Consider the following 54,162-nt stretch of genomic DNA (forward strand, 5'->3'; position numbering starts at 1 on the left):
TTTGGGCTTCATCTTCGTTCCTTCGTCACTACGACGAAGCCCAAATCCTCCTTAAATCACAACCTCAAATCTGTGCCATTGGCGCTGACGGCGGACAGTCCGGCCCTTTCAGCCAGTTCCTCCTGCGTCATTCCTTTCGCATGACGCAACCGACGCAGATTGATCGCCACGACCTCCTTGAGATCCATGGCGCCATGGGAAGCGGCACAGGAACGATCGTTCCAGGAACGATGGTTCCGATTCGTGCATTGAGATGCTATTCATCGGTGGCCGGAAGGCAAAGTATGCCGAAGCATGGAATGGCGCGATGCCTGCCGTGCATCGCCCTTTTTCCAGCTTGCCAAGCCCGGATTTCAAGAAGACTTGAGGTAAATTGTTCCTTACCGCAAGATACGAGTTGGGGACGGGGGATAGGTTGAGCGGGGAGCCATTTCAGGACGGGCCACCCATCACCGAGCGGGTGAACGCTTATGATGAGCGGCACCTCGCCACCTACCTGCGCCTCCTCATGGCGGAAGAGGAAGGTGCGGACTGGCGCGAGGTCGTCCAGGTTCTCTTCGGCCTCGATCCGGCGCGGGAACCGGAGCGTGCCAAATTCGTGCATGAGAGCCATCTGGCCCGCGCACACTGGATGACGCGGACCGGCTACCGCCACCTGCTGGAGCCGCGCGCGCAATAGCTGGACCCGGCCGTGCCGTGGCGCATTCTCCGGTGTTTGCCTATCCCTTGTTCCACGCGATGCAACCTTAAGGTCTAGTTTGTCCGGCGCTTTTTCTGGATCATCGACATCCCCCAAAAGGGGGATCGACTCGGGAGATAGCGCCATGCCCACGCAATATTGGCGATCAGCGGAGACGATCGAACGACTGAATCACCTCGAGCGCCCCGGTTTCGCCGTCGAGTTCCTGCGCCGCAATCCGAGCTATCGGCAGGACTACGCCAGGATGCTTCGCCAGATCGCCCGCGACCAGGCTCACGCCGAGGCCACCCGGACCAATGTCGCCCACCGTTGGGGGCTGCGCTTTCGCCCATGATCCCGACCTGCCTGCCGGGGAAGAGCCGGGCATATGGCTGCCCGAGGTCTCACCGGGCACTTTGATTCTGGAGCCGGCGCCGTCAGGCTTCACCACAACGGCGGACATCGACCTTGGCGTCCTTGGTGAGATCGTCGACGACCGTTCGGATGCCGACGGTCGCGAAGTGGCCATCAACGACGGATCGGGCGAACTGCATGTCCGCCTGCCGTCCGATGATGCGACACGGCGTCCCGCCGTCCTGCTGCCAGTGGATGCCGTATTCGATATCCGCCTCGACGTCGCCTCGCGGTTCGTTCGCCGTCTTCGTGGAACCCCCGTCAAGCTTCTCCCCACGGCATTGCGGCTCACCTGGCTGCAACGGATGCGGCTGATACAGCTCCTTCACACCTTCGATGTCCGCGAGGCCGGCGGCGGTCCGCGAGAGGTTGCCGACCTGGTGCTCGCCTCGAAGCAGGCGGCGCTTCCATCCGTCGAATGGAAGGACTCCGCGGCCCGCCGCAAGGCCGTCCGATTGATCCGCGACTCGGTCGCCCTCGTCGAACGCAACTATCTGAAGCTGCTCAGCGGCCGCTGACCGCGCACATCAGGTCTCGCGTCTCCCCTTATCGCCACGCCCCGAGGTCAACGCGCCGTCCCGCATGACCGAGGGGGACAGAGGTGCGCGCGAATCTTCGTCCACCCCCTGCGCCTGGCTTCTCCGCCACCGTGATCCCGACACGCCGCGTCTTCGCTCGCGGCGCACGGACCGGAACGGAGGCCGCGCATGCGCGACAGGTTAGCAGACATTTCGACCCGCTACGTCAGAACGCCCGAGGCCGCGCGCCTGCTTGGCATCTCGCCGCGCACGCTGGAGAAATATCGCTGCCACGGCAGCGGCCCCACATTCCGCAAGCTCGGCGGCCGCGTCGTCTACGCCATCGACGATCTCGAAGCCTGGGCCGACCAGTCCGCCTGCCGCTCCACCTCCGATCCTCGTTACGTGGAAGCTCGGGCTGCCGGACGCGCGGAGACGAGCCCCCGCGTCGCGTCGCACCCGTCCCACCGCTGAGGCTGCCGCTCCATGTCGCGCCGGCGCCTCATCACATCCAGCGAGCGTAGCAAGCTCGACCCGTTCGTCGTCGCGACCGGCGACGCCAGCCCGCGCGACCAGCGCGACCTGATGGAGCGCCCCTTCTTCTCCCTCGCCAAGGCCAGGCGCACGGCACCCATTCTCTACGAGGCCGGTGAGATCCGTGTCGAAGTCTTCGCCGTTCATGAACACGGCATGGCGACCATCTGGGACGCCGATGTGCTCATCTGGGCCGCGAGCCAGATCGTCGAGGCCGAAAATCTCGGCTTCAAGACATCGCGCTTCCTGCGCTTCACGCCCTATCAGTTGCTGACCGCCGTCGGGCGGCAGACCGGCGCGCGCGACTACAAGCTGCTGAAGGGGGCGCTCGCCCGGCTGCAATCGACCACCATCCGCACCACCATCCGCAATGGCGAGCATTGGCGCCGCCACCAGTTCTCCTGGATCAACGAATGGGAGGAATGCACCACGCGCGACGGCCGCGTCGAGGGCATGGAGTTCGTGCTGCCCGACTGGTTCTACAGGGGCGTCATCGACCGCTCGCTCGTCCTCGCCATCGATCCCGCCTACTTCCGCCTGACCGGCGGCATCGAGCGCTGGCTCTACCGCGTCGCGCGCAAACATGCCGGCCGTCAGCCCAAGGGCTGGCTGTTCGAGGTCGCGCACCTGCACGAAAAATCCGGCAGCCTGGTCCGCGTCTCCGACTTCGCGCTCCAGCTCCGGCGTATCGCCGCGCGCCAGCCGCTCCCGGGCTATCGCTTGCGCATCGAACATGACGGGCGCCGCGAATTGCTGCGGATCCTGCCCGCCTATTTGTCCACAGCCCCTGTGGACAAGCCTGTGGAAACATTCGGGACTTCGCACGCAAACGGTATCGGGACTCCGCACGCAGCCCTATCGGGACTTCGCACGCACGAACCGCAGCTAACGCTTTGGCCCGAAACCGTGATTCCGGGCTTTAACTTAGAGTCTAACAAAGACTCTAACTCTTGTTGTTGGCCCACGCGTCCGGTGGACAAACACACCGTCGCGCGAATTTCCGAACGCCCAGGACGACAGCCATCGCTGCCTTTCGGCCGCAAGCCGGGAGGAGAGCGGTGATCGTTGCCCTGCTCAATCAGAAGGGCGGCGTCGGCAAGACCACGCTCGCCCTGCATCTCGCCGGTGAGTGGGCGTTGCGCGGCAGGCGCGTCACCCTGGTCGACGCCGATCCGCAGGGCTCGGCGCTCGACTGGTCCGAGCAGCGGGCGTGCGAGAACATTCCCCGGCTCTTCGGTGTCGTCGGGCTGGCGCGCGACACGCTCCACCGGGAAGCACCCGAGCTGGCGCGCACCGCCGACCATGTCGTCATCGACGGCCCGCCGCGTGTCGCGGGGCTGATGCGCTCGGCGCTGCTCGCCGCCGATCTCGTGCTGATCCCGGTGCAGCCGTCGCCGCTCGACGGCTGGGCGTCGGCTGAGATGCTCGCCCTGCTGCGCGAGGCGCGCATCTATCGTCCGCAACTCGCCGCGCGTTTCGTGCTGAACCGCTGCGGCGCGCGCACCGTCATCGCCCGCGAGACCGCAGAGACCCTGGCCGACCACGATCCGCCGGTGCTGGCCAGCACCATCGGGCAGCGTGTCGTCTTCGCCGACGCCGCGCAATCGGGCCGCCTGGTCTTCGAGCTTGCCGAGCACAGCGCCGCCGCGCGCGAGATCGCCGCATTCGCCGCCGAGGTCGTGAGGATCGGGGCATGAGTGCGCGCTCGACCCGATGCGGCTTCGCATCGCGGCCCGGCGATGCCGAAAGCTGGATCAAGACCGCCGAGGCGCGCGCTCCACACGGAGACGCCGCCGATGCCTTCACCGCCCGGCTGACGATCGACGTCACGCCGGCGATGCGCGGCCGCATCAAGGTCGCCGCCTTTCAGCGCGACATCACTGTCGCCGACATGCTGCGCGACCTCCTGGCGCGCGAATTCCCAGCCGATCCCGGAGAGTCCTCATGAACGACAACGAACCGGCGCCGCGCGCCGTGCCGCCATCCCACCGCCGAACCATCGCGCTCACCCATGTCGAGCTGACCTGGATCGAGAAGAAGGTCGAGCATTGGCTGCGCTTCGGACGCCGCGCCGAGGAGAAGATCCTCGACCGCCGCCGCAGCATTTCCAGCTTCACGCCGGGCAGCATCTTCGGCTTCGTGCGCTGGGCCTCGAACGACTATGGCACCGTCGTCTCGCGCATGGACATCGTGCGCGCGGTCGCCCCCGGCGAGCGCTATCAGACCCTGCCTTTCGTGCGCCCCGGCGGCGACATCCTGTTGCGCGTCGATGGCTGGCCGAAGGTCGAGCGCGTACTCCAGGCGATCGACGCCGTGGAGACGCTCGGCGTCGATGCCGCCGATGCCGCGCCGGACTATTGGAGGCACCTCCACAACCGTATGGCCGCCGGCCACACGCCGCGCAGCTACACGCGCGAGCAGCATGCTGCCTGGCTCAAGCGCCGGAGCGTCGCGCCATGACCCGCTTCGGCTACGTCATGACGACGTATTTCGCGATGCTCGCCGCGGGCGCGCTCATCTTCTTTCATCCAGAGCCGCGGCTGATCTGGAACACCACCGCGAGCACGCCGACCGGACTCTACGCGCTGCGGCCGGTGGGACAGCTCCGCGCGCTCGAGCTGGTCGCGGTGCGGCCGCCCGAGCCCATCGCCAGTTTCCTCGCCGAGGGCGGCTTTCTGCCCAGGGGCGTGCCGCTCCTCAAGCATGTCATGGCTCTGCCCGGACAAACGGTTTGCCGCGCCGGCGATGCCATCACGGTCGATGGCGTCGAGGTCGGAGAGGCGCGCGGCCGCGATCATCTCGGCCGTCCGCTTCCGCGCTGGAGCGGCTGCCGGACGCTCTCGCCCGGCGATGTCTTCCTCATGAATCCATCCGTCCCCGACAGCCTGGACGGTCGCTATTTCGGCCCGCTTCCCGCCACCGCGATCATCGCGCGCGCGGTCCCGCTGTGGACCGACGAAAGCGGCGACGGCCACTTCATCTGGCGTGCGCCCGTCGCGGTGGCGACGCCCGCCAATCCCATCGCCACCGCATCTTCACGGAGGACGTCATGCCCCTGATCGGACACTTCACGCGCGACGAGAGCGGCTTTATCGGACATCTCGAAACGCTTCTGCTGCACCAGGATATCATCATCGTTTCGGCCGAGCCGTCCGATGCCGAGAACGCACCGGATTATCGCGTTCACGTCTTCGATGGCATGAACAACGAAACCGGGGCGGAGATCGGCGCTGGCTGGAAGCGCACCGGCGAGAAGGCCGGCAATTACGTCGCGCTCCAGATCGACGATCCGAGTTTCGCACAGCCTATCCGCGCCAACCTCTTCCAGTCGGGCGGTGACAAATCGGCCTGGAGCCTCAATTGGAATCGCCCGCAGAAGCGCGGCGAGCGGGACTGATGGCATGCGAACCGCGCTCCTGCTCGCCGCCGCCGCGATGTCGGTCAATGTGCCCGCCGTTCCCGCCAGCGCACAAGCCACGCCGATCGCACGCATGTCCAACGACGAATCCTATGCGGCTTTCGTCGCCGAAGCATCGCAGCGTTTCGGCATCCCGGTGACGTGGTTGCGCGCCGTCATGCGGGTGGAAAGCCGGGCGAACCGCCGCGCGATCTCGCCCAAGGGCGCCATGGGGCTGATGCAGATCATGCCCGAGACCTGGGCGGAGCTTCGCGCCCGCTATGGCCTCGGGCGTGATCCCTTCGACCCGCGCGACAACGTCCTGGCGGGCGCGGCCTTCCTGCGTGAGATGTACGATCGCTACGGCTCGCCGGGCTTTCTCGCTGCGTACAATGCGGGGCCGGGCCGCTATGAAGACTATCGCGATCGCAGCCGGCCGTTGCCGTCTGAAACCGTGGCCTATGTCGCGCAGCTCCTTCCTCTTATCGGCGGCGATGACCCCGCGATGCCTGTCCTTGCGGCGACCCCCGAGGCCCCCGCATGGACGCAGGCGCCGCTCTTCATCGCGCGGCTCGACGACGCTGGAAAGGCGGCCCCGGTTGCAAGCAACGCGCCATCGACGGGCACCCCACGCCCCGTCTCGGTGCGTGATATGTCGGCGATCGCGCCGCAATCCAGGGGCCTGTTCGTCGCCGTTTCGACGACGGGCAGAGCGCAGTGATTGTGCTCGAGTCCTGCGATCCGGGTGTCGCGTGCCTGCTCACACCGAGCTGTGTAGGCGGCGACTCCCCTCATCAGCGCATTTTCGTGCTCGGGCGTGGCCCGGCGTGTTTGTGCGCGATGGGAACGGCGAACGGGAGGAACGAGCGAAACCCGACCGACAGAGGGCGAGATAAAAGCCCATGCCACGCCTGCATCCAAGCCGCTGGCGCGGCTTGTTTTTTGGCGGGCAGGCCGGTCGGTCGGTGGCAGGTTCTGCGATTTTCTCAAACGATTTCAATGACGCGTCTTGCACACACGGCTTCGGGGGCGACAGCGCGGCGCTCCGTGGCGGCATCATGAGCGGGGAGGAGAACGAGTTCCGGATTCGGCCTGGCCGTGTCCGCTCGACAAAGGCGCCTAGGTCCAAGAGCTTCGTCGCGCAGGTTCTGAAGGCTGCCCGCAAAGGAGGACCGCCCGCTCCGCGCGCAGCGAGCGCCGGGAGGGGGCGCGCCTCCGGCCATTCCGGCTTCGGGCGAGGCCGGGCCGCATTCAGCCGCAGCCGTCTTTTCAGCCCGGCCCGCCGCGTCGTGGTCAAGGCGCGCGTTGTGCGCCACCAGGGCCGGAGCTATCGTTCGGCGCCCCTGTCGGTCCATCTGTCCTATCTGAAACGCGAGGGCGTGAGCCGCGATGGAGAACGCGGCGTCATGTTCGACGCCGCCGGCGATCGCGCCGACGACCGGGCCTTCGCAGAACGGTGCGAAGAGGATCGCCACCATTTTCGCTTCATCGTCTCGCCCGAGGATGCCGGCGAGATGACCGATCTCAAGGCCTTCACCCGCGACCTGGCGCGCCAGATGGAAAGCGACCTCGGCACGAAGCTCGACTGGGTTGCCGTCGATCATTGGCACACCGACAATCCGCATGTCCACCTGTTGGTGCGCGGGGTCGATGAGGCCGGAGCCGATCTCGTCATTTCGCGCGATTACATCAGTGGTGGGCTTCGCTCACGCGCCGAAGAACTGGTGGCGATCGAACTTGGTCCCCGGCCGGAGCACACGATCCGCACCGCGCTCGAACGCGAAGTGGATGCCGACCGCTGGACACGGCTCGATGTCGACATCCGCTTCGCCGCGGACGAGACGGGATTGGTCGATCTGCGCCCCGCGCAAACCGGCCCCGATGATCCGGAGCTGCGGCGTCTCATGGTCGGCCGGATGCAGAAGCTGGAGCGGATGGGACTGGCGACCCCAGCCGGTTCCGGTCAATGGGTGATCGCCCTCGAGGCGGAGCGGACATTGCGTGACCTCGGCATGCGCGGCGACATCATCAAGACCATGCATCGCGCCTTCACCGAGCGGGGCCAGGACCGGGGCGTCGGCGACTACATGATCGATGTGCGGCCGCCGGACGCGCCGATCGTCGGGCGTCTGATCGACAAGGGGCTGCATGACGAACTGAGGGGCGAGGCCTATGCCGTGATCGACGGCACGGACGGCCGCGCCCATCATATCCGCTTCCGCGGCGTCGAGGCCTTCGAGCACGCGCCTGCCACCGGCGGCATCGTCGAGATTCGTCGCTTCGGCGGTCAGGACGATCCCCGTCCGACCCTGGTGCTGGCGGCGCGTTCCGATCTCGGCCTGGACGGGCAGGTGGGCGCTCGTGGCGCGACCTGGCTCGATCACCGGCTCGTCGAGCGCCAGCCCATGCCGCTCGCGATGGGAGGGTTCGGCGGGGAGGTTCGTGAAGCCATGAAGGCTCGCACCGAGCACCTCATCCGGGAAGGCCTCGCGCACCGTCGGGGCGAGCATGTCACCTTCGAGCGCGACCTGCTGGCGACGCTGCGGCGGCGCGAGTTGGACGAGACCGCAGCACGGCTCTCCGCCGAGACGGGCTTGCCCTATGCACAGGCCAGCGCCGGTGAGCATGTCGCGGGCCTCTATCGTCAGCGGCTCGCTCTCTCGTCGGGCCGCTTCGCGATGATCGACGACGGGCTCGGCTTCCAGCTCGTGCCCTGGTCGCCAAACCTCGAAAAGAAGATCGGCCAGCATGTCTCGGGTGCGGCCCGTGACGATGGCGGCATTGAATGGAGCATCGGACGGAAACGCGGGCTCGGCCTGTGAAGGACTCAGGCCGGCAGCGGGTCAGTCCCGCGATCGAGCAGGGCGAGATAATCTGTGTAGGCATAGATCCGGCCGCGCTGGCGTCCCGTCGTCTCTCGCACCACCCCGATATCGGTCAGCTTCTCCAGAGCGCCCCTGGCCGTGGCGAAGGAGACGCCGAGCCTCGAGGAGACCGTCTGGATGGTGACGATCGGCTGGGCCTGCATCAGTTCGTGGACCCTCAGTGCGGAGGGCGCCGCACGACCGACGCCGGCGATCTTCTGCCGATGCGTATCGAACATGCCGATCAGCTCACGCGCGGTCGCGACCGCCTGCTCGGCCGTCTCGGCGACACCCGTCAGGAAGAACTCCATCCAGGTCTCCCATGTCCCGGCCTGCCGAACCTCCTGCAAGAGCCGGTAATAGTCGTCGCGCCGGGATTTCAGGAACAGGCTGAGATAGAGGATCGGCTCGCTCAAGACCCCCGCCTCGCACAGGATCAAGGTGATGAGCAATCGGCCCAGCCGCCCGTTACCGTCGAGGAAGGGATGGATCGTCTCGAACTGGACATGGGCCAGGCCCGCCCGGATGAGCGGCGGCAGCGCCGGATCCTCGCTGTGGAGAAAACGCTCCAGCGCCCCCATGCAGTCGTCCAGCAGGTTGGGCGGCGGGGGTACGAACAAGGCGTTGCCGGGGCGTGTGCCGCCGATCCAGTTCTGCGACCGGCGGAACTCGCCGGGCTGTTTCGCGGCGCCGCGCCCCGATTTCAGCAGGATGGCGTGCATCTCGCGGATCAGCCGCAGCGACAGCGGGAAGCCGCCGCGCATGCGCGCAACGCCGTGCTCGATCGCCGCGACATAGTTCGAGACCTCGGTCACGTCGTCCAGCGGAACGGCCGGCGCCTCGTCGTTCTCGAACAGCAGCAGGTCGGACAGCGATGATTGCGTGCCCTCGATCTGCGAGGACAGCAGGGCTTCCTTGCGGACATACATGTAGAGGAACAGCGGCGTCGACGGCAGGATCGTGGTCACACCGTCCAGACGCCCGACAGCGGCCAGGGCGCGTTCATAGCACCGCATGAAGCGGGCCAGATCGAGCGGCGGGACCGGCGGCAGGGGCGCGGGCACATAGGCGCGCACGCGCTCGCCACCTGTGGTCGTTTCGACATAGGCGCCAAGCCTGCGGTTCTCCCCGTCCGTCACGCGCGATCCTTCAATAAGCCTCCAGCATTATTGGAGGATACGGCATTATCCTTCAATAAGAAAGGCTACTTATTGAAGGCTGGTGCGGCGCACCCGTCTGGCCCTCCGGATCGAGCCGGCGAGACCCGGTCGGCAAAAAGGCCGCTTACGCTCCTTCCAATAGTTTTTCGCGCCAGTGCGACCGGCTGCGAAGCGCCGCGGATCGTGCTTGCGATGCCGTTGCCCGGACGCCGATGTCTTTCCCGGAAAGGAGAGATGTTCCGTGTCCGCGACCAAGATTCTCTGGGGCCAGGTCATCACCGTCTTCGTCATCGTGCTGACCACGATGTGGGCCGCGACAGAATGGACGGCCTGGCGGCTCGGCTTTCAGCCCCAGCTCGGCCATCCCTGGTTCGAGCTGCTGCACTTCCCGTTCTATCCGCCGCCGGCCTTCTTCTGGTGGTGGTACGCCTATGACGCCTACGCGCCCGAGATTTTCGTCGAGGGAGCCTATATCGCGACGTCCGGCGGCCTGATCTCCGTCGTGGTCGCGATCGGCATGTCGGTCTGGCGCGCCCGCGAGGCGAAGAACGCTGAGACCTATGGCTCGGCGCGCTGGGCGAGCGCCGACGAGATGAAGGCCGCCGGCCTGCTCGCGCCCGATGGCGTCGTCCTCGGCCGCCATGAGCGGTCCTATCTGCGCCATGACGGTCCCGAGCATGTGCTGTGCTTCGCACCGACCCGCAGCGGCAAGGGTGTCGGCCTGGTGGTGCCGACGCTGCTGACCTGGCCCGGCAGCGCCATCGTTCACGACATCAAGGGCGAGAACTGGCAATTGACCGCCGGCTTCCGCGCGCAATTCGGACGCACCCTGCTGTTCGATCCGACCAACCGCGATTCCGCCGCATACAATCCGCTGCTCGAAGTCCGCAGGGGCGAATGGGAGGTTCGCGACGTCCAGAATGTCGCCGACGTTCTCGTCGATCCCGAAGGCTCGCTCGAGCGCCGGAACCATTGGGAAAAGACCAGCCATTCGCTGCTGGTCGGCGCCATCCTCCACGTCCTCTACGCCGAGGCCGACAAGACACTCGCCGGCGTCGCCGCTTTCCTTTCCGACCCCAGGCGCTCGATCGAGGCGACATTGCGGGTGATGATGGCGACGGCCCATCTCGGCGAGGCTGGCCCGCATCCGGTTGTCGCCTCGGCGGCGCGCGAACTGCTCAACAAATCGGATAACGAACGCTCGGGCGTGCTGTCGACGGCCATGTCGTTCCTCGGCCTCTACCGCGATCCGGTCGTAGCCCAGGTCACACGCCAATGCGACTGGCGGATCGCCGACCTGGTCTCGGACGGGCGTCCCGCCACGCTCTATCTCGTGGTGCCGCCCTCCGACATTTCCCGGACCAAGCCGCTGATCCGCCTCGTGCTCAACCAGATCGGCCGGCGGCTCACGGAGCAACTTCACCCGAAGAACCGGCGGCAGCGATTGCTGCTGATGCTCGACGAGTTCCCGGCCCTGGGCCGGCTCGATTTCTTCGAGAGCGCGCTCGCCTTCATGGCGGGCTACGGGCTCAAGAGCTTCCTGATCGCCCAGTCGCTGAACCAGATCGAGAAGGCCTATGGCGCCAACAATGCCATCCTCGACAACTGCCATGTGCGCGTGTCGTTCGCGACCAATGACGAACGGACCGCCAAGCGGGTGAGCGATGCCCTCGGCATGGCGACCGAGCTGAAGGCCATGAAGAACTATGCCGGCCACCGGCTCTCGCCCTGGCTCGGCCATCTGATGGTCTCACGCTCCGAGACGGCCCGCCCGCTGCTGACGCCGGGCGAGATCATGCAACTGCCGCCCGCCGACGAGATCGTCATGGTGTCGGGCCTTCACCCGATCCGGGCGAAGAAGGCGCGCTACTATAAGGATCGCCGCTTCGCCGAGCGGATCCTCGCGCCGCCCGGGAAGGCATCCCATGCGCCGAGGCCGGATGATTGGTCGTCACTGCCGGTCCGTCCACCGTTGGCCGTTCTGCTCGCTGCGCTGAAGGCGGAGGATGAAGCCAATGGCGGCCTGCGGCGCGAACCCGAGCTGCCGGATCATGTCGCGGTCGCCAAGGAGACGACATCGCAACGCCGCGAGCCTCGTGAGTTCGATGTCGTCGATGACACGCCGGACGATGCCGCGCGCCAGCAGGAGGCCTTGCGTCAGCGCCTGCGCGGCGCCGTTCGGCAGACCGCGCTCGATCCCGCCGACAATCTCGGAATGTAGGAGGGCGCATGCGCGACCGGTTGAATGTCTCGCTGCCTGTCGAGATGATCGCCCAGATCAACGACCTGGCCACGCGCCGGCGCCTGACCCGGTCGGCGATCGTCGAGGCGGCCGTCGCGTCCTTTCTCTCGCCGGATGGCGCCGATCGCATGGAGGCGGCCTTCACGCGGCGGTTCGATCGTCTGACCCGGCAGGTGCAGCGGCTCGAGCGCAACAGCGGCCTGTCGACCGAAACCCTCGCGCTCTTCGTCCGCTTCTGGCTGACCATCACGCCGCCTTTGCCGCCCGATGCGCAGGCCGCGGCGCAGGTGAAGGGGCGCGAGCGCTATGAAGGCTTCATCGAAGCGCTGGCGCGACGGCTGAATCAGGGCCGGACGCTCATGGATGAGATTCCGATGGACATGGCCCGCACCGATTCGAACTATGACGAAGACGATGCGGATCGCCACCTCGGCGATCGGGCGGAATAACGCTGGCGCAAGTATTTTTTCTCTGCGCTACGACGCACCGCTACGCCCCCTGAATACTTGTTGAACCGCCCCATTTCCTGCCTTTTCTAATCATCCCCGTCGCCGGTCGCATGTCGCGATCGGCCTTCGACGGGGACGTTCGTGGCGGTCGCTCAATTCCATTCCGAGGCCTTCTCGCGCGGTGCGCGCATGCTGCGCACCGCGCTGGGGCCGGCGATCGCCGCCTTCCTCGAAGACCCCTCGATCGTCGAGGTGATGCTCAACCCCGACGGCCGCCTGTGGGTCGATCGCCTGTCGGGCGGCCTGGAGGATAGCGGCCGCACCCTGTCCGCCGCCGACGGCGAACGGATCGTGCGCCTGGTGGCGCACCATGTTGGCGCCGAGGTCCATCCGGGGAGCCCGCGGGTCTCGGCCGAGCTGCCCGAGACGGGAGAGCGGTTCGAGGGGCTTCTTCCGCCCGTCGTCACGGCGCCGGCCTTCGCCATCCGCAAGCCCGCCGTCGCGGTTTTCACCATCGATGACTACGTCGCTGCCGGCATCATGACCGGGACCCAGGCGACGGCGCTTCGCCAGGCCGTCGCCGCCCGGAAGAACATCCTCGTCGCCGGCGGCACCTCGACGGGCAAGACCACGCTCACCAACGCGCTGCTCGCCGAGATCGCAGGCACCACCGACCGCGTTGTGCTGATCGAGGATACGCGCGAGCTTCAGTGTCGCGCGCCCAACCTGGTCGCGCTGCGCACCAAGGATGGCGTCGCCTCGCTCTCCGACCTCGTGCGCTCCTCGCTGCGCCTGCGCCCCGACCGCATTCCCATCGGCGAGGTGCGCGGCGCCGAGGCGCTCGACCTGCTGAAGGCCTGGGGCACCGGTCATCCCGGCGGCATCGGCACCATCCATGCCGGCACGGCGCTCGGCGCGCTGCGCCGTCTCGAACAGCTCATCCAGGAAGCCGTCGTCACCGTCCCCAGGACCCTCATCGCCGAGACCATCGATCTCGTCGCGGTGCTGCGCGGCCGCGGCAGCGAACGTCGCCTTGCCGAACTCGCTCTCATCGCCGGCCTCGATCCCGCCACCGGCGATTACCACGTCGTGTCCGCCGGGGCGGGCGGCGACCCTTTGCCCCCCGGAGACCCCTCATGATCCGTGCTCTTGCCGTCATTCGCCGTTCGCACCGCCGTCTCTTCGATCTCGTCGCGCTGACGGCGCTCACCCTGGCCTTCGCGCCGGCCGCCCATGCGTCCGGCTCCTCGATGCCCTGGGAGACCCCGCTCAACCAGATCCTGGAATCAGTGCAAGGGCCGGTCGCCAAGATCATCTCGGTCATCATCATCACCGTAACCGGCCTGACGCTCGCCTTCGGCGACACCTCCGGCGGTTTCCGGCGCCTGATCCAGATCGTCTTCGGCCTGTCGATCGCCTTCGCGGCGTCGAGCTTCTTCCTGTCCTTCTTCAGCTTCTCCGGCGGGGCGCTGGTCTGATGGCCGCGACCGTCGATCCCGACGTGCCCGGCTTCTTCGCGCCGGTCCATCGCGCGCTCACCGACCCGATCCTGATGGGGGGCGCGCCACGGGCCGTCGCGATCGCCAACGGCACCCTGGCCGCCGCGATCGCCCTCGGCCTGCGGCTCTGGATCCCCGGCGCGCTGATCTGGGCGGTCGGGCACGCCGCCGCCGTCTGGGCCGCCAGGCGCGACCCGCAATTCGTGGACACGGTCCGGCGCCATCTGCGCTACCCGTCCCATCTCGGCGCGTGAGATCCCCATGCTAAAACTCGCCGAATATCGCAATCGTCCCGCCAGCCTCGCCGACTTCCTGCCCTGGGCGGCGTTGGTCGGCGAGGGCGTCATCCTCAACAAGGACGGCTCGTTCCAGCGCACGGCGCGCTTCCGTGGTCCCGACCTCGACAGCGCGACCCCGTCCGAGCTGGTCGGCGTCACCGCCCGGCTCAACAACGCGCTGCGCCGCCTCGGCTCCGGCTGGGCGATCTTCGTCGAGGCGCAACGCGTCGCCGCCCAGACCTATCCGCACTCGGTCTTCCCCGATCCGGCCTCGGCGCTCGTCGATCTCGAACGGCAGGACGCCTTCGAGGAGGCCGGCGCGCATTTCGAGAGCCGCTACTACCTCACCTTCGTCTGGCTTCCGCCGGCCGAGGACGCCTCGCGCGTCGAGGGCTGGCTCTATGAGGGCCGCGCGCGCAGCGGCGTCGATCCTCACGAGCTGCTGCACGGCTTCGTCGATCGCACCAACCGGGTGCTGCAACTGGTCGAGGGCTTCATGCCCGAGGTCGACTGGCTCGATGACGGCGAGACGCTGACCTATCTGCATTCGACGATCTCGACCCGCCGGCAGCGCGTGCGCGTCCCCGAGACGCCGATGCACCTCGATGCGCTGCTGACCGACGAGCCGCTCGCCGGCGGCCTGGAGCCGCGTCTCGGCTCCCATCATCTGCGCGTGCTCACCGTCGTCGGTTTCCCGACCGTGACCCATCCCGGCATCCTCGACGAACTGAACCGGCTGGCTTTCCCCTACCGCTGGTCCACCCGCGCGATCCTGCTCGACAAGACCGAAGCGGTGAAGCTGCTGACCAGGATCCGGCGGCAATGGTTCGCCAAGCGCAAGTCGATCGCCGCCATCGTCAAGGAGGTGATGACCAACGAAGCCTCGACGCTGGTCGATTCCGACGCCGCCAACAAGGCGGCCGATGCCGATCTCGCCTTGCAGGAACTGGGCTCCGACGATGTCGGGCAGGCCTATGTCACCGCTACCGTCACGGTCTGGGACGAGGATGCCGGTCTCGCGGCCGAGAAGGCCCGCCTCGTGGAGAAGGTGATCCAGGGCCGCGACTTCACCTGCATGCCGGAAGGGGTGAACGCGCTCGAAGCCTGGCTCGGTTCGCTACCCGGACACGCCTACGCCAATGTCCGCCAGCCGCCGATCAGCACGCTGAACCTGGCGCACATGATCCCGCTCTCGGCGGTCTGGGCCGGGCCGGCGCGCGACGAGCATTTCCGCAACGCCCCGCTGCTGTTCGGGAAGACCGAAGGCTCGACGCCGTTCCGGCTGAGCCTGCATGTCGGTGACGTCGGCCATACCCTGATCGTCGGCCCGACCGGCGCGGGCAAGTCCGTGCTGCTGGCGCTGATGGCGATGCAGTTCCGCCGCTATCGCGACAACCAGATCTTCGCTTTCGATTTCGGCGGTTCGATCCGCACCGCCGCGCTCGCCATGGGTGGCGACTGGCACGATCTCGGCGGCAGCCTCTCCGACAGCGCCGCCCATTCCGTCTCGCTCCAGCCGCTGGCGCGGATCGACGATCCGGCCGAACGCGCCTGGGCCGCCGAATGGGTGACGGCGATCCTCGCCAAGGAAGGCGTCGCGATCGATCCGGCCGTGAAGGAGCATGTCTGGTCGGCGCTCACCTCGCTGGCATCCTCGCCCGTGGGCGAGCGCACGATCACCGGGCTCGCGGTCCTGCTGCAATCGACCGCGCTGAAGCAGGCGCTGCAACCCTATTGCGTCGGCGGCCCCTCCGGCCGGCTGCTCGACGCCGAGGCCGAGCATCTCGGCTCGGCCGCCGTGCAGGCCTTCGAGACCGAGGGCCTGATCGGCGCCGGCGCGGCGCCCGCCGTCCTCACCTATCTCTTCCACCGCATCGAGGGCCGCCTCGACGGAAGGCCGACGCTCCTCATCATCGACGAGGGCTGGCTCGTTCTCGACGATCCGGCCTTCGCGCAACAGCTTCGCGAGTGGCTGAAGACGCTCCGGAAGAAGAACGCCTCCGTCGTCTTCGCCACCCAATCCCTCTCCGACATCGACGGCAGCAACATCGCGCCGGCCATCGTCGAGAGCTGCCCGACGCGCATCTTCCTGCCCAACGAGCGCGCGATCGAACCGCAGATCACCACGATCTACCGCCGGTTCGGCTTGAACGACCGGCAGATCGAGATCATCGCCCGCGCGACCCCGAAGCGCGACTATTACTGCCAGTCCCGCCGCGGCAACCGGCTGTTCGAACTCGGGCTCGGCCCCGTCGCGCTCGCCTTCTGCGCCGCTTCCGCGAAGACGGATCACGCCGCGATCGAGCGGGTGATCGCCGAGCACGGACGCGGTGCTTTCACGCCTGCCTGGCTCGCGGATCGCGAGCTGCTCTGGGCGGCCGACCTCATTCCTGACCTCGCCAATCTGGAGACATCGTCATGATCAAGCTGCGCCAACTGGCGGCGGCAAGCGCCGCCGTGCTCTCGCTTGCCTTCGCCGCGCCGACGGCCTCGGCCCAATGGATCGTCTACGACCCGACCAATTTCAGCCAGAACGTGCTGACCGCCGCGCGCGAGTTGGAGCAGATCAACAACCAGATCCAGATGCTGACCAACCAGGCGACGAGCCTCGTCAATCAGGCGCGCAACCTCGCCAGCCTGCCGATGTCGACGCTGACCCAGCTTCAGTCATCGATCGCCCAGACCCAGGCGTTGCTGGGGCAGGCGCAGAACATCGCCTTCAACGTCCAGCGCATCGAGCAGGCGTTTTCGACCAGCTATGGCGCGGCGGCGGGCTCGGGCACGACCGCCGCGATGGTCGCCAACGCCCAGGCCCGCTGGCAGAACTCCGTCGCCGCCTTCGAGGACAGCCTGAAGGTGCAGGCCGGCGTCGTCGGCAACATCCCGACCAATTCCGGCGCGATGACCTCGCTGGTCACGGCGAGCCAGAGCGCCACCGGCGCCTTGCAGGCCGCGCAGGCCGGCAACCAGCTCCTGGCGCTGCAATCGCAGCAGCTCTCCGATCTCATCGCGGTGCTGTCGGCGAAGAGCCGGGCCGATGCGCTGGAGCAGGCGCGCACCGCCTCGACCGAGGCGCAGGGACAGCAGAACTACAGGATCTTCGCGACGCGCAGCGGCTACGTGCCCGGCAACGTCACGATGTTCGGCGGCCATTGAGGCGCCGCGATGCTGGGGCGGCCCGACATCTTTCGCGTGGCGGCGATCCTCGTGCTGGTCGCGGTCTTCATCGCGGCTCTATTCGCGATGAACCGACGCCCCATCGCGCCGGACGCGCCCGATTCTCCCTTCGCCGCCGCGCCCGATGATCTCTCGGCCGAGCTGCGCCGATGCGGCGCGCTCGGTCCGCAGGATGCCGAGGACGCACACTGCGCGGCGGTCTGGGAGGAGAACCGCCGGCGCTTCTTCGGCCGGCCGGCGCGGCCGCTGCCGCCCCAGTCGTCGACTGGCGCCGGCGCGCCGGCCACCAATGCAACGGGAGATGCGCGATGAACAATGTCGGCGTCATCGACACCTTCCTCAACACCTTCACCACCTACATCGATTCCGGCTTCGGCCTGATCCGCGGCGATGTCGGCTACCTGTCCTCGACGCTGATCGTCATCGACATCACGCTGGCCGGGCTGTTCTGGGCCTGGGGCGCCGACGAGGACATCCTCCAGCGCCTCGTGAAGAAGACCCTCTATATCGGCTTCTTCGCCTTCATCATCACCAACTTCAACAATCTCTCCGCGATCGTCTTCAACAGCTTCGCCGGACTCGGCCTGAAGGCCGGCGGCTCGTCGATCGGCACGGCCGACTTTCTGCGGCCTGGCCGGCTCGCCCAGGTCGGCCTCGACGCCGGTCAGCCGCTGCTCGACGCGGCGAGCCAGATGATGGGCTTCACCAGCTTTTTCGCGAACTTCGTCCAGATCGCGGTGCTGATGGTGTCGTGGCTGCTGGTGCTGATCGCCTTCTTCATCCTGGCGGTGCAGCTCTTCGTGACGCTGATCGAGTTCAAGCTCACCACGCTCGCCGGCTTCATCCTCATCCCCTTCGCGCTCTTCAACAAGACCTCCTTCCTCGCCGAGAAGGTGCTCGGCAACATCGTGGCGTCGGGAGTCAAGGTGATGGTGCTGGCCGTCATCGTCGGCATCGGCACCGGCCTCTTCGCTCAGTTCACCGCCACCTATGCCAGCGGCCAGCCGACCGTTGAGCAGGCGCTCTCCGTCGTCCTCGCGGCGCTCGCCATGCTGGGCCTTGGCATCTTCGGCCCCGGCATCGCGACCGGCCTGGTCTCCGGCGCTCCCCAGCTCGGCGCGGGGGCCGCCGTGGGTACGGGCCTCGCGGTCGCCGGAGCGGCGATGGCCGGCGGTGCCGCGCTCGGCATGGCCGGGCGGGGTGCGGTGGCGGCAACCTCCGGGGCGGCCGCAGCGGCGCGAGGCGGCGCCGCCATGGCGGGCGGAGCGTCCTCCGCCTACAGCCTCGCCTCCGCCGGGAAAAGCGGCGCTGCCGGCGTTGCGTCCGGCCTCGGCGGCGTGGGCCGTGCGGCTGCGGCCGCCGCCACAGCGCCGGCCAGGCGGGCGATGTCGCGCGTTGCGGCCTCCATGAAGGATAGCTTCTCCGCGGGTGCCCGCTCGAGCTTCGCTGCCACCGGCGGCGCCTCGACCATGGGAACGGTCGATGGCGCCGGAGCCGCGGGCGAAGCGGCCGCTCCGACACCGGCGGCCGAAGGCGGCGTGCCGGCCTGGGCCAGGCGCATGAAGCGCAACCAGGCGCTCATCCACGGAACGCAGACCGCCGCCCAGGCCCTCCGATCCGGCGACAGCCACGGCGGCGGCCATTCCGTCGATCTCTCTGGAGGAGAATAGCCAGTGTCGATCTTCCGCCGATCGTCGGTGCGCTACGGCCGCACCCCGGAGCCCGAGACGCCCTATCAGCGCGCCGCCCAGGCCTGGGACGACCGTATCGGATCGGCCCGCGTCCAGGCCCGTAACTGGCGCCTCATGGCCTTCGGTTCGCTCGCCTTGTCGATGGGGCTGGCAGGCGGCCTCGTCTGGCAATCCACCCATGGCACGGTCGTTCCCTGGGTGGTGCAGGTCGACAGGCTCGGCCAGGCGCAGGCGGTCGCGCCCGCCACGGCCGACTACCGGCCCACCGATCCGCAGGTCGCCTGGTATCTCGCGCACTTCATCGAGATGGTCCGATCGCTGCCAGCCGACCCAATCATCGTGCGGCAGAACTGGCTCCAGGCCTACGATTTCACCACGACGGCCGGCGCCGCTGCGCTGAACGAATACGCCCGCGCCAACGATCCCTTCTCCAGGCTCGGCAAGCAGCAGATCGCCATCGACGTCTCCAGCGTCATCCGCGCCTCGCCCGACAGCTTCCGCGTCGCCTGGGTCGAGCGTCGCTATCAGGACGGCGCGCTCGCCGACACCACGCGCTGGACCGCCATCCTCACCATCGCGGTCCAGACGCCAACCGACGCCGATCGGCTGCGGAGGAATCCGCTCGGCATCTACGTCAACGCCATCAACTGGTCGAAGGAGCTGGGACAATGACCCCGCCGATTTTCAAGGATGCTGGCAGGCCGGCTTCCCGCATGTCCGCAATTCAGCAGAGCCGGAAAGGCGGGAATACGCTATTCCGTAAATCCGGCTTCGCGGCTTTGCTGATCTCCGTCGCCGCGCTCGGCGGCTGCGCGCATGACTTCGTACCGCCGGACATCGACTACGACAACGCCGCGCCGGCGACGCTCGCCGCCGATCCGCCGGCGCCGGTGAGGATCGTCGAGTTGCCGAGGCCCTTGCCGCTGCCCGGCCAGTTGCAGCCCGTCAACGGCGGCAGGCCCGCGCCCGAGGCGGCCGACCCCGCCGTGCGCGTCAACCAGGCCAATGCCGCCGCGCGGGTGCAGCCTGTGCGCAACGGCTTCATCAATGCGGTGCAGGTCTATCCCTTCTCGGGCGGCGCACTCTATCAGGTCTATGCCGCGCCCGGCCAGATCACCGACATCGCCCTCCAGGAGGGCGAACAGCTCGTCGGCTCCGGCCCCGTCGCCGCCGGCGACACCGTGCGCTGGATCATCGGCGATACCGAAAGCGGCGCGGGCGCCACGAAGAAGATTCACATCCTGGTCAAGCCGACCCGGCCGGATCTGGTCACGAACCTCGTCATCAATACCGACCGGCGCACCTATTTCATCGAGCTTCGCTCGACCGAACGGACCTACATGGCCTCGGTCTCCTGGCAGTACCCGGAGGATCAGCTCATCGCCTTGCGCCGACAGAACCAGGACGCCGCGACCGCGGCGCCGATCGCGACAGGCGTCGACATCTCCGCCCTGAACTTCCGCTACGCGATCCAGGGCGACAATCCGGCCTGGCGGCCGCTGCGCGCCTTCGACGACGGACAGAAGGTCTATATCGAATTCCCGACCGGCATCCGGCAGGGCGAGATGCCACCACTCTTCGTCATTGGCCCGGCCGGCGGCTCGGAGTTGGTCAATTATCGGGTGCGGCAGAACTACTACATCGTCGATCGTCTGTTCGCGGCGGCCGAGTTGCGCCTCGGCGACAAGGACAGCGCGCGCCGCGTCCGCATCGTCCGCACAGACGGAAGGCCGCGGTCATGACGGATGAACCGGAAGAACAACCGGCCGCGCCATCCCCGGTCGCGCCGCCCGACCTGCGGCTCAGGGGCGAGCGGCCCCGTGTCACGCGCCTTTCGCGCAAGGTGCTGATCACCCTGGGGGCAGTCTCGGCGCTCGCGATCGCCGGCGCACTCGGCTATGCGCTTCAGACCCGTACCAGGAATTCGACGGGGCAGGAGCTTCTCAGCACGCAGAACCGCCCTTCCGCCGACGGCCTGGCGGGACTGCCCAGGGACTATACCGGCCTGCCGCGTCAGGCGCCGCCGCTCGGCCCGCCCTTGCCCGGCGACCTCGGCAGGCCGATCCTCAATGCGGGGGCCGCGCCGACCGCCGTTGTTCCGGCCACGGCGCCCGATCCGGCGGCCCAGCGGCTCGCACAGGAGATCGAGGCCGCGCGGGTCAGCCGCCTCTTCACCGAGACCAACCGGCAACCGCTGCCGGCCGCCGTGCCGACGGCGGTGGGACCGGAAGCCGCGGCTGCGCCTATACCGCCCGTCGACGGCGGCGCCGCACAGAACATGCAGGACCGCAAGACCGCCTTCCTCACGGCCGCGACCGACCGGCGCATCGTCAGCCCGGATCGACTCCAGGCAAGGGCCTCGCCCTATCTCGTGCAGGCCGGCACGGTGATCCCCGCCGCCCTCATCACCGGCATCCGCTCGGACCTTCCGGGTCAGATCACCGCCCAGGTCACGGAAGCGGTCTATGACAGCCCGACCGGCAGGTATCTGCTCATCCCGCAGGGAGCGCGGCTGATCGGGCAATACGACAGCTCGGTCGCATTCGGTCAGAGCCGGGTGCTCCTCGTCTGGACCCGCATCATCATGCCGGACGGCATGTCGATCGTGCTGGAGCGTCAGCCGGGCGCCGATACGCAAGGCTATGCCGGCCTCGAGGACGGAGTCGACTATCATTGGTGGGATCTGGCCAAGGCCGCCGTGCTCTCGACGATCCTCAGCGTCGGCGCCGAGGCCGGCACGAGCCAGGACGAGAACAATCTCGTGCAGGCGCTCCGTCGTGGCGCCTCGAACAGCGTCAGCCAGACCGGCCAGCAGATCGTTCAGCGCCAGCTCAACATCCAGCCGACCCTGACCATCCGGCCGGGCTTCCCGGTCCGGGTGATCGTGACCCGCGACCTGGTGCTGGCGCCTTACGGACAGGGAGTAGCCGCGCGATGACAAAGCTGAAACTGGGGCCGTTGGCCGACGACAAGCCCGTCAAGCTCACCGTCGAGTTGCCGGCCGCGATCCATCGCGATCTCGTCGCCTATGCCGAGATTCTCAGCCGGACGAGCGGGCAACCAGCGTCCGAGCCCGCCAGGCTGATCCCGCCGATGATCGAGCGCTTCATGGCGACCGACCGCGCCTTCGTGAAAGCGCGCCGTGAGCGGACTGTTCAGGGCGCCGCCTCCGGCTCGGCCGAGAGGTCAGGATAACGTTCGCGCAGCATGGCCAGGAAGAGTCCCAGGGTCGGATTGCTGTTCGCGTCCCGCCAATAAGCCATAAAATTGGCCCGGGTCGGTTCGTCCTCGTCCCAGACCTCGTGATAGACCACACCGTCGGAGCGCACGCCCGTCGCCCCCTCGAACATCAGCAGCGCGCCATAATCCGCGCTGACCAGGCTCAACAGCCGGTCCAGCGACGAATCCTGACGCACGATGCCCTCGGCGCCGATCGTGTTGTGAAGCTTGCTTGCCAGGAGCCCCTCCAGTTCCTTGCCGGGGCCTTGCTGCGGTAGCAGGAACTTCTCGTTCGCCAGATCCGACCAGCGAATCTTCTGGTGCCGCGCGAGCGCGTGGTGCTGTGGCAGAGCCACGATCACCCGCTCGCTCCACAGCGGCAGCGTGCGATCGTCCCAGTTCGGCTCGCGGCCGGTCACGATCGCGACGTCTACCGCGTTGCTGGTCAGCGCGAACAGCAGCCGGTCATGGCTGCCATCGACGGTGCGGACATCCACATCCGGGAAACGCCGATGATACTCGACCAGCGTCGCGTGCATGTTCCCGGCCGAGGGTGAGGCGTGGACGCCGATCGTCAGTATGCCCAGTTCGCCGCGGCTTCGGGTCTGGAAGCGCCGGAACTCGGCCTCGACATCCTCGAGTATCCGCCTCGCGCTCGCGAGGAACTCCTGCCCGGCGCTCGTCAGGTGCGTGCCGCCGTTGGTCCGCTCGAACAACTGGGCGCCGAGTCGGTCTTCGAGATCGCGCAGCCGGCGGCTCAGGGTCGACTGGCGTATGTTCAAGGCTTCCGCCGCCCGTCTCAGGCTGCGGTGCTGGGACGCGATGACCGCCAAACGCAAATCACGAAGCTCTACGTCCACATCGTTCACTTCATCGGCCGACTATCGGGCGCCTTACGAGTCCTGCCTCCTCATCCCCCAACTGAGCCTCCGCTAGATGATACACGAAGTGCTCGGCTCGATCTCCAGCTCGTCACGCAGGCAGCGGATCGGCACAGCGTTCGAACAGGATGAGTTATGAAAATGTTAATCGGGCCACGCTGCCTCCAATGATCGCGTACACGACCTCGATCATCGGGGTTGTCCAACGCCGCACTGCAGGTGGAGGAAGAGACTTCGGGTCTCAATGAGACGGCCTGGATGCTCATGATCGAGCTGGCCAACGCAGCCTATGGACTTGAAGGGATATTGCTCGGCATATGAGCCATCCGCCACCCTAACCAGCACAGCGCTTCGAGGCACAATGTGAGGGAGGATGGCGCACCCGACAGGAGAGAGTTTGAACGAACTCTTCGCTGTCCTAGCCGAATGGAATGAGTGTCTTAAAGACACTCCGCTCGACGATTTCGAGCCGATGACAACACGTGATCCGCCAATCCGCCGATCACCTAAACCCTAACTCTACCCAATCAATCCAACGCGCCGCCCGCTATCCCCCAAGATAGCGGGCTCGGTCGCGTATTGCCGTTTCCGTATCGCCATGACCCAACCCAGCGCCTCGTCCAGAGTATTCTCGATGCGCCTCACGCCAGAAGAGCGTGCGCGGTTGGAACACGAAGCCGCTGGCGCGCCGCTTGGCACTTACATCAAAGCGAAGGCGCTGGGTGCGCCGTTGCCGTCGCGTGTCCGCCGCAACGGCGTGTCGGTCGAAGATCGGCAAGCGCTCGCCAAGGTTCTGGCCCTGCTCGGCGGAACTCGGCTGGCCTCGAATCTCAACCAACTGGCCCGCCTCGCCAACACGGGCGCTCTGCCCGTCGATCCTCTGACCGAAGAAGGCCTGACCGATGCGGTGAGCGTCGTCCGTGAAATCCGGCTGCTGCTCCTGATCGCGCTCGGCATGAAGGACGACACGCCATGATCCTCAAAGGCTCGCAGCGCGGCGGCGGACGCGATCTCGCAGTTCATCTGATGAAGATGGACGATAACGAGCATGTGCGGCTTCACGAGCTGCGCGGCTTCGTAGGCGATCATCCCGGCTTAGGAAAATGGGAGACGTCGCGCAGAGCCGGGTGTCACACGCCGCGCGGGCACCGCGCGCCCGTTAGGGAGCGGAGCTGCACAAGCCGACCATAGGGAGGCGCGGAAGCGAGCTGCGTTGTCGCTCGGCGGCGACGGCGCAAAGTTTTCTAAGCCGGATTGCTGCCCCGCTTCCGGCTGGATCACTGCGCGAGGTACTTCGAAATCCCGCCGTAGATTTGCTCGAACTCCGCGCGGTTCGTCTCGAACTTCGAGGCCAGCACACGCGCATCCTTCTGCCCTTCCAGCTTCCATTGTTCGACGGGCATTTTCGTGGGCGTATCGATCATGCCGCGCTTGAACGCCGACACTTCGTCCGACACGCTTCCGCCCGCTTGGCGGGTCTGGGCGACACCGCGCAACATGCCGAGGAAGGATTCCATCCCCACTTGGGTCGCACGCTCGTTGAGAGCCGTGGACGTGAATATCTTGGTGTCGAGGGCGGTTGTCAGCGACGGGTCGATGACCGTGAGAATGTCGCGGTTGCTCGCATAGTAGAGGACGTTCGGGCTGCTGATCTCGGCGTGAAAGCCGCTGAGATAGATCAGGGTCACCGTGTCTGCGCTCACGCGGTAGCGAAAGATATTCGGGCTGGCCGGCTCGGGGATCGCCTGCCGCTGGCGCACGGATGCGCGCGGTAGTTCTTCGCGCGGCTTTTCAGGAGCGAAGCGGGACACGACGAGCCAGCCAGCAGCGGCGCACAACGCGAATATAGGCACATAGAACAAGAGTCCGCGCCTTTTCGGCGGCGTGGCGCTCTTCACAGGTTCGGCCAGTACAGGTTCGACGGGCGGTCCGCCTGCCAATGACGGTTCAGGCAGATTTTGCGTCGCGGACGCCGCCGCCGTCGGCTCTACCGTCTTGCCCAACTTGTTCTGCGCGAACGCCTTGATCTTTGACGCCGCGCCCGTGCGATACAGCGCGAAGCCGATCAGGCAGAGGGCGATGATGGTGACGTGGCCGGAACCCAGCCCGACAGGACGTCCGATGGCGGAGGCCAGATTCAACCACGCGCCCAGCGCCCCGTTGGTGAGCATCCATGCGGCGATGAGGCTCGCGACAAAGAGAAGGACAGTGCGCGGCCAGCCGGACAGCCATGTCGGTTCGCGGAAACGGGCACCGGAATTGGCGGGGCCGATAGTGAGCAGGTAATAGATCAGCCCTGCGAGCAGAGCGATAAGAACGAAGGAACCCACAACCACTCCCCATCGCAGGCCGTCATGTTGAAAGGTGCTCGCTAGAGCTTTGGTGAAACCGCCTTCGGGCAGGCGCGCATTACTTGCGCGCGATCAGCTCTCTATTTTCAGGCGTTCGATCTCGAAGCCCTTGGCCACGTAGGCGGACGCGATCTTTTCACTTTCAGATGCGTGCATCGCAAAAATCCCGATGAAGGCCATGAAGCCGATCAGGAGCGCTCCTTGCTTTGGGCCATCTGCCAGCACCACGAAGGCAACGACGAGCGTTGTGATGATCACTATGCCCGCAAGGGCCGACATCCCCTTGGTAAGCTCCTCGCGCTTTTTGTTGAACGTCCTGATGGCGTCGAACACGTGCTCCGACAATTCGTCGTCTGTCATCGCGGCGATGTCTGGCCGCGTGCTCGTGCGCTTGAGATAGTCGGCATAGGCCTTGGCGCGCATTTCCGCGAGGCGGCTCTTCTCGACCTTCTCCCGCGCCTCTTCGTTGCGCTTCGACGAATCCGAAATCGCCGCCGCGATGACGACGACCAAGAACAGCGCCCCTAGAAAGAGCCACATATCTCTCTCCCTTTCTGGTGGTGAGCGGTCAGGACGTGCGGCGCACTAGATCGCCACCGCGTACATTGCGACGCGTCCCGAATAGCTGGTCAGCTCCCCGCAATCGAAAGTGACTTCCCGCTCTTCGCCCGCGTCGAGGTAGCCCGTGCCAGAGCAAAAGGTTTTGCTCTCGTCTTCTGTGGTTGCGCCGTACTCGTAGCGGGTTCCGTGCGAGCTGGTATTTTTCACCACAATAGTGACCGAGGCCGAGAACCAGCCAGACTTAATGTCGTGATCCTTGATGACGATGGGGTCGCGTCCGATACCGCAACCCGCCATCGCGAGAGAAATGGCGGACAGAACGAAAATATTCTTCATACTGACACCATTCTTTTCACAGGCACTTACTTGCGCAGGCGGGCACCGCCTCACACAAACGACCGTTTTCGTTGAATTTTATCTCTGGCCTCGGGAATCTTGATTTGATACCTGTTTTCGCGACCTAAAGGGGCGATCCGGCGCGGTTCTGGCCGCAGCTCTAGGGCACACGAAAACGGTCCATTTGTTGATGGCTGCGAGACCGGCGGCACGGTTCGCCCATGGCACGAAAAATTGGATATCTGCGCGTTTCAACGCACGACCAATGCGCCGACCGACAGGTGGACGCGCTGCGGCCCGTCTGTGACGTGCTGCATGTTGAGTATGCGCGCGCTATTCCTCGCGCCAAGATCGAGGGCGAATTCGCCGATCTTCTTCGATCCATCCAGCCTACCGCTGCCCGCCTTGCGATGGTGAAGGACGGCTTGCGCAGATTGTGGGAACGCGAGGAGAGCCGCACGACGGAGCGTAAGAAAGCCATTCGCGACAAGATACGCGAGACCGAAGAGGAAATTCGCAAGCTGGTAGATCGCGTGATCGAGTCCAAGAGCGAAGCGCTGATCACCGCCTATGAGAAACGCATCAACGAAGCCGAGTTTCGGAAGGTCGAATTGGCCGAAAGCCTCGTTAGTTGCGGGAAGCCTCGCGGCAGCTTCGACGAGATGTTTAGAACAGCGATAGCCTTCCTCACAAACCCCTGTGCTCTATGGCTTTCAGAGGACTTGAAGCTCCAGCGGATGGCTATTTCACTCGTGTTTAAGAGCAGCTTGGAATATGTCCGCGAAAGCGGATTTAGAACACCTCTAACCTCTTCGCCTTTCAGGCTTTTCCGTGATGGTAAGAGAGGTTTGGAGAGGCTGGCGCACCCGACAGGATTCGAACCTGTGACCTTCGGCTTCGGAGGCCGACACTCTATCCAGCTGAGCTACGGGTGCTTAATCGTCGAACGACTCGTCATGCCTACGCGGATCAACGCTGGGGTTCTCGGCCTGTTGGTTGCAATGTGGTTGCAACGCGCTACCCCCGACCTGATCCTAAACTCGATCTTACTCCTAACCTACTGAACTTCCTCTTTGTTTCAGCGCGTCCCCAATCGCCCAGTTGCACTTGCGTCGCCTTCGGAGGGCAACGCTCTATCCAGCTGAGCTACGGGTGCGTGCGTGAGCGGATGCGCTGTCTAGCCGAAAGACGCGCCGAACGGAAGGCTTAGAAGGCGCCTAAGCCCGCGCGGTCGTCAGCGAGACGAAAACGTCCTCCAGATCCGGGTCCTCGGTGGCGATGTCCTTGATGTGCAGGCCGGTGGCGCGGACCGCTGCCAGCACCTGCTCCACGCTCGACTGGCCGGTCCGGTAGGTGACCTGGAAGGCCCCGCCCGCCCGCGGCTTGGTCTCGAACCCCGGCAGCTCAGGCGCGACCAGCAGCGGCTCGGCCGGCGTCACCACCACGTTGCGGGTGTCCAGCCGCTGCAGCAGGGTCGAGGTCGGCTCGCAGGCCACGACCTCGCCGCGATTGACGATGGCGATCTGGTCGCAGAGCTCCTGGGCCTCCTCCAGGTAGTGGGTGGTCAGGACGATGGTCACGCCCTTGCGGTTCAGCTCGACCACATAGTTCCAGAGCTGGCGGCGCAGTTCGACATCGACGCCTGCGGTCGGCTCATCGAGGATCAGCACCGGCGGATTGTGCACCATGGCCTTGGCGACCATCAGGCGGCGCTTCATGCCGCCGGACAGCTGGCGCACATAAGCTTCGGCCTTGTCGCCCAGCCCCAGCGCATTCAGCAGCTCCATGGTCCGCCGCTCGGCCGGCGGAACGCCGTACATGCCGGCCTGCACCTCCAGCGCCTCGCGCGGGGTGAAGAACGGGTCGGCGGCGATCTCCTGCGGCACCACGCCAATGGCGGCGCGGGCGTCGCGCGGGCGCTCGTCGATGTCGCGGCCCCAGATGCGCACCTTGCCGGAGGTCTTCCGCACCAGGCCCGCCAGGGTGTTGATGAAGGTCGACTTGCCAGCTCCGTTCGGCCCCAGCAGCCCGAAGATCGAACCGCGCGGGATCTGCAGGTTCAGCCCGCGCAGGGCGTGCATCTCGGGGGCCGTCTTGTTCGCCGGATAGATCTTTACGACGTCCTCGGCCTCGATCGCGTAGTCAGGAAGGGTCATGCGTCTCTTTTACGTCCGGGGCGTCCATTGACGGCGAAAGCCGTGGTCGAATACCTAGGCGCGTGCGGCGCTTACGCCAAGCTTCCGCCGCCGGAGAGTTCGAAGAATGGCCCGCAAAGCCCCCGTCCCCGACCAAGGCCGCTCCACGAAGCTGGAGCCCATGCCCGCCAAAGGCGCGCTCACGCCGGACCTGCCGCCGTCGGAAGTGGTGATCGTCCGCTCGGGGCGGGTCGCCTGCGACGGCGTCGGCGGCGCGCTCGGGCATCCGCGCGTCTGGCTGGAGATGGGCGAGGCCGCCTTCGTCGAGTGCCCCTATTGCGACCGCCGCTTCGTGCTGGCCGACGGCTCGGAAGGACCGGAGGACGAGCGTCTGGCGCCGGGCGTCTACGAAGGTCCGCACGGCCACTGACATCCCGTGTCAGCAGCCCGCTGACCAAGGCCGTTTTCCGCCGGAATGTCACATCGCCGCTTCCTATATCGTCCTTGCCGCCGAGCAGGAGGATCCGCCGATGAGCCAAGCCGAAGTCTTCAAGCAACTTCACCAGGGTCCGGAGATCCTGGTGCTTCCCAACGCCTGGGACGCGGCCAGCGCCGCCATGATGGAGGACGCCGGCGCGCGCGCGGTCGCAACCTCGTCCGCCGCGCTCGCCTGGGCGCACGGTTATGCTGACGGCGACGCCGTGCCCGTCCCGACTCTGCTGACCGCGATCGGCGAGATCGCCCGGGTGCTGAAGGCGCCGCTGACCGCCGACATCGAGGGCGGCTACACCGACGACCTGCCGACCCTGGCCGAGACCATCAAGGGCGTGGTCGGCGCCGGGGCGGTCGGGATCAATTTCGAGGACGGGACACGCGACCCCGACCTGCACGCCCGCAAGATCGAAGTTGTCCGCAAGGCGGCCGACGGCGCCGGCGTTCCGCTGTTCATCAACGCGCGCACCGACATCTATCTGAAGCGCCTGGCCCAGGGCGAGGCGGCCAAGGCCGAGACCCTCCGCCGCGCCGAGCTCTACCGTTCGGCCGGGGCGGACGGGATCTTTGTGCCCGGCGCGGCCGAGGAGGCGCTGATCGGTGAGCTCGCGGAGGCCATCGCCCTGCCACTCAACATCATGGGCTGGCCGGGCCTGCCGCCGGCCGCCCGCCTGCAGGAACTGGGCGTGCGCCGGCTGTCGTCGGCGACCAGCCCTTTCCGCGCAGCCTATGCGGCGCTCGGCCGGACCCTGGCCGACTATCTCGCCAGCGGCGATGCGGCCGCGTTCGCGCAAGCCGCCCAGGGCGCGCCCGACCTCAACAAGCGGTTCGGCTAGACCCGCGGTCAGGCGTTGACGGCGCCGTCGGTCATCGGCGGCTCCGTCGCCTCATGCAGGGCGTCCACCAGCGCCCGAACGCTGATCGGCTTGGTCAGATAGCCGCGGAAACCGGCCGCTTGCCCCCTGGCGATGGTGTCGCCCAGCACGTTGGCCGATATGGCGATGACCGGGATGTCGCGCGTCGCGACGTCGGCGTCGAGCCGCGCCTTGACCTCGAACCCGTCCATGCCCGGCAGGTTGATGTCGAGCAGGATGACGTCGGGCCGCAGCCGCGCGGCCAGCTCCAGGCCCTCCCACGGTTCGTCCGTGACGTGCAGGTCGATGCTGCCCAGCACCTGGGCGATATGGCGCATCAGGCGGATGTTCGAAGCGTTGTCCTCGATATAGAGCACCAGAGCCTTGGGGGCCTGGGCCTGTAGGGCCTCGTGACGATCCTCGTCGCGGGTCACTGCGGGCGCATGCTCGGCCGGCAGATCGACCGTGAAGGTCGAGCCGACGCCCTCCTGACTCTGGACATCCAAACGACCGTCCATAGCCTCGACCAGCCGGCGGGTCAGCGCCAGGCCGAGGCCTGCGCCCTCGACGCCCGAACTCTCGCGGCCCAGCCGGTCGAAGGGCTCGAACAGATCGGCCATGCGGCCGGCGGGAATGCCCAGCCCCGTGTCGCGGACGCTGATGCGGACCTGGCCGCCGTGCCGGCGCACCTCGACCTCCACGTTGCCGCGCGGGCGATTGTACTTGATGGCGTTGGACATCAGGTTGGTCAGCACCTGCTTCAGCCGCAGGTGGTCGGCGCGGACCGCAAGCCCCGCCTCGGAGGGCGCCACCAGCAGGCTGACGCTGGCGCGCTCGGCCGTCGGGCGGAAGGAACCGACCAGAGCCTCGGCCACCTCCCGCGGGTCTACGGCCTCAATCGACACCGACACCTTGCCGCTTTCGATCCGGGCGAAATCCAGCACCTCCTCGATCAGGGCCAGTAGGTGGCGGCCGGCGACGTGGATCTGGTCGACCGCCTCGCCCTGGCGGCGACTGAGGGCCTCGTCGCCCCAGCCCATGCGCAGGACCTCGGCGAAGCCGATCACCGCGTTCAGCGGGGTGCGCAGTTCGTGGCTCATGCTGGCCAGGAAGTCCGACTTGGCGCGGTTGGCCGCCTCGGCCCGCCGCCGCTGCTCGTCCAAGGCCCCCAGCGCGCTGGTCAGGTCCGCCGTGCGCGAGGCGACCGCGCTCTCGAGGTGTTCGTTGATCGCCCGCAAGCGCACCGCCTCGGCCAGGGATTGGGCCTCCAGCCGCCGGTCGACATAGGCGCACATCAGGCCGACGGTCAGGATCAGCGCCGTGCCCGCGACGATGGTCGCCGACAGCAGCGAACCGCTGACAAGCCCCTCGCCGGCCCCTGGCGCGGACACGCCGGCGACGATCACTGTCCCGGCCATGCCGGTGAAGTGCATGCCGCAGATGGCCAGGGCCATGATCACCGCGGCGATCGCCCTTTGCTTGGCGGTGCGCAGGGTGACGGTCAGCCACAGCGCCGTGGTCGCCGCCGCCACCGCGACTACGACCGACAGGGCGAACAGGCCCGGCCGGTAATAGACCTCGCCCGGCAGGCGCATGGCCTCCATCCCCATGTAGTGCATGGTCGCGACCGCCAGGCCCACCAAGACCCCGCCGCCGGCGATGCGCGTCCGCGTGGCGCCGCCGGCCAGGACCTGCAGCCCCGCCGCCACTCCGATCATGGCGATCAGGCCCGACAGCACCGTCAGGCCGGGCGCGTAGCCGACCGTGAACGGCGTGCGATAGGCCAGCATGGCCACAAAGTGCATGGCCCAGATCCCGCCGCCCAGCACCAGGGCCGCGCCCAGGTGCCAGAATCGCCGGGCCGCGCCGCGCGCCGTGCGCAGCCGCTCGGTCATGTCGAGCGCGGTGAACGAGGCCAGGGCCGCGACCATGTACGAGATGAGCACCAGGGCCCCGTCGTGCCGGGTCGCGATCCCGACAGCCTCGCGGCTGAAACAGAGTCCGAGAACTTCCACGATCAGCCCGCCCCCAGCCGAAGCCGTTATTGAGTCGGATCTATTGTAATATTGAGATGAGTTACCCCATGGTTATTAGGCACACTTGCCACACGACCCAATTATTCGTGGGAATATTCTGACTTTATGCGTTTTACGCATAATGCGTATTTGCGGATTATCTTGCGACGCGCAGCGCCGTTGCTGATCGCCGAGCGGGATGCGCGGCGCGGAGCCGAAACACGCCGATCAGCCGCGAACAGGCGGATGACCTAGGCGCGGCCAGCCCCTATCTTCCGCCCATGACCGACGCGCCCCTCGACGCCACCCTTGCCGACATTCCGCGCGAGCCGACCCAGGACGGGCCGGCGGTGCGTCTCTATCTTGTCGACGGCTCGGGCTTCATCTTCCGCGCCTATCACGCCCTGCCGCCGCTGACCCGCAAGTCGGACGGCCTGCCGATCGGAGCGATCAGCGGCTTTTGCAACATGCTGTGGAAGCTGCTGGTCGAGATGAAGGCCCAGCCCGAGGGGCCGACCCACCTCGCGGTGATCTTCGACCATTCGGAGAAGACCTTCCGCAACAAGCTCTACGACCAGTACAAGGCCCATCGTCCGCCGCCCCCCGAGGACCTGATTCCGCAGTTCCCGCTGATGCGGAAGGCGACGCGCGCTTTCGGCGTGCCGGCGCTGGAGCTGGCGGGCTACGAGGCCGACGACCTGATCGCGGCCTATGCCTGCAAGGTGCGAGACGCGGGCGGGCACGTGACCATCGTCTCGTCCGACAAGGACCTGATGCAGCTGGTCGGCGACCGGGTCTCCATGCTCGACACCATGAAGAACCTGAAGATCGGCCGCGAGCAGGTGATCGAGAAGTTCGGCGTGCCGCCGGAAAAGGTCGTGGATGTCCAGTCGCTGTGCGGCGACAGCGTCGACAACGTGCCGGGCGCGCCCGGCATCGGCATCAAGACCGCCGCCCTGCTGATCAACGAATACGGCGACCTCGACACCCTGCTGGCGCGGGCTTCCGAGATCAAGCAGCCCAAGCGGCGCGACACCCTGATCGAGTTCGCCGATCAGATCCGCCTGTCGCGCGAACTGGTCCGCCTGGATTGCGACACCCCGCTGCCCGAGCCGATCGACGCCCTGGCGATCGACGACCCGAACGCCGATGAACTGAGCGCCTTCCTCGAGGAGATGGAGTTCCGCACCCTCGCGCGGCGGATCTCCGGCGGCGGCGCGGCGGGGGCCCAGCCGGCGGCGGCGCCCGCCGCGGCCGCAACCAGTCCCGCGACCGCGGCGATCGACGTCAGCGCCTATGTCTGCGTACGCGATCTGGCGACCCTCGACGCATGGATCGCCCGCGCCAAGGCGCTCGGCGTGGTCGCCTTCGACACCGAGACCGACGCCCTGTCCTCGGCCAACGCCGCGCTCTGCGGCGTCTCTCTGGCGGTGGCGCCGGGCGAGGCCTGCTACATCCCCGTCGGCCACGAGAACGAGAGCGCCGGCGGGCTGGAATTCGAGGCGCCCGAGGCTATCCATCAACTGACGCTCGACGAGGTGATCGACCGGCTGAAGCCCCTGCTCGAGGACCCGGCGGTTCTCAAGGTCGCCCAGAACGCCAAGTACGACATCGCCGTCCTCGACCGCCACGGCGTCAAGGTCGCGCCCATCGAAGACACCATGCTGATCAGCTACGCCCTGGAAGGGGGCCTGCACAAAAGCCACGGCATGGACGAGCTCTCCAAGCGCTGGCTCGAGCACGAGCCGATCAAGTTCTCGTCCGTGACCGGGACGGGCAAGTCGCAGAAGAGCTTCAAGCACGTGCCGCTGGAGCCGGCGACCTGCTACGCCGCCGAGGACGCCGACGTAACCCTGCGCCTCTATCAGCACCTGCGCCCGCGGCTGGCGCGCGAGGGCCTGCTGACCGTCTACGAAACCCTGGAGCGCGGCATGCCGCCGGTCCTGGCCCAGATGGAGAACGAGGGGATCAAGGTCGATCCCGAGCGCCTGCGCCAGCTCTCCAACGACTTCTCGGTCCGCATGGGCGAGCTGGAAGCTCAAGCGCATCAGTTGGCCGGCCGGCCGTTCAACCTGGGCTCGCCAAAGCAGATCGGGGAAATCCTGTTCCAGGAGATGGGCCTTGCCTCGCGTCGGACCACCGCCACTGGCGCAGCCTCGACCGACGCCTCGATGCTTGAGGATCTGGCCGCCCAGGGCCACGAGCTGCCCCGCGTGCTGCTCGACTGGCGCACGCTGTCGAAGCTGAAAGGCACCTATACGGACAACCTGGTCCCGGCCATCGCCGCGCGCACCGGGCGGGTCCACACCTCCTACGCCCTGGCCTCGACCACGACCGGGCGGCTGTCCTCGTCCGATCCGAACCTGCAGAACATCCCGATCCGCACCGAGGAAGGCCGCAAGATCCGCAAGGCCTTCATCGCCGAACCGGGCCATCTGCTGATCAGCGCCGACTACAGCCAGATCGAGCTGCGCATCCTCGCCCACGTCGGCGACATCCCTCAACTGAAGAAGGCCTTCATGGAGGGTCACGACATTCACGCGGCCACCGCCTCGGAGATGTTCGGCGTGCCGATCGAGGGCATGCCCGCCGAGACCCGCCGCCGCGCCAAGGCGATCAACTTCGGCATCGTCTACGGCATCTCGGCCTTCGGCCTGGCCAACCAGCTCTCGATCCCGCAGGACGAGGCCGGGGCCTACATCAAGACATATTTCGAGCGCTTCCCCGGCATCCGCGCCTATATGGACCGCACCAAGCAGGCCGCGCGCACGCAAGGCTTCGTCACCACCATCTTCGGCCGCAAGGTCCACATCCCGGCGGTGAATTCGAAGTCGCAGGCCGAGCGCGCCTTCGGCGACCGCGCGGCGATCAACGCCCCGATCCAAGGGGCAGCCGCCGACGTCATGCGCCGGGCCATGATCCGCATGCCGAACGCGCTGAAAGAGGCGGGCTTAACAGCGCGCATGCTGCTGCAGGTGCACGACGAACTGGTCTTCGAAGCGCCCGAGGCGGAGGCGGAGGCGACCATCGCGCTCGCCCGCAAGGTCATGGAACGCGCGGCCGAGCCGGCCGTGGCCCTCACCGTACCGCTGGTCGTCGAGGCCCGCGCCGCGGCGAACTGGGACGACGCTCACTAGGCGGTGAGCGAGCGCCAGGCCACATAGGCGGCGGTCGCGAGCACCATGCCGGCGAACGCGCGGCGGGCGACCGGCGCCTGATCGGCGAGCCGCCGCGCAAGCGGGGCGCCGGCCAGCGCGCCCAAGCCCCCGCCCGCAACCAGGGCCGCGAACACCGGCCAATCGATCAGGCCGGAAGCCGCGTAGCTGGCGCTGGTCGCCGCGCCGAACAGCACTACCGAGACCAGGGACGACGCCGCAGCATTGGCAAGCGTCATGCCGGTCGCCGCCATCAGGCCCGGCACGATCAGAAAGCCGCCGCCGATGCCGAAGAAACCCGCGGCCAGCCCGACCAGCAGGCCCAGCGGCGCAAGCTTGAGCGTGAGCGCCGCGTTCAGCCGCACCGCCGGATCGCCGGCGTCCTTCCTCGGCGCCAGCATAGAGACGCCGACCAGGGCCATGGCGCCGGAGAACCAGAGGATGAGCGCCTGGCCGTCGACCATCTTGGCCAGATGCGCGCCGGCCAGCGAGCCGGCCAGCCCGGCGCCGCCGAAGACCAGGGCGCAGGGCCACTTCACCCGGCCGGCCCGGGCCTGAACGCCCAAGCCCGCGGCTGCGTTCACCGCCACTGCGGCGGCCGACGTGCCGATGGCGACGTGCGGATCCCTTACGCCGACCACGTAGAGCAACAGCGGCGTGGCCAGGACCGAGCCGCCGCCGCCGAACACCGACAGCAGCAGGCCGATCAGCGCCCCGCCGAGGATTGCAAGGCCCAGGCTGAGGAAGGCGGGCTCCATGACGCTAGGCCCGCGCCGGCCTGTTCCACGGCGCCAGCGCCAGCAGCCGCGCCATGCCGCAGAAGCCGGTGGCTCCCGCGAAGGTCAGCCCCGCTCCGACGAAGGCCGACAGGCCAAAGAAACCCGGATGGACCAGGAAGCCCAGAATCACGCCGGCCAGCACGAGGGAGCCCGCCACGATCTGCACCTGGCGCATCAGTTCCAGGGGCGCCTTGCGGTTCTCGACCAGCGGCAGGCCCGCAGCGGCCCAGCCATCGACGCCCCCGGCCAATATATGGCCGCGCCCACCGACAGCAGCGGCCAGCCGGTCGCAATTCGCCGCGGTGCGCATGCCCGACCGGCAGGTGAAGATCGGAATCTGGCCTTTCGGAATCTGCAGCGGGTCAGCCTCCAGCGTGGCGAGCGGACGCAGCCGCGCGCCTTTCACATGTCGGCGCGCGAATTCGTCGGGTTCGCGGATGTCCAGGAGGATTGCCTGGCCCCTGGTCAGGAGATCAGCCGCGTCCTTGGGGTCCAGTGGGGTGAGTTGAGCGGTCATCGGCCTTCTTCATGTCTGGAGGACAGAATATCTCGGCGAGAGTCGCCACCACCTTCACCGCGGCGGGGTCTTCGATCCGGTACCAGATGGTCTGGCCTTCGCGGCGGGTGGCCACGACGCCTTCCTCGCGCAGCACCGCCAGGTGTTGCGACAAGGCGGACTGGGAGAGGCCGACCAGGGGCTGAAGCTCCCCCACCGACCGCTCGCCGTCCGTTAGCTGACACAAGATCATCAGCCGCCGCTCGTTGGCGAGCGCGCGCAGAAGCTTGGCGGCTTCCCCGGCGCTGGCCTCGAAACGGGTGATGTCGAAGTTCGCGAGATCGAACATGGCCGATATATATGAGTTGAAGCTAATTTAGCAAGTTCTTATATGAATGCCGACGCCAAAGGAGGCTCCGCAATGAACCCGCAAGTCCAGACCTTTTTCGACGAGGCGACCTCGACCGCGACCTATCTGGTCGTCGATCCGACGACACGACGCGCCGCGGTGGTCGATCCGGTCCTCGACTACGAGCCGAAGGGCGCGCGCCTATCGACCACCTCGGCCGACTCGGTGCTGGCGGCCGTACGCGACCAGAAACTGGATCTCGTTTACGTGCTGGAGACCCACGCCCACGCCGATCACCTGTCGGCCGCCGACTACATCCGCCGCAAGACAGGCGCGAAGATCGTCATCGGAAGCGAGATCACTCAAGTCCAGAAAACCTTCATACCGCTGTTCGAGGTCGAAGACGTCGCTCCCGACGGGCGCGTCTTCGACCACCTGCTGGCCGAAGGCGACACCCTGCCGCTGGGCGGGCTCTCGATCGGGGTGCTGCACACGCCCGGCCACACGCCGGCCTGCGTGACCTATCTGATCGGCGACGCCGCCTTCGTCGGCGACACCTTGTTCATGCCTGACTACGGCACCGCCCGAGCCGACTTCCCGGGCGGCGACGCCGCGACGCTCTATCGTTCGATCCGCAAGATCATGGACCTGCCCCCGCAGACGCGCGTCTTCGTGGGCCACGACTACCTGCCTGCGGGACGCGGCGATTTCCGCTGGGAGACGACGGTGGGCGAGCAGCGCGCCGCCAACATCCACGTCCACGACGGCGTGCCGGAAGCAGAATTCGTCGCCATGCGCAGGGCGCGGGACGCCACCCTCTCCCCGCCGACGCTGATCCTGCCCTCCCTGCAGGTGAACATCCGGGCGGGCGCGCTGCCGGAACCCTCGCCGTCAGGCCGCGTATTCCTGAAACTGCCCGTGACGATCGCCTAAGGCGGGTTTGATTTCCGTCAGGGCGGCGGCGCGGCCGCGGTTCTTAGACTTCGCCGCCAACCGCATAGCGAGGGACGCCATGAAGGGCTTTGTCGACGACATCGAGGACCTGACCGAGAGCAACAAGGACTTCCGCCGCGTGCTCTACACCGGCAAGCATCTGCAACTAGTGCTGATGACCCTGCAGCCGGGCGAGGAGATCGGCGAGGAGGTCCACGACACCCACGACCAGTTCTTCCGCTTCGAGAAGGGCAAGGGCCAGGTGGTGATCGATGGAAAGACCCACAAGATCAAGGCCGACTACGGCGTCATCGTTCCGGCCGGCGCGCGCCACAACGTCATCAACACCGGCGACAAGCCGCTGAAGCTCTATACCCTCTACGGCCCGCCGGAGCACCGCGACGGCGTGGTCCGCGCCACGAAGGCGGAAGCCGAAGCTGGCGAAGAACACTTCGACGGCGTCCTCACCGAGGACGGTCCGGGCACGAGGATTTAGCGGAGAGATCCTGGGAGCGACCATCTCCGAAGGGAGATGGTGGAGCCGAGGGGAGTCGAACCCCTGACCTCCTCATTGCGAACGAGGCGCTCTACCAACTGAGCTACGGCCCCAGGAAGGCGCGGACTTAGGGGCCGAAGGCGGGGTCTGTCAAGCGCGAGATCGGCGCAATGGCGTCGCGACTTGCCAGCGGCGCCGCTCCATCCGATACAGGACGCCCATTTCCCCTACGGATTTCTCGATGGCCCCGCTGATCGGCTTCGTTTTCTTCATCCTGGACGCGCTGCTCGGGCTGCTGGTGTTCGCGATGATCGCCAGCGCGATCCTGTCCTGGCTGGTCGCCTTCGACGTGATCAACTTGCGCAACCAGTTCGTCTACAACGTCGCCCGCTTCCTCGACGCGGTGACCCGGCCGATCCTTGCGCCGTTCCAGAAGATCATCCCGAACCTGGGCGGCGTCGATATCAGCCCGGTGCTGGCCATCCTGGTGATCTCCGGCGTCCAGCGCTACCTGTTGCCGGCGGCCCACGTGTCGTTGCTGAGCCTGTTTGGCTGACGCCGTGCGCCTGGCCGTCCGGGTCACGCCCAAGGGCGGCCGCGACGCCGTGGACGGCTGGGCCCTCGATCCGGCCGGGCGCGTCTATCTGAAGGTGCGGGTCAGCGCCGCACCCAGCGACGGGGAGGCCAACGCCGCCTTGATCGCGTTCCTGGCCAAGACGCTGAAACGGCCGAAGTCGGCCCTGCGCATCGCCTCGGGCGAAACCTCGCGCCTGAAGATCGTCGAGATCGAAGGGCTGGACGAGGCGCAGCTGGCCGCCGCGCTCGGCCAGCCCCCGAAACCCTAGAACTCTTCCCAGCCCTCGTCGTCGGACGCGGCGCCGCGGGGGGCGCCGGCGCCGACCGCGACCCTCTGGGCCACGGGCCGCGCTCGCGGCGCAGGCGCCTGCGAAACCGCCGCCGTCGAAGTCGCCGGGCCGCCGGTCTTGAACTGGCCGATCAGCCGCGCCAGCTCGACCGCCTCGCCAGCCAGCGAGTGGCTGGCCGCGGTGCTTTCCTCGACCATGGCGGCGTTCTGCTGGGTCACCTGGTCCATCTGGTTGACCGCGGTGTTGACCTGCTGAAGCCCGGTGGCCTGTTCCTGGGCGCTGGCGGCGATCTCGGTGACGATGCCGTTGATCTCCGCCACCTGGGCGACGATCTGCTGCAGAGCCTTGCCGGTCTCGGCGACCAGCCCCACGCCCTGGCCCACCTGGGCGGACGAGGCGTTGATCAGGGTCTTGATCTCCTTGGCCGCGTCGGCGGAGCGCTGGGCCAGGGCCCGCACTTCCGAGGCGACGACCGCGAAACCCTTGCCGGCGTCGCCGGCCCGGGCCGCTTCCACCCCGGCGTTCAGGGCCAGGAGGTTGGTCTGGAAGGCGATCTCGTCGATCACCCCGATGATCTGGCCGATCTGCTTGGAGGAGTCCTCGATCTGGCCCATGGCTTCGGTCGCGCGGCGCACCACGTCGGCGCTGTCGGCGGCGTTGGCGCGGGCGGTCTCGACCACGCCCTGGGCGGTCATCGCGCCCTCGGCGGTCTTGCGCACCGTGGCGGTGATCTCATCCAGCGCCGCGGCGGTTTCTTCCAGGCTGGCGGCCTGCTGCTCGGTGCGGCGCGACAGGTCGTCGGCCGCCTTGCTGATCTCGTCGGCCCCGGAGCGCATCGAGCCGGTCGCCCCGACCACCACGCCCATAGTGTTCTGCAGCTGGCTCATGGCCACGTTGAAATCGTGCTTCAGGGCGGCGTATTCGGGCGCCACGTCGGCCTCGACGCGAGCGGTCAGGTCGCCATGGGCGAGCTGCTCCAGCGCCTTGGCGAGCGCAGTGACCACAACCGCCTGCTGGGCGGCGACCGCGGCGCGCTCGGCCTCGGCGTTGCGGCGCTCGGTCTCGGCCGCGGCATTGGCCGCCTCCTGTCCGGCGCGCAGGGCGCGGTTCTCGGCCAGGCCGTGGCGAAAGCCGTCCAGGGCGCGGGCGATCTCGCCCACCTCGTCGTGCTTGTCGGCGCCGGCGACGGCCTTGTCGTAGCGACCGGCCGACAGTTCGCCGACCGCGCTGGTGATGCCGGCCAGCGGCTGGCGGACCAGCTTGCCGACTGCGATGAACAGCGAGCCGAGCACCAGGGCCAGGATCACCAGGCCGCCGACCGCCATCCAGATCGCCAGGTCGCGGGCGGGTCCGGTGATGTGCTTGGTCGGCACGTCCATGACCACCGCCCAGGTCGAGTTCAGGCCGGGCAGCGGCGCGGGCGTGACCAGCCGCTCGACCTCGCCGATCGGCTGCTCAAGGCCCGACAGCAGCACGGACTTCGAGCCGCCCATCGCGGCCTTCACGTCCTCGACGCCTCGGTCGGCATAAGGCTTCATCCGCAGCTTCGCATCCGGGTGGGAGACCCAGTTCGCCTGCGGCGAGACCAGCATCACGCGGCCGTCGCCGAACGGGCGAAGGGCTCCCAGCTCGGCCGAGATGGTGTCCAGCGCCAGGTCGAGGCCGGCCACGCCGATCAGCTTGCCGCCCGACATGACCGGGAAGGTCACCGAGGTCATCGAGATGGTCTTGCCGCCAACCTCATAGGGATAGGGCTCGACGATGGCCGCTTTGCCGCTCTTGAAGCTGGTCTGGTAGAAGGCCTGGTCGTAGTCGTTGCCGGTGTCCAGCGGCTCGAGGCTGAGCGAGCCGTTGTTGTTCACCCAGTATGGCGTGAACTGGCCGAGCTTGTTGGAGCCCGAGGCGGTGTTGCCGGCGAACGCCGCATCCTGCCCGTCGAGTTCGCCAGGGACCTCCATGAACCAGGCGCCCAGGATCATCGGCGAGGCGGTCGCCGCAGGCTTGATCAGATCGGACAGCAGCTTGCGGTCGCGTACGCCGGCCGCGTGGGCCGCGCCCAGGGTCTGGGCCATAGCCTTGCCGACGCCCTGAATCTCGCCCAGGTCGCCCGCCACCTCGGCGGCGGCCTTGCCCGCCAGGGCCTGGGCGTTCTGGTTGGAAAGGTTGCGGACCATGCCGCTGGCGTTCATGGCCACCAGAGCGGCCGCCAGCAGCAGCAGGGCGCCGATCGCGCACCCCGCCGCCAGCATCAGTTTCCACGCAATCGACAAGCGAGCCAGCATCTACTCCCCCAGGCTACCAACTTGAATCAGAAGTCCCATCATGCGCACAGGGCCCCCCAAAGGCCCTGCGCGCAGACGTCGGCGCGCGGTCAGGCGGCCGCTGCGGCCCGGATATCGGGCGGCAGGATGTAGTCGAGCGCCAGCAGCGAAACGATGCCGGTGTCGGTCGTCATCACGCCGCTGACATAAGCCGTGGAATCGGCGCTGCCGACTTCCGGCGGCGGCTGGATCAGGCCCTCGGTGACGGTCAGGATGTCCGACACCGCGTCGACGACAAGGCCCATCTGGGCCTCGCCGATCTGGGCGACGACCACGACCGAGGACGCGCTCGGATTGGCCGGTCCCAGGCCCAGGCGCGCGCCCAGGTCGATGACCGGCAGGATCGCGCCTCGGAGGTTCATCATCCCCAGGACATGCGGCGGGGCGTGCGGCAGCGGCGTCGCCGCGGTCCAGCCGCGGATCTCCCGAACGGCCATGATATCGATGGCGTAAGCCTGCTCGCCGATGCGGACCGAAATCAGTTCGGCCCCCGGCGACGGAATACGCGAAGCAGCGGCGTCCATCAGAATTCCTCCCAGCTGTCTGTGTCGGCGGCGGCCGGCTCCAGCTTCGCCGCAGTCGCGGCGCCGGAGGCGTAGCCCCGCGCCGGGCGCGACGCGCGGGGCGCGGGCGCAGGCGTGGAGCGGACGGCCGGTCGGTCGTTGTCCTGGCCGATCGTGAACTGGCCCATGAGGCGAGCAAGCTCGACGGCCTCATTGGCGAGCGCATGGCTGGCGGCTGTGGATTCTTCGACCATGGCCGCATTCTGCTGCGTGACTTGATCCATTTGATTAACGGCGGTGTTGACCTGTTGCAGGCCGACGGCCTGCTCCTGAGCGCTGGCGGCGATCTCGGCTACCGAGGCGTTGATCTCGCTCACCTGGGCCGCGATCCTCTGCAACGCCCTTCCGGTTTCCGCAACCAGTTCAACACCTTGCCCGACCTGGGCGGACGAGGCGTTGATCAGGGCCTTGATCTCCTTGGCCGCATCGGCCGAGCGCTGAGCCAGGGCCCGCACCTCCGAGGCGACGACCGCGAAGCCCTTGCCTGCGTCGCCGGCCCGGGCCGCTTCCACCCCGGCGTTCAGGGCCAGGAGGTTGGTCTGGAACGCGATCTCGTCGATCACCCCGATGATCTGGCCGATCTGCTTGGAGCTCTCCTCGATCTCGCCCATGGCCGAGGTGGCCCGGCCGACGATCACCGCGCTGCGTTCGGCGTCGGTGCGCGCGGTCTCGACTACGTCGCGGGCATGGTTGGCGCCCTCGGCGGTCTTGCGCACCGTGGCGGTGATCTCATCCAGCGCCGCGGCGGTCTCTTCCAGGCTGGCGGCCTGCTGCTCGGTGCGGCGCGACAGGTCGTCAGCCGCCTGACTGATCTCGCCGGCGCCCGAGCGCATATTGGTGGTGTTGCCGCTGATGACCTTCATGGTTTGCTGCAGCGTCGCCACCGCGGCGTTGAAGTCGCTCTTCAACTGTTCAGCCTTGGGTGCGAACGCCACGCCGATGCGGTGCGTCAGGTCGCCGCCCGCCAGCTTGCCCAGGGCCTCGGCCAGGGCGCCGATGGCGATCGCGTCCTGCTCGGCCTCACGGGCCTTCTCGGCTTCGCGGGCCGCGCGCTCGGCCTCGGCCTGGGCGCGCTGCTCGGCGGCCTGGACCTCGAGCCGCTGCTTCTCGATAGCAGCTTCCTTGAAGGCCAGGACCGCCTGGGCCATCTCGCCGATCTCGTCCTTGCGGCCGACAGCCGGGACCTCGACCGTGTTGTCGCCGCCGGCCAGACGGCCCATGGCCCGGGTCATCGCCGCCACAGGCAGGGCGATCGCCCGAGACAGCAGCCAGGCCATGGCGGCCGCGGCCAGCATGGCGATCAGGCCTCCGACAATCAGGGTCGTCTTGGCTTGGCCGATGGCGGTCTGCTGCGCGGCCCAGCGCTGCTCGACCAGGTCGGCCTGGAACTTGCGCATCTCGCCCTGGGTGGCGCGCGCCTTGGCCAGCCGCACCGTGGCGATCTCGGCCCTCGCCTTCTCCAGCGTCGCCGGGTCACGGACCAGCGCGGCCAGCGCCTCGTTCTCCGACCTCCACTCGGCGATCTCGCCCTTGAGCCGGTCGGCGCGCTCGCGCTGCTCGGGCATGGTGGTCCGCTGGCGGATGCTGGCCAGCCGCCTGTCGGCCTCTGCCCCGTGTTCTGCGCCCGTTTCCAGGAACTTCGGGTCGGTCGTCGCCACGAAGCCGCGCAGCGCGTTCTGTTCTTCCACCAGGGCCGACAGGATTCCGTCGATGTCCTGGATGTTTCTGTTGCTGACATTGTTGGCCTCGGCGGCCTTCATCGTGGCGCCGAGACTGAGGAACACGGCGACCGTCGCCAATGTGAACACGGAGAGAATTAAAGCGAAGGCGGCGACCAATTTCGCCGAAATCTTCGCATTACTGAACGTCATTTTGAATGCCCCCAAGCATGACTGCCCACACGCCTATCCACAGGGAGCTTCCGGGGCGTTAATCACGCTTAACAATGTCTCGGCAAATTGTCGCATGAACTTGATACGATCATTTTTTACCTTACTACACCATCGCGATAGCGGTTTTCCGCGCCACGAAACCGCCATACCCACCCGCAATACCTGATATATACTTTTCCACTATCGGCCCTACCCGGGCTGGCGGGATGGGGATGGCCGGGTTACCGATAGCGCACAGGAGGAACCGCCGATGCCCGACGCCGACCGCCAGGCCGCCGACCGCGCCGCCCTGACCGCCGAGCTGGCCCAGGCGCGGCGCATCGTGGTCTTCACCGGGGCCGGCGTCTCCACGGAATCCGGGGTGCCGGACTTCCGCAGCCCCGGCGGCGTCTGGAGCCGGATGAAGCCGATCTACTTCCAGGAGTTCGTCAACGACGAGGACAAGCGAAGGGAAGCCTGGAACCGTGTCTTTTCCGGCGCGGCGAAGTGGACGGGCGCGCGGCCGAACGACGGCCATACCGCGGTGGCGCGGCTGGTGGCGCAGGGTAGGGCCAGCGCGGTCATCACCCAGAATGTCGACAATCTGCACCAGGAGTCGGGCATACCCGAGGACAAGGTGATCGAGCTGCACGGCAACGCGCACTACGCGCGTTGCCTCTCCTGTGGGCTGCGCCATGAGTTCGACGAGTTTCGCGACGGCTTCCTAGATCGCGGCGAAATCCCGACCTGCCGGGCCTGCGGCGGGCTGGTGAAGTCGGCGACCATTTCCTTTGGCCAGGCCATGCCGCAAGGACCGATGGACCGCGCAGAGGCGGCTACGCTGGCTTGCGACCTCTTCCTGGTGTTGGGCTCGTCCCTGGTGGTCTTTCCAGCCGCTGGCTTCCCGATGCTCGCCAAGCGCAACGGCGCCAGGCTGGTCATCGTCAACCGCGAGCCCACTGACCAGGACGCCTATGCCGACCTCGTCCTGCACGACGAGATTGGACCGGTCATGCGCGAGGCGGTCGGGCTCTAAGGGAAATCACCATGCCGAAGATCGACGTCGCCGCCATGCCTTTCGTCGCCCGCGGGGGCTATCCGCCGCCTTACGACCGGCAGGTCGCCGGGCGCGAGCGCAAGCAGCTGGGTGATCAAGCCGGCCTCACCCAGTTCGGAGTCAACCTGGTCAGGCTCCCGCCCGGCATCGCCCCGTCGCTCCGGCACTGGCACTGGCACGAGAACCAGGACGAATTCGTCTTCGTCGTCGAGGGCGAGCTGGCCCTGGTCGAAAACGAGGGCGAAACATTCTGCAGGCCGGGGACGCGGCCGGCTTCAAGGCGGGGGTCGCCGACGGCCACCGGCTGGTCAACCGGTCAGGACGCGAGGCGGTCTATCTGGAGGTCGGAACGCGCACGCCGCATGAGCGCGCGCACTTCCCGGACGACGAACTGCTCGTCGTCGCCGATGAAGCCGGCGTCCGCTACAGCCGCGGGGACGGTACGCCGCTCTGAAGTCAGCCCTTCCGGGCCGGGCGGGCGCGCACCTTCGTCGGCAGTGGATCGGTCCGGAAGTCGCCGGCGGTCCCCAGCTTGGCGTTGCAGGACGGGCAGCGGATGACCGCCTCGTCGCCCAAGGTCGCCTCGATCGAGAAGCCGGCGCCGCACGGCTTGCACTTCCAGTCGTGCTGGGGCGCAGGCGGGGGCGGAGGCGCCGCCGCGGGCTTGGCCGCCGGGACCGGTGGGAGCACCTTCGGCGGGTTCTTCAACGACAGGATCGGGCGGCGCTTGGGCTCGTCGCTCATAGTGGGGGGACCTTCAAGTACGTGCCGGCCGGCCACGCCGGGCCCGAGCGCACGCGTTCTCCCTTCTCCAGCATTGACTTGCAACAGCAAAGGACGCGGAAATCGCGGGCAAGTTCAAGCTTGGGCGCACAGCGGAACGGCCTCGCCGCAAATCGCTGTTCGTGACAGCTTAAGATGTTTCGAGGTTAAAGGGACAAGACGGCTCGTTCCGGTTGCGGGGTCTCACGCTATGCTAGCGGCCCCGAACTTGCAGGACGGCCGGGGCGACACACTCGGGGAGAAACCGATGAAATTGAAATGGACTCATGGCGCAGCCCTCCTGGCCTGCATCGCCATGAGCGGCTGCGGCCTGATCGGCGGCGGCGGCAAGGCCCCGAAGGGCCAGGTGGTGGCGACGGTCAACGGTGAGGAGATCACCATCACCGAGCTGAACCGCGAAATGGGCGGGGCCTCGCCGGCGAACGCCCAGGAACGCAAGGCCATGGAACAGGCGGCCCTTCAGACGATCATCAACCGGAAGCTGGTGGCCCAGGCCGCCAAGGAACAGAAGCTCGACAAGACCCCGGCCTTCGCTCAGCAGGAGCTGCAGGCCAAGGAAGCCATGCTGGTCGGCGCGATCCAGCGCAAGGTCGCCGCGACCGTCCAGGATCCGCCGCGCGCCGAGGCCGAGAAGTTCGTCGCCGAGCACCCGAACATGTTCGCTCAGCGCCGGGTGATGGTCGTCGACCAGGTCATCGCCGGCAAGTTCGATCCCAAGCTGATGAAGGAATTCGAACCGCTGAAGACGCTTGAGGAGATCGAGGCGGTGCTGACCCGCGAGGGTGTGGACTTCCAGCGCACCACCACGGTGCTCGACACCCTGAACGCGCCGCAGGGGCTGTCCGAGACCCTGCTGAAGCTGCCTCCCGGCGAGGTCTTCGTCTTCCCGCGCGGCAACGCCGTGTTCGTCAACCAGATCCGCGACTCGCGTATCGTGCCGTTCACCGGCGACCGCGCGATCAACTTCGCCATCGCCGGTCTGAAGCAGATCCGGACCCAGGAAGCCCTGAACCGCGAAGTGGAGTCGCTGCGCAAGGCCGCCGGCGAAAAGATCACCTACAACGACAAGTACAAGCCCGAGAAGCCGAAGCCCGGCGCCAAGCCCGCCGCGCCCTCGGCCCCGGCGGCGCCCGCCGCCGGCGCCACGACCTGACGCCTCGGGTCATCGTGACAAGGATCGACGCGCCGGGTTCGCCCGGCGCGTTTTTCTTTGCCGCTCGCGCGGGCTCCGAATGTCGGGAAAAGGATGGTGCCGCTTACAGGACTCGAACCTGTGACCCCCTCATTACGAATGCTCTACTACCTAAAATTATTCAATTAATTCAACTTGATACAGACGGTTCGGGAGAAATTTTTCTCTCTTTTTAGCGCTGGCACAATCCAAACAAGGTCATTCGGTGGCCTAAATAGTAGGACCTCGTACAACGACTCTCATTTCAATTTTCATATGCTCAAAGTCCAATCCAAGAATGCCAGATAAACACACCAACCACATCCATGACCTGATCGTTTCCAGGTGCCTCTACCTAGTAGGCGATTCCTCCAACAGCGAGACGAGCCAAGCCCGCCCCTCTCCTGTCTACAACCTATCCTTCGCCCGATATGTCGCTCAGAGCTCCGCTCCCCCACGTTCTTGAAGCCATAGAGGCTTGCCCCGAGCGGTACATGGTCACCTTGACGACCCCAAGATCGCTCGATGGCATTCAGATGAGTCGACTAGTCGGAGAGCTTTTGCACCGAGTGAATCGAGCACTCTTTGGTACAGCCTATTCACGGCATCGACGTATGAGCCTCGCCGTTTTCGCCGTGCAGGAATTCTCCTACAGCCAGGAACTTCACACCCATGCCTTAGTTGGCATCCCGGCCGGCGGCAGAGAATGCAAGGCTCATAAATCCAGCCTCACATTCCCAGAGTTGATCAAATCCACCTGGTGCCAACTGGACCATGGCGGCCTCCCCAAGGCTCAGGACGTACAAGAGCTGTATGACCTAGACGGGGCACGTCGTTACCTCACCAAGACCATCCGAGACCTCGATTCGCTTGACCGGATCGACGTCAACAACTGCAATATCCCACTTATCGATACCGCTGTCCCGGACCACCGGGATAATACATAAATCACCGAGCAGACGATTTTCCTAAGTGTTTACAATCAAATAGCTTGGCATCGAAAATGCCTTGATAATAGAGTATTGTCTAAATTCTATTAGATAATCAAATAAGCTCTACAGCCATTCGCTTAGAATTGTCGCTGACATCAATATATCTTTGGGTAGTAGACATACTACTGTGACCGACCAAATCCTGAATTACTCGAACACTTACGCCCTTATGAGCCAAGTTCGTAATGAAGGTCCGACGACCACTATGTGAGCTACCATTGTCGATTCCCGCTCGATCATATATCCATTTGAAATGATTAGCTAAACCGACACTTGTGAATCGATATTGAGTCTTCTGGGATACGAAAAGCGGAGCTTGAAGGTCGAGAGACCTTCCCGTTAGGAATTTTCCAATTTCAACAGAGAGCTTATTGGAAACCATGACGGTTCGAGCTTTCCGCCCCTTGGTTTGACCGGGCCTGAGTCGGATTTCCGACTTTGGTGATCCATCCCCATTAGCGACATCGCCAACGATCAAGGCCGCAACCTCGCCAACCCGCAGCCCGGCTAAGTACGTGAGCTGAAGCATAAGCCTATCTCGGAGTTCATACCTCGACCCGGAAACGGAGCTTAATAGCACGTATAACTCAGCATCGCTGAGGGTCTTGGCCTGCGACATATAGAAAATACCCAACTTAAACACGTAAGTAGCAAATATGTATTTTTGTATATTAATACATATTTCTCCAGAGTGGATTTCTGGGGAGGTCGAATAGACGATACCTTCGAACAGGAGGCATCATGTCTATTTTGAATTCTCTGAATGCCGTCGAGGCTGAACGCCCGACCGGCTACGATCCGGTTCGAAGCCGGCGGCGTAAACTGGCTCAAGCCATTGACGTGCAGATTCAGCAGATCGCTGCCGATCACGCTGGCCTCCCCTATCGGCGATCGGTGTTGAAGAGGCACCGAGACCTCGAAACCGACCTACTGATTGAGGTTCAGGAACAGCGAAGAGTTGTTCGTTGGTGGTGGCACGACGAGCAGGGAAAGGTGAATTTCCAACTCCGCTATGGAGCTGCCGTGCTTGAGGTCTCGCCGGGAAAGTCCGTCTTCCAAGCAGCCGATCTTGAGGAGGCCCGGAACCTCCTCGGAGAACTTAGGAAGGCAGCGCTATCCGGCGAGCTGGACGGAGCCCTCACCATTGCGGCCCTGGCACTCAGGGGGCGGTTCTCCACGAAGCGGAAGGCAAAGGGCTAGGACAGGGACTTCCCATATCGAGAGGGGAACTTCATGCTCTGCAACTTGGCGACGTTCATCTCGGCGTCGAGGTGCTTGGCATAGAAGCGGTCGATCATCTCCACACTGGTACGGCAATTTCGAGCCAAGGTTAGAAGATCGAGACCTTCATTGTTGATGAGCCGAAACATGATGGCCGTGTGCCGGAGCGAATAGGTCGTTCGTTCCGCTCCGGCCCCCGTGGTTTTGAGGTCCGCTTCGCCGAGGACGTAGCCAAACTGCCGCCGGATAATTTCCTGGGCGTAGGAGCGGGATTGGTACTGGGGCAGAAAAACATAGTCGCTGCTCTTCCCGTACCCATCCTTTTCGTGATCGGCTTTCAGCCGTCGGTATATTTCGACAGCCGCAGGCATTGTGATGACCGGGTAGTTCGCCGCCTTCGACGACGGCAGGGTGATCTTTACATAACGAATGCCGTCGGGACGCTGAACGATCTCGCAATTGGAATGCTTCAGGGCAAAGACGTCTGCTGGTCGTAGGAATGAATTGACCATGAATGTGCAGAATGACCGAAGCTCCTTCGTAATCGGCCACCTCCGAACAACAACTGGCGTACTGGCCCGCTCCAAGCGCCGCAATGTTTGAAGCAATTGCTTGTACTCCTGGCGAGAGAACCAGGGCCGTGGATTGTCCTTTGCAGATGGCCTAGGCATCCGGGGCACTGCCTTCAGCACCCCGTCATCCACAGCAACCTTCAAGGTCATGCTGACGAACGAGAGAATGGCGTGGATGCTTGTGGCCTTCAGCCCCTTGGCAGCCAGATAGGCCACAAACTCCTTGAGCCTTGGAGTGTTGATGCTCCGCACACTCTGCGACCCGAAGAACGGCTTGCAGTGGCCCTCGAGACGCTGGCGGTAGTCTCGGACTAGGGTCTTTGAACGGCTCCCAAGAGCCACCAACGTCTCGGCTTCACTTATCAGTCGCTCGCCGTAGGTCGTGATCGTTCCGTACTTGGCAGACATACATCAGGCACTCAGTTCCCACTCTAAGGCCTAGCTTAGGCTCAGGAAGGGAACCTCGCCACTGGTGCTGGCAAGACCCTGCAAGCACCCCCAAAGCGATGCCCGATCATGGCGCTGTCTGACCTCAAGCAATGACCGCTGCGGCTTGCTCAACGGTTCGATGGCGAAGCGGATCATCCCCAAAGCGATTGGAACCGACAGTACCAGCCCGGCAGTACCAGTAGAGTAACAGGAAGCTGCCAAAGCCAGTGCAATGAAGAAGCTGCCACCATCCAGAACGGCCTATGTCGTGCAGCCGACGGATGGACAGGGATAGCCACGGCAAGAGGGTTCCGAGAAACCAGATAACGGTGAGCGGCCCTACAGCGCCATCAGTGCCGGGCTTTGCGCCCTCAAGCACAACAGCCATAACGAACCAAACGACGGTCATCACGACGGTAGTGATCCAGAACGTACTCCGGGCTGTCCGCCCTCCGAAATCGAAGTAGCGACCAAAGAACTCGGTGAAGGGATTTGCGGGTCGTTTGGCCACCATTCCAGCAGCGATCGGAGCGGACGGGACCACACGTTCGCTCGCCGATGCCGTATCCGGCTCCCCGTAACGCTGGACATTGACCACCAGCGGACGTTCCTGGCGATTATCCGGCCAGATCGACAAAATGAAGATCGCTAGCCAGCCAACACCCGTAAAACTCACGCTGAGATTCAGAATGAGGATGATGTAGCGGTATCGGCTATGGCGCCGAAAAGCGATGAATGTCGGTACGAGAAAAAGTGCAAAGCAAACGGCTATCGTAAGCCCAACGGCGAAAATGATGCCGCTATCGTCCGAGGCGGTTGTCTGAGCATATGCTCCTGACCCGGCGAAGACGGAGCCTACCGCCAGCACCCCAGCAAGAATGGCACCGACCTTCGTTGTTTTCTCCCCCATCTGACCAATCCGATCAGTAGATGATGAAGTTGTTTTTTGGCCGATAGGTCTCGGCACACGTCACCCCGGCAGTTCCGAACTCACAGATGAATTGGGAACCGACCCGGAACTCTCCCTTGTAGGCCCGGATATCCGCCCGGTTGATGATCGCCGGGTACTGCCAAGGCCCGGGATGGGGGCCACAAGCCCGACCGCTGGCACACGAAGCACTCATGCCTGACCCGGTGAAGCATCGAGCACTGGCTCCATTGGCGGTAACGACCAGGCCGCAAACCGTCGTGCCATCGGCCGTCATCAAATATGCCTTCTGGCCGACGGAGATCTCAGAGCCGGTCTTGGCCAGCAATCCAGGGTCGGCCGGCATGTCCAAGCTGCAGTTTCGAGCCTTACCGTCGATCTGATTTGCCTTCAGGCAATTCGGGTCCATCCGAGGAGCGGCTGCAAAAGCAATCTCAGCGGGCAGACACACGACAGCAGCTACCAATCCTGCTGCGGCGAAATGGGCAGCGATCTTCGTCATTCTTCCCCCCCCTGTAAGCCGAAAAATAGGCCCGGGCCTTGTCTGAGGCCACGGCTCCCACGGCCCAAATACATCTTATGTGTGATAAACTCAAGGCTGCGGACCGATCAACGCTGCCGGCATGGATATGCGGCGACTCGTCGGTCAAAATGTCAAGAGATACCGCTTGGCCGGCGAAATGACCCAGGAGCAGCTAGCCGAGAAGGCTGGCTTCGCTCAGCAGTACATTAGCGATCTGGAACGGGGTTTGCGGAATCCAACCGCCGTGACGCTATTTGAACTTTCACAGGCCCTTGGCTGCACACCTGCCGACCTTGTATCGCCGATAGCGTAGCCAAATTGCCTGACGTCGACCCTTACTCGGCTTCTGGAGCAGTTCGAGGGCGATCGGGAATTTTCAACGTGACAGGACGACGTGCCGGCGGATAGCTTGGCCTTAAGGCTTGCGGATAGATCTTGCTATCATTGTATCGTGATAGTTGAGGGCAATGCTGCACAGATTGCTCGACGTACATTCCGCACGATCGACGGGTCAACCGGCGGTCATCAACGAGTATCCGCAAGCCATCCCCATCTAAGACCTGCTCATGTCGAAGCTTAGTCAACTGAAATCTTGCGTAAACGTTACGCAACTTGCCATCCTCATGGGAACGAAACCCAAGGCACTTGCCCATGCCATCCACGGGATTCCAGATCACGAAAAGTATTTCGAATTCAAGATACCAAAGAAGAGCGGTGGATCACGGCTAATACAGTCCCCAGTACCACCACTGAAGAAAGCACAAAAGCTCCTGGCGAAAGTTCTGTATGCTTGTCTATTAGAAATTGAAGCCGATGCCAATATCAGTGAGAGAAATGCCCTATCTCACGGCTTTTCAAAAGGCAGGTCCGTAATTACCAATGCCAGTCGGCATCGAAACCGACGTTATGTCTTCAACGTCGATTTGGAAGATTTCTTTCCATCCATCCACTTCGGTAGAGTCCGAGGATTTTTCGCCAAGAACCGACACTTCGAACTTAACGACGCCGTGGCGACGGCAATCGCCCAACTTGCCTGCCACAACGGGGCTCTGCCGCAAGGAAGCCCCTGCTCTCCCGTCATATCGAACCTGCTTGCACATGTACTTGACGTACACCTTGGCCGCTTTGCAGCGGCACAGGGCTGTTCGTATACTCGCTATGCTGACGACCTTACCTTCTCGACTAACAGAAAAGATTTCCCTCCTTCCATAGGAATGCCAGTCGAGGGATCACCCCACCAATGGACAGCCGGAGATGGGTTAGTCGGACGAGTCTATCGGGCCGGATTCCGTATAAACAACAAGAAGACCAGGCTTCAGTATCGAAATTCTCGGCAATCAGCGACCGGACTCGTCGTCAATGACAAAGTCAACGTGCCCAATGAATATTATAGACAGGCACGAACAATGGTTCATCACCTAACCACCAGCGGAACATTTTACTTTCAAGACCAAACTTCCCCCGCGACTTTTGGGCAACTTAGGGGCATGTTGAGCTTTCTATTTCTCGTAAGAGGCTCCGCAACGGAACATAAGAGGATTCCGATCAAGAACGGCGAGAATGAAAAACAGGCTCGCCCGGCCTTCTATCGCCTCTACAAGCGATTCTTGGATTTCATCTACTTTCACGCTAACGATCGACCCACAATCATCTGCGAAGGCAAGACGGATAACACGTATCTATCTGAGGCTATTATCTCCTTAGCGAAGAGATATCCCGGGCTCTTCAATGGCACGGCGGACAAGGATCGATTCCTTGTAAAATTCTTCAAATATACAGATACGAGCAGTGCCATCCAAGATTTAGGCGGAGGTACTGGCGACCTTAGCCGGTTCATATACGGTTATGACGGGGCGATAAGACAATTTTCCGCTCCTGGGAAAAGGAATCCGGTCATTATCATTGTGGACAATGACTCTGGATCCTCCAACATATGGACCGCTATAAAGAAAGTGGCCGATCTACCCACAGCTGTAACCGGGTTAGAGCCGTTCTATCACGTGATAAACAATCTATACGTGATCCCAATACCAAAAATTGGAACGACAGAGACGAGGATCGAGGACTTCTTTGACTCCACCGACCTTGGAATCATTGTTAATGGACGGAAATTCAACCCCGACGAAAACACCTTCGACCCGAAAATCCACTACCCAAAGTCTACTTTTGCGGACGAAGTAAAGAAGCGGCGAGGCCGTATAAATTTTACGAACTTCATCCCGATCTTGGACCGGATAGTGCAGGTCCAAGCTGATTACACTGCTCGATTAGCAGCTTTACCTTAGAGATATGAGGGAAGTGGTGCCGCTTACAGGACTCGAACCTGTGACCCCCTCATTACGAATGAGGTGCTCTACCAGCTGAGCTAAAGCGGCATCTGGACCGAGAGGGCTGGTAATCCATCTCTCGGTAGTCGTGTGTCAATCCCAAACTCGCTTAGGAGGAGACCTAAGCATTACGAATGAGGTGCTCTACCAGCTGAGCTAAAGCGGCCTGGCATCGCTTCGGGGCCGATTTGGCCGCGAAGGAGCGCTTACTTAGCGACTCTCGGCGCGCTCGCCAAGCGCCGCCTTCCAGAAGGCCGCCGTTCGCCGGCCCGCGGCGGCGGGGACGGGGGCGGGTCATCGTCCTCATAGACGCCTTCGGCGATGTCGTAGGAGGCCGGCGAAGCCTCGTGCGCAGCAAGAAAAGCTGCTGAATCCAAATAAGAAATAGGAAGGTCAGGCAGTTCGCTGAGGCCGCGCTCGCGCCGCTCGTGCCGCGGATGGATCAGCTCGCCGGTTTCGGCGAAACTGACCACCAGCCGCGCCCAGTCGGAGGGCTCGTAGGCAAAGGCGCGGCCTTCGGGATCCAGGTCGGACCAGTCCGGCTCCTGTTCGGCGCCCAGGCCACGTGCCATCCAGACCCGCGC

The 54,162-nt window shown here is 65.5% G+C and carries 58 protein-coding genes, 4 tRNA genes and 2 pseudogenes (1 of these 64 only partly in view); 40 read left to right on the plus strand and 24 right to left on the minus strand.

Annotated elements, in window-relative coordinates; all coding sequences use genetic code 11:
• Window positions 1-56 precede the first annotated feature (56 nt).
• Entirely contained in the window at window positions 57-188 is a 132-nt protein-coding gene (locus ACE3T2_RS13875) for a helix-turn-helix domain-containing protein (RefSeq protein WP_374658334.1), read from the minus strand.
• 227 nt (window positions 189-415) lie between these two features.
• Here ACE3T2_RS13875 and ACE3T2_RS13880 point away from each other — a divergent pair, with 227 nt between their 5' ends.
• The 12 genes and pseudogenes from ACE3T2_RS13880 to ACE3T2_RS13935 all read left to right on the plus strand — a co-directional run bounded on the left by ACE3T2_RS13880 (window position 416) and on the right by ACE3T2_RS13935 (window position 8,364).
• Complete coding sequence (locus tag ACE3T2_RS13880; protein ID WP_374658336.1) at window positions 416-679, plus strand: DNA -binding domain-containing protein; 264 nt, start codon at window positions 416-418, stop codon at window positions 677-679.
• A 145-nt stretch (window positions 680-824) separates the two neighbouring features.
• On the plus strand, window positions 825-1,034 hold the full coding sequence (locus tag ACE3T2_RS13885) for a transcriptional regulator domain-containing protein (protein WP_374658338.1): 210 nt from the start codon (window positions 825-827) through the stop codon (window positions 1,032-1,034).
• Window positions 997-1,611: a DUF2285 domain-containing protein gene (locus ACE3T2_RS13890; RefSeq protein WP_374658340.1), complete on the plus strand. Its 615-nt coding sequence runs from the start codon at window positions 997-999 to the stop codon at window positions 1,609-1,611. Before ACE3T2_RS13885 ends, ACE3T2_RS13890 begins: the two co-directional genes overlap by 38 nt.
• 189 nt (window positions 1,612-1,800) lie before the next feature.
• A complete protein-coding gene (locus tag ACE3T2_RS13895; protein WP_374658342.1) occupies window positions 1,801-2,085 on the plus strand; it encodes a helix-turn-helix transcriptional regulator in 285 nt (94 codons plus the stop codon).
• A gap of 12 nt (window positions 2,086-2,097) precedes the next feature.
• Window positions 2,098-2,913 (plus strand): annotated as a pseudogene (locus ACE3T2_RS13900) (replication initiator protein A); the annotation flags it as partial.
• 290 nt (window positions 2,914-3,203) lie between these two features.
• Window positions 3,204-3,842: a ParA family partition ATPase gene (parA, locus tag ACE3T2_RS13905; protein ID WP_374658344.1), complete on the plus strand. Its 639-nt coding sequence runs from the start codon at window positions 3,204-3,206 to the stop codon at window positions 3,840-3,842.
• A complete protein-coding gene (locus tag ACE3T2_RS13910; RefSeq protein ID WP_374658346.1) occupies window positions 3,839-4,093 on the plus strand; it encodes a hypothetical protein in 255 nt (84 codons plus the stop codon). Before parA ends, ACE3T2_RS13910 begins: the two co-directional genes overlap by 4 nt.
• The gene (locus ACE3T2_RS13915; protein WP_374658348.1) at window positions 4,090-4,605 is read left to right on the plus strand and encodes a DUF2840 domain-containing protein; all 516 of its coding nucleotides are present in this window, start codon (window positions 4,090-4,092) and stop codon (window positions 4,603-4,605) included. Before ACE3T2_RS13910 ends, ACE3T2_RS13915 begins: the two co-directional genes overlap by 4 nt.
• The gene (locus tag ACE3T2_RS13920) at window positions 4,602-5,204 is read left to right on the plus strand and encodes a S26 family signal peptidase (RefSeq protein WP_374658350.1); all 603 of its coding nucleotides are present in this window, start codon (window positions 4,602-4,604) and stop codon (window positions 5,202-5,204) included. Before ACE3T2_RS13915 ends, ACE3T2_RS13920 begins: the two co-directional genes overlap by 4 nt.
• On the plus strand, window positions 5,195-5,542 hold the full coding sequence (locus ACE3T2_RS13925; RefSeq protein WP_374658352.1) for a DUF736 domain-containing protein: 348 nt from the start codon (window positions 5,195-5,197) through the stop codon (window positions 5,540-5,542). The genes ACE3T2_RS13920 and ACE3T2_RS13925 overlap by 10 nt, the downstream gene beginning before the upstream one ends.
• A gap of 4 nt (window positions 5,543-5,546) precedes the next feature.
• Window positions 5,547-6,263, plus strand: a complete 717-nt coding sequence (locus ACE3T2_RS13930) for a lytic transglycosylase domain-containing protein (protein WP_374658354.1) — start codon at window positions 5,547-5,549, stop codon at window positions 6,261-6,263.
• 337 nt (window positions 6,264-6,600) lie between these two features.
• Window positions 6,601-8,364 (plus strand): relaxase/mobilization nuclease domain-containing protein, encoded by a 1,764-nt coding sequence (locus ACE3T2_RS13935; RefSeq protein ID WP_374658525.1) that lies wholly within the window; start codon window positions 6,601-6,603, stop codon window positions 8,362-8,364.
• Between the two features lie 5 nt (window positions 8,365-8,369).
• On the opposite strand, the gene ACE3T2_RS13940 is transcribed toward ACE3T2_RS13935, so the two are convergent.
• Window positions 8,370-9,545, minus strand: coding sequence for a Fic family protein (locus tag ACE3T2_RS13940; protein ID WP_374658356.1), 1,176 nt, complete (start codon window positions 9,543-9,545; stop codon window positions 8,370-8,372).
• Between the two features lie 262 nt (window positions 9,546-9,807).
• Between ACE3T2_RS13940 and ACE3T2_RS13945 the strand changes: the two genes are divergently transcribed.
• From ACE3T2_RS13945 to ACE3T2_RS14005, 13 genes are all read left to right on the plus strand, one after another.
• A complete protein-coding gene (locus ACE3T2_RS13945) occupies window positions 9,808-11,787 on the plus strand; it encodes a conjugal transfer protein TraG (protein ID WP_374658358.1) in 1,980 nt (659 codons plus the stop codon).
• Window positions 11,788-11,795: 8 nt separating this feature from the next.
• Window positions 11,796-12,257, plus strand: coding sequence for a ribbon-helix-helix protein, CopG family (locus ACE3T2_RS13950; RefSeq protein ID WP_374658360.1), 462 nt, complete (start codon window positions 11,796-11,798; stop codon window positions 12,255-12,257).
• Window positions 12,258-12,446: 189 nt separating this feature from the next.
• Window positions 12,447-13,397: a P-type conjugative transfer ATPase TrbB gene (gene trbB, locus ACE3T2_RS13955; RefSeq protein ID WP_374658362.1), complete on the plus strand. Its 951-nt coding sequence runs from the start codon at window positions 12,447-12,449 to the stop codon at window positions 13,395-13,397.
• On the plus strand, window positions 13,394-13,735 hold the full coding sequence (locus tag ACE3T2_RS13960) for a TrbC/VirB2 family protein (protein WP_374658364.1): 342 nt from the start codon (window positions 13,394-13,396) through the stop codon (window positions 13,733-13,735). The genes trbB and ACE3T2_RS13960 overlap by 4 nt, the downstream gene beginning before the upstream one ends.
• Window positions 13,735-14,010, plus strand: coding sequence for a VirB3 family type IV secretion system protein (locus ACE3T2_RS13965; protein ID WP_374658366.1), 276 nt, complete (start codon window positions 13,735-13,737; stop codon window positions 14,008-14,010). The genes ACE3T2_RS13960 and ACE3T2_RS13965 overlap by 1 nt, the downstream gene beginning before the upstream one ends.
• Window positions 14,011-14,017: 7 nt before the next feature.
• Complete coding sequence (trbE, locus tag ACE3T2_RS13970) at window positions 14,018-16,456, plus strand: conjugal transfer protein TrbE (RefSeq protein WP_374658368.1); 2,439 nt, start codon at window positions 14,018-14,020, stop codon at window positions 16,454-16,456.
• On the plus strand, window positions 16,453-17,190 hold the full coding sequence (gene trbJ / locus ACE3T2_RS13975) for a P-type conjugative transfer protein TrbJ (protein ID WP_374658370.1): 738 nt from the start codon (window positions 16,453-16,455) through the stop codon (window positions 17,188-17,190). Before trbE ends, trbJ begins: the two co-directional genes overlap by 4 nt.
• Before the next feature lie 9 nt (window positions 17,191-17,199).
• A complete protein-coding gene (gene trbK-alt / locus ACE3T2_RS13980; protein WP_374658372.1) occupies window positions 17,200-17,523 on the plus strand; it encodes a putative entry exclusion protein TrbK-alt in 324 nt (107 codons plus the stop codon).
• A complete protein-coding gene (gene trbL / locus ACE3T2_RS13985; RefSeq protein ID WP_374658374.1) occupies window positions 17,520-18,881 on the plus strand; it encodes a P-type conjugative transfer protein TrbL in 1,362 nt (453 codons plus the stop codon). The genes trbK-alt and trbL overlap by 4 nt, the downstream gene beginning before the upstream one ends.
• Before the next feature lie 9 nt (window positions 18,882-18,890).
• On the plus strand, window positions 18,891-19,574 hold the full coding sequence (gene trbF, locus ACE3T2_RS13990) for a conjugal transfer protein TrbF (RefSeq protein ID WP_374658527.1): 684 nt from the start codon (window positions 18,891-18,893) through the stop codon (window positions 19,572-19,574).
• Window positions 19,575-19,615: 41 nt separating this feature from the next.
• Window positions 19,616-20,644, plus strand: coding sequence for a P-type conjugative transfer protein TrbG (trbG, locus tag ACE3T2_RS13995; RefSeq protein WP_374658376.1), 1,029 nt, complete (start codon window positions 19,616-19,618; stop codon window positions 20,642-20,644).
• Window positions 20,641-21,840, plus strand: a complete 1,200-nt coding sequence (locus tag ACE3T2_RS14000) for a TrbI/VirB10 family protein (RefSeq protein WP_374658378.1) — start codon at window positions 20,641-20,643, stop codon at window positions 21,838-21,840. The genes trbG and ACE3T2_RS14000 overlap by 4 nt, the downstream gene beginning before the upstream one ends.
• The gene (locus tag ACE3T2_RS14005) at window positions 21,837-22,097 is read left to right on the plus strand and encodes a DUF2274 domain-containing protein (RefSeq protein ID WP_374658380.1); all 261 of its coding nucleotides are present in this window, start codon (window positions 21,837-21,839) and stop codon (window positions 22,095-22,097) included. Before ACE3T2_RS14000 ends, ACE3T2_RS14005 begins: the two co-directional genes overlap by 4 nt.
• Here the strand turns inward: ACE3T2_RS14005 and ACE3T2_RS14010 are convergent.
• On the minus strand, window positions 22,058-22,990 hold the full coding sequence (locus ACE3T2_RS14010; RefSeq protein ID WP_374658382.1) for a LysR substrate-binding domain-containing protein: 933 nt from the start codon (window positions 22,988-22,990) through the stop codon (window positions 22,058-22,060). The genes ACE3T2_RS14005 and ACE3T2_RS14010 overlap by 40 nt on opposite strands.
• A gap of 646 nt (window positions 22,991-23,636) precedes the next feature.
• On the opposite strand from ACE3T2_RS14010, the gene ACE3T2_RS14015 reads away from it, so the two are divergent.
• Window positions 23,637-23,978 (plus strand): hypothetical protein, encoded by a 342-nt coding sequence (locus tag ACE3T2_RS14015; protein WP_374658384.1) that lies wholly within the window; start codon window positions 23,637-23,639, stop codon window positions 23,976-23,978.
• Window positions 23,979-24,279: 301 nt separating this feature from the next.
• Here ACE3T2_RS14015 and ACE3T2_RS14020 read toward each other — a convergent pair whose 3' ends face one another.
• The 6 genes from ACE3T2_RS14020 to ACE3T2_RS14045 form a co-directional block, all read right to left on the minus strand.
• Entirely contained in the window at window positions 24,280-25,332 is a 1,053-nt protein-coding gene (locus tag ACE3T2_RS14020; RefSeq protein ID WP_374658386.1) for a hypothetical protein, read from the minus strand.
• Window positions 25,333-25,425: 93 nt separating this feature from the next.
• On the minus strand, window positions 25,426-25,893 hold the full coding sequence (locus ACE3T2_RS14025; protein WP_374658388.1) for a hypothetical protein: 468 nt from the start codon (window positions 25,891-25,893) through the stop codon (window positions 25,426-25,428).
• A gap of 45 nt (window positions 25,894-25,938) precedes the next feature.
• Complete coding sequence (locus tag ACE3T2_RS14030; protein WP_374658390.1) at window positions 25,939-26,250, minus strand: hypothetical protein; 312 nt, start codon at window positions 26,248-26,250, stop codon at window positions 25,939-25,941.
• Between the two features lie 858 nt (window positions 26,251-27,108).
• A tRNA-Arg gene (locus ACE3T2_RS14035) sits at window positions 27,109-27,185 on the minus strand.
• Window positions 27,186-27,268: 83 nt separating this feature from the next.
• Window positions 27,269-27,406: transfer RNA gene (locus ACE3T2_RS14040), tRNA-Arg, on the minus strand.
• A 61-nt stretch (window positions 27,407-27,467) separates the two neighbouring features.
• Complete coding sequence (locus ACE3T2_RS14045) at window positions 27,468-28,406, minus strand: ABC transporter ATP-binding protein (protein WP_374658392.1); 939 nt, start codon at window positions 28,404-28,406, stop codon at window positions 27,468-27,470.
• Between the two features lie 160 nt (window positions 28,407-28,566).
• Here ACE3T2_RS14045 and ACE3T2_RS14050 point away from each other — a divergent pair, with 160 nt between their 5' ends.
• Entirely contained in the window at window positions 28,567-28,815 is a 249-nt protein-coding gene (locus ACE3T2_RS14050; protein ID WP_374658529.1) for a zinc-finger domain-containing protein, read from the plus strand.
• A gap of 100 nt (window positions 28,816-28,915) precedes the next feature.
• Window positions 28,916-29,713, plus strand: coding sequence for an isocitrate lyase/phosphoenolpyruvate mutase family protein (locus ACE3T2_RS14055; RefSeq protein WP_374658394.1), 798 nt, complete (start codon window positions 28,916-28,918; stop codon window positions 29,711-29,713).
• A gap of 8 nt (window positions 29,714-29,721) precedes the next feature.
• On the opposite strand, the gene ACE3T2_RS14060 is transcribed toward ACE3T2_RS14055, so the two are convergent.
• Entirely contained in the window at window positions 29,722-31,746 is a 2,025-nt protein-coding gene (locus ACE3T2_RS14060; RefSeq protein WP_374658396.1) for an MHYT domain-containing protein, read from the minus strand.
• 309 nt (window positions 31,747-32,055) lie between these two features.
• Here ACE3T2_RS14060 and polA point away from each other — a divergent pair.
• Window positions 32,056-34,883: pseudogene (gene polA / locus ACE3T2_RS14065) on the plus strand (DNA polymerase I).
• Here polA and ACE3T2_RS14070 read toward each other — a convergent pair.
• From ACE3T2_RS14070 to ACE3T2_RS14080, 3 genes are read right to left on the minus strand one after another with little or no spacing between them, the layout of a single operon-like run.
• The gene (locus tag ACE3T2_RS14070; protein ID WP_374658398.1) at window positions 34,880-35,659 is read right to left on the minus strand and encodes a sulfite exporter TauE/SafE family protein; all 780 of its coding nucleotides are present in this window, start codon (window positions 35,657-35,659) and stop codon (window positions 34,880-34,882) included. The pseudogene polA and the gene ACE3T2_RS14070 sit on opposite strands and share 4 nt — an antisense overlap.
• A gap of 4 nt (window positions 35,660-35,663) precedes the next feature.
• Window positions 35,664-36,197 (minus strand): rhodanese family protein, encoded by a 534-nt coding sequence (locus ACE3T2_RS14075; protein ID WP_374658400.1) that lies wholly within the window; start codon window positions 36,195-36,197, stop codon window positions 35,664-35,666.
• Complete coding sequence (locus ACE3T2_RS14080; protein ID WP_374658402.1) at window positions 36,154-36,525, minus strand: ArsR/SmtB family transcription factor; 372 nt, start codon at window positions 36,523-36,525, stop codon at window positions 36,154-36,156. Before ACE3T2_RS14080 ends, ACE3T2_RS14075 begins: the two co-directional genes overlap by 44 nt.
• Before the next feature lie 72 nt (window positions 36,526-36,597).
• Here ACE3T2_RS14080 and ACE3T2_RS14085 point away from each other — a divergent pair, with 72 nt between their 5' ends.
• Together ACE3T2_RS14085 and ACE3T2_RS14090 are read left to right on the plus strand one after the other, a co-directional pair.
• Window positions 36,598-37,458: an MBL fold metallo-hydrolase gene (locus ACE3T2_RS14085; RefSeq protein ID WP_374658404.1), complete on the plus strand. Its 861-nt coding sequence runs from the start codon at window positions 36,598-36,600 to the stop codon at window positions 37,456-37,458.
• Window positions 37,459-37,537: 79 nt separating this feature from the next.
• Window positions 37,538-37,954, plus strand: coding sequence for a cupin domain-containing protein (locus ACE3T2_RS14090; protein WP_374658405.1), 417 nt, complete (start codon window positions 37,538-37,540; stop codon window positions 37,952-37,954).
• A 37-nt stretch (window positions 37,955-37,991) separates the two neighbouring features.
• Here the strand turns inward: ACE3T2_RS14090 and ACE3T2_RS14095 are convergent.
• Window positions 37,992-38,067 (minus strand) — tRNA-Ala (locus ACE3T2_RS14095).
• A 128-nt stretch (window positions 38,068-38,195) separates the two neighbouring features.
• On the opposite strand from ACE3T2_RS14095, the gene ACE3T2_RS14100 reads away from it, so the two are divergent.
• Both ACE3T2_RS14100 and ACE3T2_RS14105 read left to right on the plus strand, forming a co-directional pair.
• Window positions 38,196-38,510, plus strand: coding sequence for a YggT family protein (locus ACE3T2_RS14100; RefSeq protein ID WP_374658406.1), 315 nt, complete (start codon window positions 38,196-38,198; stop codon window positions 38,508-38,510).
• Complete coding sequence (locus ACE3T2_RS14105) at window positions 38,503-38,799, plus strand: DUF167 family protein (RefSeq protein WP_374658407.1); 297 nt, start codon at window positions 38,503-38,505, stop codon at window positions 38,797-38,799. The genes ACE3T2_RS14100 and ACE3T2_RS14105 overlap by 8 nt, the downstream gene beginning before the upstream one ends.
• Here the strand turns inward: ACE3T2_RS14105 and ACE3T2_RS14110 are convergent.
• From ACE3T2_RS14110 to ACE3T2_RS14120, 3 genes are all read right to left on the minus strand, one after another.
• On the minus strand, window positions 38,796-41,102 hold the full coding sequence (locus ACE3T2_RS14110; protein WP_374658409.1) for a methyl-accepting chemotaxis protein: 2,307 nt from the start codon (window positions 41,100-41,102) through the stop codon (window positions 38,796-38,798). The two genes, ACE3T2_RS14105 and ACE3T2_RS14110, sit on opposite strands and share 4 nt — an antisense overlap.
• Before the next feature lie 89 nt (window positions 41,103-41,191).
• The gene (locus tag ACE3T2_RS14115; RefSeq protein ID WP_374658410.1) at window positions 41,192-41,665 is read right to left on the minus strand and encodes a chemotaxis protein CheW; all 474 of its coding nucleotides are present in this window, start codon (window positions 41,663-41,665) and stop codon (window positions 41,192-41,194) included.
• A complete protein-coding gene (locus ACE3T2_RS14120) occupies window positions 41,665-43,575 on the minus strand; it encodes a methyl-accepting chemotaxis protein (RefSeq protein ID WP_374658412.1) in 1,911 nt (636 codons plus the stop codon). Before ACE3T2_RS14120 ends, ACE3T2_RS14115 begins: the two co-directional genes overlap by 1 nt.
• Window positions 43,576-43,846: 271 nt before the next feature.
• On the opposite strand from ACE3T2_RS14120, the gene ACE3T2_RS14125 reads away from it, so the two are divergent.
• On the plus strand, window positions 43,847-44,611 hold the full coding sequence (locus ACE3T2_RS14125; protein ID WP_374658414.1) for an NAD-dependent deacetylase: 765 nt from the start codon (window positions 43,847-43,849) through the stop codon (window positions 44,609-44,611).
• 35 nt (window positions 44,612-44,646) lie between these two features.
• The gene (locus ACE3T2_RS14130; RefSeq protein WP_374658531.1) at window positions 44,647-45,192 is read left to right on the plus strand and encodes a cupin domain-containing protein; all 546 of its coding nucleotides are present in this window, start codon (window positions 44,647-44,649) and stop codon (window positions 45,190-45,192) included.
• Here ACE3T2_RS14130 and ACE3T2_RS14135 read toward each other — a convergent pair.
• Window positions 45,089-45,376 carry a hypothetical protein gene (locus ACE3T2_RS14135; RefSeq protein ID WP_374658416.1) on the minus strand — a complete coding sequence of 96 codons (288 nt, stop codon included), beginning with the start codon at window positions 45,374-45,376 and terminating at the stop codon, window positions 45,089-45,091. The genes ACE3T2_RS14130 and ACE3T2_RS14135 overlap by 104 nt on opposite strands.
• Before the next feature lie 286 nt (window positions 45,377-45,662).
• On the opposite strand from ACE3T2_RS14135, the gene ACE3T2_RS14140 reads away from it, so the two are divergent.
• On the plus strand, window positions 45,663-46,568 hold the full coding sequence (locus tag ACE3T2_RS14140; RefSeq protein WP_374658418.1) for a SurA N-terminal domain-containing protein: 906 nt from the start codon (window positions 45,663-45,665) through the stop codon (window positions 46,566-46,568).
• Between the two features lie 632 nt (window positions 46,569-47,200).
• A complete protein-coding gene (locus ACE3T2_RS14145) occupies window positions 47,201-47,533 on the plus strand; it encodes a hypothetical protein (RefSeq protein WP_374658420.1) in 333 nt (110 codons plus the stop codon).
• A gap of 97 nt (window positions 47,534-47,630) precedes the next feature.
• Here the strand turns inward: ACE3T2_RS14145 and ACE3T2_RS14150 are convergent, their stop codons facing one another.
• Window positions 47,631-48,197, minus strand: coding sequence for a tyrosine-type recombinase/integrase (locus tag ACE3T2_RS14150; protein WP_374658533.1), 567 nt, complete (start codon window positions 48,195-48,197; stop codon window positions 47,631-47,633).
• 122 nt (window positions 48,198-48,319) lie between these two features.
• Here ACE3T2_RS14150 and ACE3T2_RS14155 point away from each other — a divergent pair, with 122 nt between their 5' ends.
• On the plus strand, window positions 48,320-48,778 hold the full coding sequence (locus tag ACE3T2_RS14155) for a hypothetical protein (protein ID WP_374658422.1): 459 nt from the start codon (window positions 48,320-48,322) through the stop codon (window positions 48,776-48,778).
• Here the strand turns inward: ACE3T2_RS14155 and ACE3T2_RS14160 are convergent.
• The 3 genes from ACE3T2_RS14160 to ACE3T2_RS14170 all read right to left on the minus strand — a co-directional run bounded on the left by ACE3T2_RS14160 (window position 48,775) and on the right by ACE3T2_RS14170 (window position 51,230).
• Window positions 48,775-49,779, minus strand: coding sequence for a tyrosine-type recombinase/integrase (locus ACE3T2_RS14160; RefSeq protein WP_374658424.1), 1,005 nt, complete (start codon window positions 49,777-49,779; stop codon window positions 48,775-48,777). The two genes, ACE3T2_RS14155 and ACE3T2_RS14160, sit on opposite strands and share 4 nt — an antisense overlap.
• A 124-nt stretch (window positions 49,780-49,903) precedes the next feature.
• Window positions 49,904-50,710: a DUF805 domain-containing protein gene (locus tag ACE3T2_RS14165; protein ID WP_374658426.1), complete on the minus strand. Its 807-nt coding sequence runs from the start codon at window positions 50,708-50,710 to the stop codon at window positions 49,904-49,906.
• Between the two features lie 13 nt (window positions 50,711-50,723).
• Complete coding sequence (locus ACE3T2_RS14170; protein WP_374658428.1) at window positions 50,724-51,230, minus strand: hypothetical protein; 507 nt, start codon at window positions 51,228-51,230, stop codon at window positions 50,724-50,726.
• A gap of 127 nt (window positions 51,231-51,357) precedes the next feature.
• Between ACE3T2_RS14170 and ACE3T2_RS14175 the strand changes: the two genes are divergently transcribed.
• Together ACE3T2_RS14175 and ACE3T2_RS14180 are read left to right on the plus strand one after the other, a co-directional pair.
• Window positions 51,358-51,564, plus strand: coding sequence for a helix-turn-helix transcriptional regulator (locus tag ACE3T2_RS14175; protein ID WP_374658430.1), 207 nt, complete (start codon window positions 51,358-51,360; stop codon window positions 51,562-51,564).
• A 253-nt stretch (window positions 51,565-51,817) separates the two neighbouring features.
• Complete coding sequence (locus tag ACE3T2_RS14180) at window positions 51,818-53,536, plus strand: retron Ec67 family RNA-directed DNA polymerase/endonuclease (RefSeq protein WP_374658432.1); 1,719 nt, start codon at window positions 51,818-51,820, stop codon at window positions 53,534-53,536.
• 14 nt (window positions 53,537-53,550) lie between these two features.
• On the opposite strand, the gene ACE3T2_RS14185 is transcribed toward ACE3T2_RS14180, so the two are convergent.
• Window positions 53,551-53,626: transfer RNA gene (locus ACE3T2_RS14185), tRNA-Thr, on the minus strand.
• Window positions 53,627-53,784: 158 nt separating this feature from the next.
• Window positions 53,785-54,162: the 3' end of a heme biosynthesis HemY N-terminal domain-containing protein gene (locus tag ACE3T2_RS14190; protein ID WP_374658434.1), read on the minus strand. It continues 1,149 nt past the right edge of the window; 378 of the gene's 1,527 nt are visible here — the last part of the coding sequence; the start codon falls outside the window, past its right edge — the gene reads right to left on this strand; the stop codon is at window positions 53,785-53,787.

Origin of the sequence: Phenylobacterium sp. (assembly GCF_041919955.1) — a bacterium.
Taxonomy (GTDB): Bacteria; Pseudomonadota; Alphaproteobacteria; order Caulobacterales; family Caulobacteraceae; genus Phenylobacterium.

Bases quoted from the DNA above. Each gene is read 5' to 3' on its own strand.
- ACE3T2_RS14145 (WP_374658420.1), top strand. From the start codon at position 47,201: ATGAGCCTCGCCGTTTTCGCCGTGCAGGAATTCTCCTACAGCCAGGAA.
- ACE3T2_RS14005 (WP_374658380.1), top strand. From the start codon at position 21,837: ATGACAAAGCTGAAACTGGGGCCGTTGGCCGACGACAAGCCCGTCAAG.
- ACE3T2_RS14135 (WP_374658416.1), bottom strand. From the start codon at position 45,376: ATGAGCGACGAGCCCAAGCGCCGCCCGATCCTGTCGTTGAAGAACCCG.
- ACE3T2_RS14085 (WP_374658404.1), top strand. From the start codon at position 36,598: ATGAACCCGCAAGTCCAGACCTTTTTCGACGAGGCGACCTCGACCGCG.
- ACE3T2_RS13950 (WP_374658360.1), top strand. From the start codon at position 11,796: ATGCGCGACCGGTTGAATGTCTCGCTGCCTGTCGAGATGATCGCCCAG.
- ACE3T2_RS14140 (WP_374658418.1), top strand. From the start codon at position 45,663: ATGAAATTGAAATGGACTCATGGCGCAGCCCTCCTGGCCTGCATCGCC.
- ACE3T2_RS13895 (WP_374658342.1), top strand. From the start codon at position 1,801: ATGCGCGACAGGTTAGCAGACATTTCGACCCGCTACGTCAGAACGCCC.
- ACE3T2_RS14160 (WP_374658424.1), bottom strand. From the start codon at position 49,779: ATGTCTGCCAAGTACGGAACGATCACGACCTACGGCGAGCGACTGATA.
- ACE3T2_RS14150 (WP_374658533.1), bottom strand. From the start codon at position 48,197: ATGTCGCAGGCCAAGACCCTCAGCGATGCTGAGTTATACGTGCTATTA.
- ACE3T2_RS14120 (WP_374658412.1), bottom strand. From the start codon at position 43,575: ATGACGTTCAGTAATGCGAAGATTTCGGCGAAATTGGTCGCCGCCTTC.
- ACE3T2_RS14075 (WP_374658400.1), bottom strand. From the start codon at position 36,197: ATGACCGCTCAACTCACCCCACTGGACCCCAAGGACGCGGCTGATCTC.
- ACE3T2_RS13920 (WP_374658350.1), top strand. From the start codon at position 4,602: ATGACCCGCTTCGGCTACGTCATGACGACGTATTTCGCGATGCTCGCC.
- ACE3T2_RS14165 (WP_374658426.1), bottom strand. From the start codon at position 50,710: ATGGGGGAGAAAACAACGAAGGTCGGTGCCATTCTTGCTGGGGTGCTG.
- ACE3T2_RS14015 (WP_374658384.1), top strand. From the start codon at position 23,637: ATGCGCCTCACGCCAGAAGAGCGTGCGCGGTTGGAACACGAAGCCGCT.
- ACE3T2_RS14080 (WP_374658402.1), bottom strand. From the start codon at position 36,525: ATGTTCGATCTCGCGAACTTCGACATCACCCGTTTCGAGGCCAGCGCC.
- ACE3T2_RS14180 (WP_374658432.1), top strand. From the start codon at position 51,818: ATGTCGAAGCTTAGTCAACTGAAATCTTGCGTAAACGTTACGCAACTT.
- ACE3T2_RS14155 (WP_374658422.1), top strand. From the start codon at position 48,320: ATGTCTATTTTGAATTCTCTGAATGCCGTCGAGGCTGAACGCCCGACC.
- ACE3T2_RS13965 (WP_374658366.1), top strand. From the start codon at position 13,735: ATGGCCGCGACCGTCGATCCCGACGTGCCCGGCTTCTTCGCGCCGGTC.
- trbB (WP_374658362.1), top strand. From the start codon at position 12,447: ATGCTGCGCACCGCGCTGGGGCCGGCGATCGCCGCCTTCCTCGAAGAC.
- ACE3T2_RS14025 (WP_374658388.1), bottom strand. From the start codon at position 25,893: ATGTGGCTCTTTCTAGGGGCGCTGTTCTTGGTCGTCGTCATCGCGGCG.
- trbE (WP_374658368.1), top strand. From the start codon at position 14,018: ATGCTAAAACTCGCCGAATATCGCAATCGTCCCGCCAGCCTCGCCGAC.
- ACE3T2_RS14125 (WP_374658414.1), top strand. From the start codon at position 43,847: ATGCCCGACGCCGACCGCCAGGCCGCCGACCGCGCCGCCCTGACCGCC.
- ACE3T2_RS14110 (WP_374658409.1), bottom strand. From the start codon at position 41,102: ATGCTGGCTCGCTTGTCGATTGCGTGGAAACTGATGCTGGCGGCGGGG.
- trbG (WP_374658376.1), top strand. From the start codon at position 19,616: ATGTCCGCAATTCAGCAGAGCCGGAAAGGCGGGAATACGCTATTCCGT.
- ACE3T2_RS13960 (WP_374658364.1), top strand. From the start codon at position 13,394: ATGATCCGTGCTCTTGCCGTCATTCGCCGTTCGCACCGCCGTCTCTTC.
- ACE3T2_RS13875 (WP_374658334.1), bottom strand. From the start codon at position 188: ATGGATCTCAAGGAGGTCGTGGCGATCAATCTGCGTCGGTTGCGTCAT.
- ACE3T2_RS13915 (WP_374658348.1), top strand. From the start codon at position 4,090: ATGAACGACAACGAACCGGCGCCGCGCGCCGTGCCGCCATCCCACCGC.
- ACE3T2_RS14050 (WP_374658529.1), top strand. From the start codon at position 28,567: ATGCCCGCCAAAGGCGCGCTCACGCCGGACCTGCCGCCGTCGGAAGTG.
- ACE3T2_RS13930 (WP_374658354.1), top strand. From the start codon at position 5,547: ATGCGAACCGCGCTCCTGCTCGCCGCCGCCGCGATGTCGGTCAATGTG.
- ACE3T2_RS14045 (WP_374658392.1), bottom strand. From the start codon at position 28,406: ATGACCCTTCCTGACTACGCGATCGAGGCCGAGGACGTCGTAAAGATC.
- ACE3T2_RS14175 (WP_374658430.1), top strand. From the start codon at position 51,358: ATGCGGCGACTCGTCGGTCAAAATGTCAAGAGATACCGCTTGGCCGGC.
- ACE3T2_RS13925 (WP_374658352.1), top strand. From the start codon at position 5,195: ATGCCCCTGATCGGACACTTCACGCGCGACGAGAGCGGCTTTATCGGA.
- ACE3T2_RS14100 (WP_374658406.1), top strand. From the start codon at position 38,196: ATGGCCCCGCTGATCGGCTTCGTTTTCTTCATCCTGGACGCGCTGCTC.
- ACE3T2_RS14000 (WP_374658378.1), top strand. From the start codon at position 20,641: ATGACGGATGAACCGGAAGAACAACCGGCCGCGCCATCCCCGGTCGCG.
- ACE3T2_RS14055 (WP_374658394.1), top strand. From the start codon at position 28,916: ATGAGCCAAGCCGAAGTCTTCAAGCAACTTCACCAGGGTCCGGAGATC.
- ACE3T2_RS13910 (WP_374658346.1), top strand. From the start codon at position 3,839: ATGAGTGCGCGCTCGACCCGATGCGGCTTCGCATCGCGGCCCGGCGAT.
- ACE3T2_RS14115 (WP_374658410.1), bottom strand. From the start codon at position 41,665: ATGGACGCCGCTGCTTCGCGTATTCCGTCGCCGGGGGCCGAACTGATT.
- ACE3T2_RS14070 (WP_374658398.1), bottom strand. From the start codon at position 35,659: ATGGAGCCCGCCTTCCTCAGCCTGGGCCTTGCAATCCTCGGCGGGGCG.
- ACE3T2_RS13890 (WP_374658340.1), top strand. From the start codon at position 997: ATGTCGCCCACCGTTGGGGGCTGCGCTTTCGCCCATGATCCCGACCTG.
- trbJ (WP_374658370.1), top strand. From the start codon at position 16,453: ATGATCAAGCTGCGCCAACTGGCGGCGGCAAGCGCCGCCGTGCTCTCG.
- ACE3T2_RS14090 (WP_374658405.1), top strand. From the start codon at position 37,538: ATGAAGGGCTTTGTCGACGACATCGAGGACCTGACCGAGAGCAACAAG.
- trbK-alt (WP_374658372.1), top strand. From the start codon at position 17,200: ATGCTGGGGCGGCCCGACATCTTTCGCGTGGCGGCGATCCTCGTGCTG.
- ACE3T2_RS14030 (WP_374658390.1), bottom strand. From the start codon at position 26,250: ATGAAGAATATTTTCGTTCTGTCCGCCATTTCTCTCGCGATGGCGGGT.
- trbL (WP_374658374.1), top strand. From the start codon at position 17,520: ATGAACAATGTCGGCGTCATCGACACCTTCCTCAACACCTTCACCACC.
- ACE3T2_RS14130 (WP_374658531.1), top strand. From the start codon at position 44,647: ATGCCTTTCGTCGCCCGCGGGGGCTATCCGCCGCCTTACGACCGGCAG.
- ACE3T2_RS13885 (WP_374658338.1), top strand. From the start codon at position 825: ATGCCCACGCAATATTGGCGATCAGCGGAGACGATCGAACGACTGAAT.
- ACE3T2_RS13935 (WP_374658525.1), top strand. From the start codon at position 6,601: ATGAGCGGGGAGGAGAACGAGTTCCGGATTCGGCCTGGCCGTGTCCGC.
- ACE3T2_RS14170 (WP_374658428.1), bottom strand. From the start codon at position 51,230: ATGACGAAGATCGCTGCCCATTTCGCCGCAGCAGGATTGGTAGCTGCT.